A 57,671-nucleotide genomic window follows, 5' to 3' on the forward strand; every position below is an offset into this window, starting at 1 on the left:
AGGCCCGGGGTGGCCGGGGGCCCCGGGGGGCGGGGCTCCGGGGCCCGGGGGGCCGGGGGGCCGGGGGGCCGGGGGTCCGAGGGCCCGGGGCGACGGGCGCGCGGCGTCACGGGCCCCTCGGGGTGGCGCGTGCGGCCGAGGTGCCCGGGGCGGGGGCGCGTGCGGGTGGTGCGTCCGGGGCGTCCGGCCCCGCGGGGTCCTCCGGGGCGCCGGGGCTGCCCGGACCGGGGAGGCCGAGCAGCAGGGCGAGGACCGGAAGGACGGCGTCCGCCCGCGCGTGGTCCGGCTCCGGGGCGAAGCCCGGGGCGGCGCTGCCGGAGCCGCCGGGGAACCGGGGGCCGGCGGGCGCGCCCGCGCGGGTGGAGCGGACCCGTGCCCCGACGGCGTGCCGGACCCCGGCCTCGAACCCGGAGAAGGTGCGGCGCAGCAGCGGCAGCACCTCGGTGAAGGCGTCGTGGGGCACGGCGGCGAGCCAGTCGTCGAGCAGGCCGAGCAGCCGGTCGTCGTGGACCAGGAGCATGCCGCCGCCGGACAGGAAGCCCTCGGCCCAGTCCGCGGCGTCGGCCGGACCGGACGCGGTGGTGAGGGCCAGGCCCATGTGCCGGGCCGCCTCCTCGACGGGGAGCGCACCGTCGTCGAGGAGCAGCCGGACGGCGCGGCCGCGCAGCAGACCGGGCACGCCGGCGGTCCGCTCCCCCGGCTGCCCGCCGGCCAGCGACCGCAGGGCGGCGGCCCAGCGGTCGCGGAGGCCGCGGGACCCCCCTTCGTCGAGCAGCGCCACCGCGGCGTGCACGGCGTCGAGGCGGGCCCGCACGGCCTCGGCGGCGTCCCTGCCCAGTCCGGTGCAGGCCGGGGGCAGGCCGACGCAGATCCGCACCGCCAGCCCCTCGGCGACGCCGCGCAGCGCGCCCGCGTCCGTGCCCCGGACGTCGCCGTACCGGAGGGCCCGCGCCAGGGCGGGGAGCGCCTCGGCCAGGTGGGCGGTGTCCGTGTCGAGGGCCGCCCGGTCGGCGACGGCCCTCATGACGGAGGGGAGGGCGCCGGGCAGGTCGGCGAGCAGGCACGTCTCGGCGAGGGCCGTCAGGTCGGCGAGGGCGGACGCCCGGGCGGCGGTGTCGCGGGCGCGGGCCTCCGCGGCGGCGGCGACGGTGGTGCCCCAGGGTGCGGCCTCGACGACGCGGGCGGCCAGACCGGGGTCCCAGCGCAGGCGCCAGGACTCGCGGAAGGTGCCGGTGCCCGCGACGGTGGAGGCGGTGGGTTCGCCCCACGGGACGCCGAGGAGCAGGAGCCGGTGCAGCAGCCGGCTGCGGGCCGCGTCGGTGCCGCCCCGCAGGTCGAGGTCGAGGTGGCGCTCGGCGGCCTCGGGGCGCAGGCGCAGGGTGCGCTGCAGGCGGGTGAGGTCCCGCTGCAGCGGCACGGCGGGGGCGGTGTCCGGGACCCTGCCCACGGCGTCGCCGACCACCAGGCGTTCACGGACCGGTGCGAGGGCGGCCTCGGCGCCGTCGCCCAGGACGGCCCGGACGGCGTCGAGCGTCTCGGTGAGGCCCGCCAGGGGGCGGCCGCGCAGGGCGGCGAGGGTCTCGGCGAGCCGCACGGCCTCGATGACGTGGGCCGGGGAGACCGGGTGCCCCGCCTCGCGGAGCAGGGCGGCGGCCCGGGTCGTCCAACGGGCGACGGGCCGGTCGGGTGCGGTGAAGAGGTGGTGGTACCAGCCGGGCGAGGCGACGCCGGCGCCGTACCCGCTGTGCCGGGCGAGGCGGCGGTGGGTCCAGGGCACCCAGGTGGTCTCCGTGCGGACCCTCCGGGGCAGGGACCGGAGCAGCCCGCGGTCGTGCGCCGCGGTCGGCATGCGCTCCAGGGCGGGGACGTGCCAGGCGCCGCAGACCACGGCGATCCGGGTGTGCCCGGCGCGGCGGGCCGCCCGGATCTGCTGCCGCATGCAGGCCTCGCGCAGCGCGTCGTCGCGGGTGCCGCCGGCTGCCGGGGCGGCTTCCCCGGAGGCGGGTTCACGCAGTGCGGCCATGGCCTCGGCGACGGCGCGGAAGGGGGCGAACGGGTCGTCCCCGCCGCCGCGGCCGCCGGGCCCGCGGTGCTCGACGACGTCCTCCCACCACCGCTCGGGGTCGTCGTGCCCGGCGGCCCGGGCCAGGGCGGCGATGGGGTCGGACGCGACGGGGATCCCGGCACCGGACGGGGGGCGGGGGCCGTCGGGGGAGCCGGGCGGGGCGTCACCGGGGGGTGCCCCGCCCGGCTCCCCCTGCCCCTCCCGTTCCCGTTCCCGCGCCAGGGCGAAGACGTGGCCGGCGGGGAGGTCGATGAAGCGGACGGGCGTGCCGCGCCCCAGCGCGTGGCGGAGGGCCACCCACTCCGGCGAGAAGCAGGCGAACGGCCAGAAGGCGGCCCGCCCCGGTTCGTCCGCCGGGTGAGCCAGCAGCGCGACCGGCGGGACCATGTCCGCGTCGGCCGCGAGCGCCAGGATCGGGTCGGCCTCCGGCGGTCCCTCGACGAGGACCGCGTCGGGCTCCAGTGCGGCCAGGGCGGCGGCCACCGCACGGGCCGAACCGGGCCCGTGGTGCCGCACGCCGAGCACCGCGGTGGCGGGGAGGCCGGCCGCGGCCACTCAGCCCACCTCCCGGCAGGCGCGGTAGAAGTCCTTCCAGCCGTCGCGCTCGCGCACGACGCCCTCCAGGTACTCCTGCCAGACCACCGGGTCGGAGACCGGGTCCCGGACCACGGCGCCGCGGATGCCCGCGGCCACGTCGGCGGCGCGCAGCACGCCGTCCCCGAAGTGGGCGGCCAGGGCGATCCCGGCGGTCACCACGGAGATCGCCTCGGCGGTGGAGAGGGTTCCGGTGGGCGACCTGACCCGGCTGCGGCCGTCGGCGGTGACGCCGTCGCGCAGCTCCCGGAAGACGGTGACGACCCGCCGGATCTCCTCGGCGCCGCGCGGCGGCTCGGGCAGGTCGAGGGAGCGGCCGAGCGCGCGGACCCGCCGGGTCACGATGTCGACCTCGTCCTCGACGGAGGCGGGCAGCGGCAGCACCACCGTGTTGAAGCGGCGGCGCAGGGCGCCGGAGAGCTCGTTGACGCCCCGGTCGCGGTCGTTGGCGGTGGCCACCAGGTTGAAGCCGCGCACCGCGCGGGTCTCGCCGCCCAGCTCGGGGACGGGCAGCGTCTTCTCGGAGAGGACCGTGATGAGGCTGTCCTGCACGTCGGCCGGCATGCGGGTGAGCTCCTCGATGCGGGCGACCTTCCCCTCGGCCATGGCCCGCATCACCGGGGAGGGCACCAGGGCGTCCCGGCCGGGGCCGTCGGCGAGCAGCCTGGCGTAGTTCCACCCGTAGCGGACGGCCTCCTCCGGCGTGCCCGCGGTCCCCTGGACCAGCAGGGTGGAGTCGCCGCTGACGGCGGCCGCCAGGTGCTCGGAGACCCAGGTCTTGGCGGTGCCGGGCACCCCGAGCAGCAGCAGGGCCCGGTCGGTGGCCAGCGTGGCGACGGCGACCTCGACGACGCGGCGCGGGCCGACGTACTTGGGGCTGACGACGGTGCCGTCCGGCAGTTCGCCGCCCAGCAGGTAGGTGGCGACCGCCCACGGCGAGAGCAGCCAGCGCTCGGGGCGGGGCCGGTCGTCGCAGGCCGCCAGTGCCGCCAGCTCGTCCGCGAAGGCCTCCTCCGCGTGGGGGCGCAGCACCGGGGCCGCCCCCGGGCCGGAGGCGCCGGTGGCACCGGAGGCGCCGGGCACACCGGTACGGGGTGCGGCGGGAGGGGTGGCGGGGGCGTCGGTCGGCGCGGCCATGGGGACTCCTTCCAGCGGGCCGCCGGGCGCACCTGTGGCAGGGCAGCGTGCGGCGGGGGTCGGTTCGGAGAACGTCGGCAGAGGGCGGTCCACGGTCAGGGCGGGACCGCCGGGCGCGGGGACGCTCCCCTCCGCCGGCTTCCTCGGCCTGCGCGATCCACCATGCACCCCGCCACTGACAATGCCGCCCGGCCCTGGGGGCGGGGGCTCCCGGAGCGGCGCCGTCGCCTCGGCCCCACCGGGGCCGCCGGGCGGGGGCGGGTGCCCGTGGGAGGGCTCGGCGCCCGGTCGGGGCCGGGCGTGCCGGCTCGGGCGTCCACGCCGGAGCCGGCCGACGCGGCGACGGCCGGGCACGGCGGAGCCGGACAGCCGAGGCGGCGGCCGCCTGTCCGGAGAGTGCTCTTCCCGGGCCGGGACCCGGCCGGGCTCGGTCCCGGTCAGTCCGCCCGGGACGCACGAGGAGGCCGGCAGCCGGAGTCGGCGCGGGGAAGGCGGCCGCAGGACGCAACCGGCCGGGACCCGGGGGCGCAGCCCGGCCTCCCCCGGGGCCCGGCCGCGCCCCGCGGCTACGGGGCGAGCAGCCGGTCGCGGATCTCGGCCCAGCGCAGCGAGTCGCGGATCCCCTCGACGATGCCGAACTGCGGCTCCCACCCGAGCAGCCGCCCGGCCCGGCCGCTGCGGGTGAAGGCGCCGGCCACGTCGCCCGGGCGCGGGCCCGTCCCGACGACCGCGACCGGGGTGTCGACCACGCTGTTGAAGGCGGTGACCAGCTCGGTGACGGTGGTGCCCGTACCGGTGCCGAGGTTGATCACCGAGGAGCGGGCGCCGCCCAGTGCGGCCTCGAACCTCCGGAGCGCGGCCACGTGCGCGGTGGCCAGGTCCCAGACGTGGACGTAGTCGCGGATCCCCGAGCCGTCACGGGTGGGCCAGTCGGTGCCGGTGATCCGGAACGGCACACCCTCCTCGTGGGCCTCGATGAGCTTGCCGAGTGCGTGGCTGGGCCGGCGCAGCTGCAGTCCGGTGCGCATCCGGGGGTCGGCGCCGATCGGGTTGAAGTAGCGCAGCGAGAGGATCCGGATCGGCTGGGTGGCGGCGATGTCGGCGAACATGCCCTCGCAGACCGCCTTGGTGCGCGCGTAGGGGCTCTGCGGGGCGATCCCGGAGTCCTCGTCCACGCTGAAGTCCTCCCCCGGCAGGTAGATCGAGCCGGAGGAGCTGAAGATCATCTTTTGGCAGCCGTTGCGGATCAGGTGGCCGACGAAGTCCAGGCTCTTGGCCACGTTCGCCCGGTAGTAGCCGAGCGGGTCGCCGACCGAGTCGGGGACCACGATCAGCGCCGCGCAGTGGACGACCGCCTCGATCTCCGGGTGCTCGGCGAAGACCCGGTCCACCAGGGGGCCGTCCGCGATGTCGCCCTGGTAGAAGGGGCGGCCTTCGGTGAACTCCCGCCGGCCCGTCACCAGGCTGTCCAGGATCACCGGGGTGATGCCCGCGTCCAGGCAGGCGGAGGCGACGGTGCTGCCGATGTATCCGGCTCCACCCGAGATGAGTATCTTCATGCCCGCTCGTGGACCTCTCTCTCTGAGTGCCGACCGGGCGGTCGGCGCCGTGAGCCTAGCCCGGTCGGCGCGGCGGCGCGGGGCTCCGGCCGACCTGGGCGGATCGCCCGGCTTTCCGCCGGCGGGGCGGTGCGGCCGGGGAGCGGGCCGCGGCGGTCGGGCGGCGTTGTCAGTGGCGGCGCCTACCGTCGGGGGCATGTCGGTGACTTCGGACGACGGACGGCGGGTGCCGGAGCGGATCCTCGCGGCCGCACCCGGCGAGGATCCGTGCGGGGCTGCGGCGTCCCTCGCGTCGCCCGCGTCCCGGCCGGAGGCGGCTGCCGGGGCGGGGGCCACCGGGGCGCAGGCCGCCCGGCGCGCCGGGCGGCGGGCGGACCGGGCCGCGGCGGGCGGCGGGCGGACCGGGCCGCGGCGGGGGCGGCCGAGCTGCGCCTGCGGCTCGCCGACGGGGTGCGCCGCGGCCTCGCCGGGGAGGAGGGGACGGGCCGCAGTGCCTGGGACGGCGTGGCCGCACGCATGGTCGACGCCCAGGCCCCCGGGCTGGCCTCGCGGGTCCGGGAGCTGGCGGCGGTGCCCGCGTCCGGCCCGGACTGGCCGGGCCGGCTGCTGGAGGAGTACGCCCTGCTCGACCTGCTCGCCGCCGCCTACGGGCGTGTGGACCGGCTGCCCGCGCCGCTCGCCGCGACGGTGCGCTCCCGCGTCGGTTTCACGGTGGAGGCCGTGGAGGTGCTGCGCACGGTCCCGGCGGTCCGCGACCGGTGGCTGGTGCTGGGGGCGCACGACACGGCCGACGAACGGCTCGCCACCCGCCGCCTGTGGCTGCGGGGCACCGCCACCGGCCGCATCGCCCTGCTGCTCTCCCACGGCCGGGCGGGCCGGGCGGCGGACCTGTCCCTGCCGGTGGGGCTGGTGGTGGAGGCCGACCTGGCGTACCACCCGGGCGCACGGCCGCTGCGCGCCGTCCTCGGCCCGGGGGCGGGGCCGCCCGCTCCGCCGGTGCCCGGCGGCGGGGTCCCGCCGGGCGTCACCGTGGGCGGGGCGATGGCGGAGTACGGCGCCGCGCTGGCCGGGGACCCGTGGCTGGACTCCTGGCCCGTGGTGCTCGCGGACGTGGTGCCCGTGCCCGGCCCGGAGGGGTGGCGGCTGGCCGACGCCGACGGCGACGCCGACTGCGGGGACGGGGAGGGCGGCGGGTGGATACCGGTGCACGCGCCGGGCTCCGCGGCGGGTCCGGGGCTGTGGCGGCTGGCCGCCGTCTCGGGCGGGCGGCCGGTCACCGTCTTCGGCGAGTGCGGTCACCGCGGCTTCGCCCCCGTCACCGTCTGGGACGCGGACGGCATCCCGACGGGGCTGCGCACGTGACGGGCCGGGCCCGCGACGGCGGGCGCCCCCCGGTCCGAGGAGCGGGGGGCGCCGAGGTGCGCGTCCCCGGAGCGCGGACCACCGAGGCCGAGAACCGGAGGAGGCCGCCCGTGGCAGGACGGCACCAGGAGCCGCGGCCCGACGGCTGGGAGGAGCTCGTGGCCACGGCGCTGCTCGGGACCGGTCGTCGGGCGCTGCCCGGCACCGGGGGCGCACCCGTCCTCTCCCGGGCCGCGGGGGCCGCGGCCGCCGCACGGACCGACCCCGCCGCCGCGCTGCTCGCGCTGGCCGCCCTCGGCACCGTGCACCGCCGTGCCGGGCTGCGGCCGGCGCCCCGCGGGGCCCTCCCCGGGGCGGCCCCGGACGACCCGCGCCCGCCGCTGCCCGGGGCCGCCGCGACACGCCTCGGCATGCTGCTCACGGAGCGGGGCGGGCCGGCCGGACGTGCGGGGCCGGCCGGGTCCGGCACCCCGGCGGGCCTCCCCGAGCTGCTGCCGCAGTGGCTGTACGCCGCCCGCGCACGGGGTTTCCGGGTGCCGGCGCCGCTGGTGCCCGCGCTGCTGGACGCCGCCCGGTCCCGCAGCGAGCTGCGCCCGGACGCGGTGGCCCTGGCGGGCCCGCTCGGCCGCTGGCTGGCGGAGCGCAACCCCGACTGGCGGTTCGTGCTGCGGATGGTACCGGGCGCGGGCAGGGCGGCGGGGGCTGCCGGGACGGCCGGACCACCGCAGGGGCCGGGAGGACAGCGGCCGCAGGGGCATGCCTCCTCGCCGCCCGCCCCCGGCAGCGGGACGGCGGACGGCGACGGCGACGGGACGGCGGACGGCGACGGGATCTGGGAGGAGGGCCTGTTCGCCGAGCGGGTCACCCACCTCACCCGGCTGCGCCGCAGCGACCCGGCCGCCGGCCTGCGGCTGCTGCGCTCCACCTGGGCGGCCGAGCGCGCCGAGGACCGGCTGCTCTTCCTGGACGCCCTGCAGGACGGCCTCTCCCCCGACGACGAGCCGTTCCTGGAGGCGGCGCTCAACGACCGCAGCAGGAACGTGCGGCTGACGGCCGCCGAACTGCTCTCCGCCCTCACCGGCTCCGCCCTGGCCCGCCGCATGGCGGAGCGGGCGCGGGCGGCGGTGCGGCTCCGTCGCGGTCCCGGCGGCGAGGTGTTCGCGGTGGAGCCGCCCGCCGCCTGCGACGAGGCGATGCGGCGGGACGGCATAGCGGAGCACTCCCCCACCGGCCGGGGCGACCGGGCCTGGTGGCTGGGCGAGATCGTGGCGGCGGCGCCGCTCGCGCTGTGGACGGCGGAGACGGGCCGCACCCCGGAGCAGCTGCTGCCCCTGCCGGTCTCCGACGGCTGGGGCGACGACCTGCGGGAGGCGTGGGCGCGCGCGGCCGTGCGGCAGAACGACGCGGGCTGGGCGCGGGCGCTGCTGGGACCGCCGCCCCCGCCGGACGAGCGGCCCGGCGGACGCCGCGCGGGGGCGCCGGCGCGGCTGCTGGCCGTGCTGCCGCCGCCGGAGCGGGCGGCCTGGGCGGCGGCGTTCGTGGACGTGCACGGTCTGGGCGAGGCGTTCCAGATGCTGGGCGCCTGCGCGGTCCCGTGGACGGCCGGGCTGGGTGCGGCGGTGGTGGGGGCGCTGGAGCGGGCGGCCGGGGCGGGCGCCTACCCCTGGAGCCACAGCGGGGTGCTGGGGATGGCGGAGCGGGCCCTGGCGCCGGAGGCCGCCGACGGGGTCGAGTCGCTGGCGGCGGCGGGAACGGGCGGGCCCGCGTGGGCGGAGACCTTCGGCCGGCTGGCATGCACCCTGCGCTTCCGCGCGGCGATGCTGGCCGAGCTCGGCCCGCTCCCGCCGGACGGGCCGCTCGCGCGGACGGCACGGTGACGCGGCGGGCGCCCGCCGCCCGACGGCCAGGCCGCCGGGTGCGCCGCGCACGCCGCGGGCGAGGGCACGGCAGGCCGCCCGGACGGACGGCCGTCCGGGCGGCCGCCCGCCGGATGACGGTACGTCAGGCTGCGGAGGGGGTGCGCAGGTTGGACTGCACCCAGGCGACCACGTCGCGGGTCGGGGTGCCCGGGGTGAAGATGTCGGCGACGCCCATGGCCTTGAGCTCGGGGATGTCGGCGTCCGGGATGATGCCGCCCGCGAAGACCTTGATGTCGGCGGCGTCCTGCTCCTTGAGGAGCGCCACCACCTTGGCGCAGAGCGTCATGTGGGCGCCCGAGAGGATCGACAGGCCGATGCCGTCGGCGTCCTCCTGGATCGCGGTGTCGACGATCTGCTCGGGCGTCTGGTGCAGGCCGGTGTAGATGACCTCCATGCCGGCGTCCCGCAGCGCGCGCGCGATGACCTTCGCCCCGCGGTCGTGGCCGTCGAGACCCGGCTTGGCGACCACCACGCGGATCGGTCCGGACACTCCCATTCCTGCCTCCAGGTCCTCACACGGCTCTGTTAACCGGCGATAACAACGCCTGGAGGGAGGGTAGCGCCACCTGTGCCGGAGTGCCGTTTCGCGGGGCGGGGGGAGGGGAAAATCACAACGGGACACAGACAGTCGCCGCGCACCCGCGCCCCGCCACGGCGTCCACCACGGGGCCGCCCGCCCCGGCCGAGGGGCAAGCGCGGTACGCAACGGGGAGCCGCACACCTCCACGCCTCCGCCCGCCGCGGGCGCGCTCCGGCCTGCCCGGGGCGCGGGCCCGCCGGTGCACGCGGGCGCACCGGCGGGGGGCGGACGCCCCCGGCCGGGCAGGGGAGGCGGTGCCGCCCCGCCGGCCCTTCGCCGCGGAGGTGGGGCATGAGCGCAGCGTTCCGCAGGGCCGCCGCCGCGGCCCGCACCGTGGGCGGCGAGGCGGCCGCGCTCGCCGGGCACCTGCTGCGCTACCCGGCGGGCATCCCCCAGGAGCGGTGGCAGGACGTCCCGCCCGCGGCCGGCGCCCCCGACGGCCCGACCGCGGCCCTGCACCCCTCCCCCGGCCCGGTGCTCCTCGTGCACGGCTTCATCGACAACCGGTCCGTCTTCACCGCGCTGCGGCGCTCCCTGGAGCGGGACGGCGGCCACCGCGTGCACGCCCTCAACCACAGCCCGCTCACCGAGGACGTCCGGTCCGCCGCCGCCCTGCTCGGACGGCGCGTGGAGCAGGTGCGGCGGCTGCACGGCTGCGGCCGGATCGCCCTGGTCGGCCACAGCCTCGGCGGGCTGATCGGCCGGTACTACGTGCAGCGGCTCGGCGGGGACGAGCACGTGCACTCCCTGGTGACGCTGGGCAGCCCCCACGGGGGGACGCTCGCCGCCCGGCTGCCCAGCCCGCTGCCGATCACCCGTCAACTGCGCCCGGACAGCGACCTGATCGCGGAGCTGCGGGAGCCGGCGCCCGGCTGCCGGACCCGGTTCGCGGCGTTCTGGAGCGACGCGGACCAGGTGATCCTGCCGTCCCGGTTCGCCCGTCTGGACCATCCGGACCTGGCCGCGGAGAACGTCCTGGTGCCCGGCGCCGGCCATCTGGCGCTGACCGTGCACGCCGACGTGGCGGCGGGCGTCGGACGGTTCCTGGAAGCACGGCTGACCTCAGACGACGGCTCCGTGCGCGCCGCCCCGCCGCCCCCGGACCGGCTCTCCGCCTGACCGGGACGGCCCGCCGCGGGCGCGCCTCCGGGCGCCGCCCCGGGCCGGCGCCGCCACCAGGAAGCATTGTCGCGGCCCGGCCTTCGGGATACAGTCGCCGCTGTTTCCTCTGCTGTCGAGGCGAAAGTTGAGCCGGTGGCGTACGAAGGCCATGGTGCCGGGGCTGTCTTCCCGCCCCCCGCAGCGCCGGAACCCTCGTACGACGGAGCCCTTCACGACGCGTCCGGCACCTGGTACGGCCACGGCGCCGCCGACCCGTCCGCCTCCTGGGCGGTCGGGGGCGGCTGGCACCAGGACACCGGCGCAGGCGTCCACCACGGCACCGGGGACTGGGGCACCGGCGGGGCCGCCGCGGACACCGCCTGGAACACCGCCGCCTTCACCTCCGCGGACACCACCGGGCAGTTCGGGGCCCAGGGCACCTGGACCACCGGGTACGGCGAGGGCGCGTACGGCGACGGCGGGTACGGCGGGAGCGGCTACGCCGGCACGGGGTACGGCTACGGGGCGCAGCACGCGGGGTACGGCGAGAGCGGTTACGCCGGCACGCCGTACGCCCACGTGCCCGCGCAGACCCGCCACGACGAGGCGCAGCCCTACGAGGGCGCGTACGGGACCGGCCCCGGCGACACCGGCTCCGAGGCGTACGCGGACGCGTACACCGCCGCGGGGCACGGGCAGGACGGCGGCGCCGGGTCCGGAGCAGACCGCCAGGACGGGCAGGACGGGGGGCCGGACGGCCACCCGTACGACGACGGCGGGACGTACGCGGCGTACGACGCCACCGGGGGGTCCGGGGCGTACGACGCCCACGGGTCCTACGGGTACGGCGTCCACGACGACGCGGGGACGTACGGCGACGAGCCGGACGGCGCAGCCGACGCGCACGGCACCGGCACCGCCGGAACCCCCGGGGCCGACGCGTACGAGCAGGACGCGTACGAGGAGGACGGGCACGAGGAGGACGGGCACGGGGCCGACGGTCCGGACGGGCACGACGCCGCCCCCGCGGTGGCCGGGCCCGCGGGCGGCCGCGCCGCGGCACGCGCCGCGGCCCGCGGCGCCAGGGGCCGGACGCGGACGGCCCGCCGCTCCGCGCTGCTGACCATCGCCGTCCCCTCCGTCGCCGTGATGGGCGTGGCCGCCGCCGCGGCCGTCACCGTCAGCGTCCCCGACCAGGGGCACGCCCACGACTCGGCCGCGGACGCCACCGACGAGGCCCCGGCGGCCGCGTCGCCCAAGGTCGCGGCGGCCTCCTCCATGCTGGACAGCCAGCTCGCCGGCCTGCGCCGGAACGCGGACGACTTCGCCGGGCGGGTGAGCCGCGACCAGGCCCGCATCGACCTGAGGACGCGCCAGGCGGCGGAGCGGGCGCGCAAGGAGGCGATGCGCCCCAAGTACGTGATGCCGGTGGCCGTGCACGGCCTCTCCGCCACCTTCGGCATGGCCGGCGAGCACTGGGCGGCGCTGCACACCGGCATCGACTTCCCCGTGAGCTGGGGCACCAGTGTGCGGGCGGCGACCGACGGCACCGTGCGCACCCAGTGGAACCCGGCCTACGGCTACATGGCGATCGTCACCTCCCCCAGCGGCACCGAGACCTGGTACTGCCACCTCAGCTCGTACCGGATCCGCTCCGGCAGCGTGAAGGCCGGCGACACCATCGCCTACTCCGGCAGCAGCGGCAACAGCACCGGCCCGCACCTGCACTTCGAGGTCCACCCCGGCGGCGAGGGAAGCCCCGCCGTGGACCCGCTCCCCTGGCTGCTCAGCCACGGGATCGACCCCCGCTGAGCTGACGCCCCGCCCGTCGCACCCGCCGGGAACGCCCGCCCGCGGCACCGCCGGCGTACGCGCCCCGGGGACGCGCCCCCGGGCGGCATCCGCCGCCGTCGCCGCCGGACCGCTCCCGCCGGTCCCCCGGACGCGGCCCGGAACGCGCCCCCGCCCGGAACGCGCCCCCGCCCGGAACGCGCCCCGGCTCAGGGCGCTCCCCGGCCCGGAACGCGCCCGGTCCCGGGCGCCCGCCGCACCCGGGACCGGAGGACGCCGTCCGCCGTCAGAGCTTCTCGACCGGCGCGTAGCGCAGCAGCAGCCGCTTCCGCCCCGCCTCGCCGAAGTCGATCGTCGCCTGCGCCTTGTCGCCCGCGCCGGTCGCCTCGACCACCGTGCCCAGGCCGAAGGTGTCGTGGGTGACCCGGTCGCCCACGGCCAGCGCCACCACCTCCCGCTCCTGCACCCGGCGGGCCGACGTGCCCCAGCCCGCCCGGGGCCCGGCCGCCGTCGCGGCGGAGGACGACCGGGACGACGAGCCGCCGCGCGCCCCGCCGATCCCGCCCAGGATCCCCGTGGAGGGCGGCGGCGCGGCGGCGCCGGACCGCTTCCACTCCAGCAGCGCGTCGGGGATCTCCTCCAGGAAGCGCGACGCCGGGTTGTACGACGGCTGGCCCCAGGCACTGCGCATGACGGACCGGGTGAGGTAGAGCCGCTCGCGGGCGCGGGTGAGGCCGACGTAGGCGAGCCGCCGCTCCTCCTCCAGCTCCTTGGCCTGGCCGAGGGCGCGCATGTGGGGGAAGACGCCGTCCTCCATGCCGGTGAGGAAGACGACGGGGAACTCCAGCCCCTTGGCGGTGTGCAGGGTCATCAGCGTGATGACGCCCTGCGCCTCGCCCTCCTCCGTGTCCGGGATCTGGTCGGAGTCGGCGACGAGGGCGACCTGCTCCAGGAAGTCGGCGAGGGTGCCGCCCTCGTTCTCCTGCTCGAACTCCAGGGCCACCGCGGCGAGTTCCTGGAGGTTCTCGATCCGGGTCTCGTCCTGCGGGTCGGTGGACGCCTGCAGCTCGGCGAGGTAGCCGGTCTCCTCCAGGATCGCCTCCAGGACGGCGGCGGGCCCGGCGCCGCCCTCGGCGACGCCGCGCAGCCGGTCCATGAGGTCGTTGAACCGCTTCACCGCGTTGGCCGAGCGGGCGGCCATGCCGTACGCCTCGTCGACGCGGCGCAGCGCCTGGGCGAAGGAGATCCTCTCGCGCAGCGCCAGGGCCTCGATCATCGCCTCGGCGCGGTCGCCGATGCCGCGCTTGGGCACGTTGAGGATGCGGCGCAGCGGCACGGTGTCCTCGGGGTTGGCCAGCAGCCGCAGGTAGGCGAGGACGTCCCGGACCTCCCGGCGCTCGTAGAAGCGCACGCCGCCGACGACCTTGTAGGGCAGGCCGACGCGGATGAACACCTCCTCGAAGACGCGGGACTGGGCGTTGGTGCGGTAGAAGACGGCGACGTCGCCGGGCCGGGCGTCGCCGGCGTCGGTGAGCCGGTCGATCTCCTCGGCGACGAACTGGGCCTCCCCGTGCTCGTCGTCGGCGACGTAGCCGGTGATCCGGGCGCCGTCCTCGCCGGCCGTCCACAGGTTCTTGGGGCGGCGGTTGGTGTTGCGCTCGATGACGGCGTTGGCGGCGCTGAGGATGGTCTGGGTGGAGCGGTAGTTCTGCTCCAGCAGGATGGTGGCGGCGTCCGGGTAGTCCTCCTCGAACTGGAGGATGTTGCGGATGGTGGCGCCGCGGAAGGCGTAGATCGACTGGTCGGCGTCGCCGACGACGCACAGCTCGGCCGGGGGGACGGCGGCGAGGCCCTCCGCCGCCGGGTTGACGAGCTCGCCGTCCACGGTCCGCTTCGGCGCCTGGCCGACGGCGCCGCCGGTCAGCTCGCGCACCAGCATGTACTGGGCGTGGTTGGTGTCCTGGTACTCGTCGACGAGGATGTGCCGGAACCGCCGCCGGTAGTGCTCGGCGACGTCCGGGAACGCCTGGAGCAGGTGGACGGTGGTCATGATGATGTCGTCGAAGTCCAGCGCGTTGGCCTCGCGGAGCCGCCGCTGGTAGAGGGCGTAGGCCTCGGCCAGCTTGCGCTCCATGGGGTTGGCGGCGCGGTCGGCGTAGGCCTCCTCGTCGACGAGCTCGTTCTTGAGGTTGGAGACCTTCGCCGTGAACGACTTCGGCGGGTACTGCTTGGGGTCGAGGTCGAGGTCGCGGCAGACCAGGGCCATCAGGCGCTGGGAGTCGGCGGCGTCGTAGATGGAGAAGCTGGAGGTGAAGCCGAGCCGCTTGCTCTCCCGCCGCAGGATGCGCACGCAGGCGCTGTGGAAGGTGGAGACCCACATCGCCCTGGCCTGCGGGCCCACCAGCTGCTCGACGCGCTCGCGCATCTCGCCGGCGGCCTTGTTGGTGAAGGTGATCGCCAGGATCTCGCCGGGCCGCACGCCGCGGGCGGCCAGCAGGTGGGCGATGCGGTGGGTGAGCACCCGGGTCTTGCCGGAGCCGGCGCCGGCCACGATGAGCAGCGGCGACCCGGAGTGGACGACGGCCTCGCGCTGCTGCGGGTTCATGCCGTCGAGCAGCTGCGCGGGGTCGGCGACGGTGCGGGGCGCGCCGTTGCCGTGGTAGGCGTCGCGCTGCACCGGACCCGTGTAGTCGCGCTCGAAGAGGTCGGCGGGGATGTCCTCCTCGTAGGGCGCGAAGCCGTCCTCCTCCGGGTGGGGCGGCGGCTCGTCGCCCGCGAAGGCGGCGGGGAGGGCCGCGCCGGCCGGCCGGCGGGAGGCGGGGGGCCCGTCGAGGCCGGGGAGGGGGATGTCGTCAAAGAGGCTACTCATCGCCTCCCGAGTCTATGACCTGCCCGTGGCGCCGGTCCGCCCCTCACCCGATCCCGGGCCGGCCCCCGTGCGGGCGCGCACCACCAGCTCGTGCAGCTCCCGGTGGCCGCCCTGCAGGCCGGGCAGGCGGCTGGCCTGCTCGGCCGCGGCCAGCTCCTCCTGCAGCGCCTCCGTGTCGGCGAGCAGCCGCTCGGGCGCGGGCGCGCCGGACAGCTCGCGCCTCAGCCCGTGCTCGGCGGCCGCCTTGGCGGCGACCAGCTCGGCCAGGTACGGCGGCGCCGAGGGCACCTCGGCGGCCAGCGTCGGCAGGTGGGCCTGCACCTCGCCGTTGCGCATGAGGTGGATGCCGGTGAGCAGCGCCCGGAAGGTGTACAGCAGGGGCTTGAGCTCGTCGGTGCGGTCGAAGAGCCGCCACTGGGTGCGGGCGAAGCCGCGGTAGTGGTGGGCGTGGTGCCGGGTGAGGACGGCGGGGGCGAGGGCCGCCAGCTCGGCGTGGACGGGGGTGGTGCGCACGACGAGCGGCGACAGCAGCTGCTCCAGGACGTAGCCGTTGCGCCGCAGCATGAGCCGGGCGAACTTGGCCAGGTCGTGGGTGACCAGGTCCATCTCGACGCCGTCGCGCAGCCACATCCGGCTGAGGGTCTCGCGGGGCGTCTCCAGCCCGACCAGGTCCTCGACCGGCAGCAGGTGCGCCCCGCGCAGGTCGACGTCCGAGTCGGCGGACGGGAACCCGTACAGGTGGGCGCCGGAGACGGAGGCGAAGACCAGGGGCTGCCCCACCTCCTGCGCCAGCACCTCGCTCAGCACGCCGCCGAGCTCCGGCACGCCGGCCGCCGCGAGGGCGTCCCGCGCGGCGGCCTGCGCCGGCGCCCGCTCCGCGGCCCGCTCCACGGCCCTCGCCGCCGCCTCTGCCGCGGCCCTCGCCGTGGCCACCCCGGCGCTCCTCATGATGCACGCACCTTCCCGGCCGTCCCGCCGGCCGCGCTCCCGGCGTCCAGTGTCCGGCGCCGCACCGAGACCAGCCACTCCTCGACCCGGGCGGTGTCCGGCGCGTCGGGGAGCGGGCTGTCCGGCAGGGCCGCGTCGGCGCGCCGGACGAGCTCCGCGCGCCGGGCGAGGACGTCCTCCCAGGACACCTCCCCGCGGGCGACGGCGAGCAGTCCCTCGCGGTCGGCGCCGACGTCCACCCGGAGTACCCCGGTCTCCAGCAGGCGGGCGCAGGACGCCAGGAGGCGCAGCAGGTGGAGGAGGTGCTTGCCCTTGGGCTCCCCGCCGCGGGCGCGCCGGGCCCCGGCCTTCGCGACCTGGCCGTCGGCGTAGCGGACGAAGGTGCGGTGGACCCGGCGCGAGAGGAAGGCGGGGGCGAGGGCGCGCAGCTCCTCGCCGAGCGGGGTGGTGCGCTCGACGAGCGGGGAGTGCAGCACCTCCAGGACGTTGGGGTTGCCCGCCAGCGCCAGGGTGCAGAACCGCTCGACCTCCCAGCTGAACTGCTCCGGCAGCGGGCCCTCGACGTGCGCGGGCGGCTTCTCCAGCCGCCACAGGAGGCCGGGGGGCGTGGCGTAGACGCCCCGGCGGTCGGTGTCGGAGTCCTCGGTGGCCAGGCCGAAGGCGCGCGAGCCGGCGACCACCGAGAGGACGGTGTGGTCGGTGACCAGGTGCTCCCAGCGCTGCATGGGGCCATCCTGGCCCGCGCGGTCCGGCCGGCGCGAGGGATTTGCCGGGGCGGGGCCGGACGTCGGCGGGCCGCCCCGGGCCCGGCGGGCGGCTCAGGTCCAGAGGGTGGCGATGAAGATGTTGAGCATCGTGAGGCCGCCGATCGCGCCGACGACGCCGGAGGACGCCTTCTCCTCGTCCCGGTTGACCCACACCAGCAGCAGGACCGCGACCAGGACGGCCAGCTTGGTCCCGATCTTGACCATGTTCGGGTGGTGGTGGTCGGCCTCGTTCAGCCCCACCAGCACCATGCCGGTGACCAGCATGGTCAGGGCGCCGTGCACCATCGCGGGCACCACCCGGGCGGTGCCGGCCCGCAGCGCCTTCATCTGGGTGAGGAACCCGCCGAGCAGGGCGGCGATGCCGATGATGTGCAGGGCCACGAAGAAGTTGATGAGGACGTCCACGCGGGCGATGCTACCCGCGCCCCCGCGGCGGCCCCGGGGCGCCCCCGGCCGCCGCGGGCGGCGGGGTCAGGCGGCGCTGCGCGCGGCGGCCCGCTCCTCCCGCTCGGCGCCGTCGGCCTCCCGCAGCGACGCGAACGAGGAGTCGATCCAGCGCCGCAGCAGCCGGGAGGCGGGCCGCTCCACCAGCCGGTGCACCAGCCACGCGGCGGCCAGCACGGCCGCGGCCACCACGGCGAGCCGCGCGTACGGGGGCATGGTGTCCCGCAGCTTCATCAGGGCGATCCAGCCCAGCTCCTGGTGCAGCAGGTACAGCGGGTAGGTCAGCGCGCCCGCCGCGGTGAGCCACTTCCAGCGGACCCTGCTGAAGACGCCGAGCGCGGCGCCGAGCACGGCCAGGAAGGCGAGGGTGAGCAGCGCCAGCACCACGGGGAACGACAGCGGGTGCTTGGAGCCGCTGACGTAGGGGATGACCAGCGTGTGCATCTGCCACTGGGCGACCAGGTACGAGAAGCCCACGATGCCCCACAGCAGCGGGTTGGGCCCCACCCGGTACATCAGGTACATGGCCACGCCGGCGATGAAGAACGGCGCGTACTGGGGCATGACCACCAGGTCCAGCAGCGGCAGGCCCGCACGGGGGGTGAGCAGCACGGCGAGCATCCACACGCCGCAGAACAGCACGACCCGCCGGTAGGTGACGCCCAGGGCCGCGACGACCGCGAAGAGGACGTAGAAGCGCAGCTCCACCCAGAGGGTCCAGTACACCGGGTCGATGTCGCCGGCCCTCAGTCCGGACTGCCCCATCGTCAGGTTGGCGAGCACCTTGCTGAAGGTGAGCCCGGGGCCGCTCACCCACGGCGGGTGGACGAGGAAGAGCGCCGCGGAGGTGGCGAGCACGCCCACCCAGTAGGCGGGCAGCAGCCGCACCACCCGGGAGCGGAAGAGGTCCTTGGGGGTGCGCCCCCAGCAGGACATGCAGATGACGAAGCCGCTGATGAGGAAGAAGAGCTCGACGCCCATCCAGCCGTACTGGCCGACCGCGTGCGCCTCGGGGACGGCGTCCCGGGTCCGGCCGCCCCAGATGGCCTCGTGCTCCTGGATGCCGGTGTAGTGCCAGGACATCACCCCGAGGGCGGCCAGCAGCCGCAGCCCGTCGAGCACGTACAGGCGCGGCCGGGCGGGCCGCACGCGCTGCGGTCCGCCGGGGGCGCGGTCCGGCCGCCGCCCCTCGGGCGGGCGGCCGGCCTGCTGCCCCTCCGGCGGGCGGTCGGGCGCGCGTCCGGGGCCGCGGTCGGGGTCCGGGGGTCTCACCAGGGTGACAGTCGGTGGCATGGGGCCGGTCTCTCCGGATCGGGGTCTTCTGCCTGCCGCCGCACTCGGCAACGACCCGGCCGACCCTACCCACGCGGCGGGCCGGACCCCGGGTCCGGACCGCGGGGGTGAAAAGACCCACACGGGACCGGCACGCCGCATCCCCGTCCCGCCGCGGCGGGGCGACCGGCCGTCAGACCAGCCGACGGGCGGTCGCCCACCGCGTCAGCTCGTGCCGGTTGCTCAGCTGCAGCTTGCGCAGGACCGCCGACACGTGGCTCTCCACCGTCTTGACCGAGATGAAGAGCTGCTTGGCGATCTCCTTGTACGCGTACCCGCGCGCGATGAGTCGAAGCACCTCGCGTTCCCGCTGGGTGAGCCGGTCGAGGTCCTCGTCCACCGGCGGGGTGTCCGTCGCCGCGAAGGCGTCCAGCACGAAGCCGGCCAGCCGCGGCGAGAACACCGCGTCGCCGTCCGCCACCCGGAAGACCGCCGCCACCAGGTCGGCGCCGGTGATGGTCTTCGTCACGTAGCCGCGCGCCCCGCCCCGGATCACCCCGATGACGTCCTCCGCCGCGTCCGACACCGACAGCGCCAGGAAGCGGACCGCGGCCGCGCCGTCCGCCCCCTCGGCCATCAGCGGCGCGCAGCGGCGGAGCACCTCGACGCCGCCGCCGCCCGGCAGGTGCACGTCGAGGAGCACCACGTCCGGGCGGGTGGCGGTGACCACCTGCACCGCGTGCTCCACGTCGTCGGCCTCGCCGACGACGTCGATGCCGGTCCGCCCGGTGTCGCCGATCTCGGCGCGCACCCCCGTGCGGAACATCCGGTGGTCGTCGACCAGCACCACCCGCGCCGTGCGGCCCGGTGCCGCCCCGGCCTCTTCCCCTGCCCCGGTCATGCGTCCGCCCTCTCCATCTCCAGCTCGACCTCGGTACCGCCGGCCGGCGCGGGGCGCACCCGCGCGTGGCCGCCGTTGCGGCGCATCCGGCCGATGATCGACTCCCTGACGCCCATCCGGTCCTCGGGCACCGCCTCGGGGTCGAAGCCGGGGCCGCGGTCGCGCACGAAGACCCACACCGTCGCCCCCTCCACCTCGGCGTAGACCTGGACCGGTCCCCCGCCACCGTACTTGGCCGCGTTCACCACGGCCTCGCGTGCGGCCTGCATCTGCGCCACGAGGCGCTCGTCCATCGGGCAGTCGCCCACGCAGACCACCTCCACCGGCACCCCGTGCAGGTCCTCCACCTCGGCCGCGACCTTGCGGACCCGCTCGGCCAGGGTGTCGGGGGTCTCCGCGGCCGCCTCCGGCCGGTACAGCCACACCCGCAGCTCGCGCTCCTGCGCGCGGGCCAGGCGGGCGACCTCGCGGGGGTCCTCGGCGTGGCGCTGGATGAGAGTGAGGGTGTGCAGCACCGAGTCGTGGAGGTGGGCGGCGATCTCCGCCCGCTCCTGCGCCCGGATGCGCTCGCGCCGCTCGGCGCCCAGGTCCTGCCACATCCGCAGCGCGTACGGGCCCACCAGCACCAGCACGCCCGCCAGCACGGCGAGCGACGCCTCCAGGACCGCGCCGAGCTGGGTCTCCGACCCCTGCAGCACCAGCAGCCCGACGATGCCCGCGGCCACCAGCACGACGCCCGCGCCGATCCGCGCCACGGCGGTGCGGCGGCGGCTGCCGTCCAGGCCGAACCAGCGCTGCCAGCGCGAGTCGTCGGCCTGCCGCCACACCAGCGCGACGCCCGCGCCGATGGTCAGCAGCGGCCAGACGTACGGCTTGGCGGCCTGGACGTGCAGGGCGTTGAGCAGCGTGAGGACGCCCACCACCAGGGCCAGCAGCGCCACCAGCTGGCCCGCGTTCTCCCGGCCGGTGCGGCGCGGCGGGGCCGCGGCGGCCGCGTCCGGGGGCAGGCCGAAGGTCTCGCCCTGGAAGGTCCGCTGCAGGGCCTCCCGCAGCCGTCCGATCCGGCCGCCGCCGCGCTTGCGCAGCGGCTCCCCGCCGGTGCCCGGGACGAAGGCGCCGCCGACGTACGCCCACTGGCCGGGGCCGCCCCCGCGCGCGGGCTCGCCGATGCCGAGCGGCACCACGAACCAGAAGGCGGCGTAGAGCAGCACGCCTATGCCGTCCGCGAAGAAGAGCAGCACGAACGCGGCGCGCACCCACGCCACCGGCAGGCCCAGGTGGACGGCGAGGCCGCCCGCGACCCCGCCCACCACGCGCCGCTCGGGACTGCGGTAGAGCCGCCGGTACGGGGGCGGCTCCTCCGCCGCGCCCGCCGCGCCCGCCGGTCCGGGAGCCGGGGCGCCCGGGGAGGACGGCGCGGAGGGCGCCGGCGCGGGGGCCGCGGGAGGCTCGGACGGGGCGGTGTTCACGGGGGGTTCGGTACCGGGTGCTGCCACGCCACCGATCGTCACACGTCCGCGGGGGCGTGCGCATCAGGGTCGCGCCCCGGACTTCCTCAGGGAGAGATCAGGGTCCGGGCCGGGCCGGAACGGGTTGGCCGGGACCCCCCGCACCCGCAGGATGGATCCATGACGGACGACCGCACGCAACCCCCGCCGGCCGACGGGCGCGCCTCGACGGCGGCCCCGGGACCCGATGGCTCCCCGGCGGCAGGACGGCCCGGCGGCGCCCGCCCCCCGCTGGTGCGCAGCGACCGCCACCGGGTGGTGGCCGGTGTCTGCGGCGGCCTCGGCCGGCACCTCGACATCGACCCCGTGGTCTTCCGCGTGGTGATCGCCGTGCTCTGCCTCTCCGGCGGGCTCGGCCTCTTCCTGTACGGGCTGGCGTGGCTGATCGTGCCCGCCGAGGGGGAGCGCAGGCCGGAGATCCAGCGGCTCCTCACCGGCCACGTCGACGCCCAGTCGATCGGCGCGGTGCTGCTCACCGTCATCGGCACCGGCGTCTTCTTCTCCTGGATGGACCACGGCAACCACCTCTTCCCGGTGCTGCTGCTCGGGGGGCTCGTCTTCCTCGCGATGCGCTACGACCCCGAGCGGCGCCGCCGGCAGGAGGAGGGCCGCGGCCCGGGCCGGCCGCACGCCGGTGTCGGCGGCCGGCCCGCCGGCACCGCCGACGGCGGCGGCACCGCCGGCGGTCCGGGAGGGCCGGACGGCGGGGGCGGGGCCCCGTGGCACCAGGACGCCGCGGAGGCGTGGGCCGAGGCGCGCGCGGCCCTCCGGACGGCCCTGGCGGAGGGGCGCGAGGAGGTGCGGCGCGCCGCGCCGTCCCCGACCGGGTACCGCTGGGACCCCCGGCACCCCGAGCGCAACCCGTACGCGCCCCACGACGTGCCGGTGCCGCCGACCGCCCCCGCCGCCTGGTGGCAGCGCGAGGACCTCCCGCAGGGGGACCCGCTGCGCAAGCCGGGCCCGGCGGGCGCCCCGCACCCCCCGGCGGCCGCGGCGCCGGACGCGCCGTACCGGCGGCACCCCCACGGGTCCGGGTGCCGGCGCGGCCGCCGCGGGCGGGGCGGGCTCGGCGCGGCCGCCCTGCCGCTCTCCCTCGCGGCGGGCGCGGCCGTGTGGGCCCTGTCCGGCCGCGGGAGCGGCGGGGCCCGGCTGACCACCGTGCTGGCGGCGGTCCTGCTGGTCCAGGGACTGGCGCTGCTGCTCGCCACCGTCCGGGGGCGGGCGCGCGGCCTGGTGCTGCCCGCGCTGCTGACCACCGCGGCGCTGGCCGCCTCCGGCACCTCCGCCGTGCCGCTGCACGCCTCCGCCGGGGACCGCACCTGGGCGCCGTCCGGGGTCGCGCAGGTGCAGCGGACCTACAGCCTGGGCGCGGGCGACGCCGTCCTCGACCTCGGCCGCATCGACCCGGCCGGGGGCACCGTCGCCACCGGCGTGCGGCTGGGGGCGGGCGACCTGCGGGTGACCGTGCCGTCCGGCGTGCGGCTGGTGGTGACCGCGCGCAGCGGCGCCGGGGACATCCGGCTCCCCGACGGCACCCGCTCCGGCGGGGTCGGGAACGAGCGGAGGGCCGACCTGCCGCCGCCGCCCGGGACAGAATCGAAGGGCACCGTCACGCTCGACCTCCAGGTCGGGCTGGGAACCATAAGGGTGGTCCGCCGATGAAGCGGCACGAGACCGACGTCTTCTCCCTGATCGCCGGGGCGGCGTTCACCGGCATAGCGGTCCTCTACCTGGTCGCGTCGGTCAACGACCTGACGGTGAACGGGCGCATCGTGATCCCGGTCGCCCTGATCGCGCTGGGCACGGCGGGCCTGGCCGGGGCCGTGGCCCGGATGGCGCGCCGCGGCGGCCGCGGGCCGGCCGACGCCGTCGGCGCGGGGGACGCGGCGCGCGTGGGGGACGCGGCGGACGCGGCGCGCGTGGGGGACGCGGCGCGCGGGGCGGGGCCGGCGGTCACCGTCCCCGGCCCGGCCGCGGAGCCCGGTGCACAGGGCCCGTCCCACGGCGGCGCACCCGGGCCGCCCGCACCGTAGCGGCCCCCGGGACGGCCCCGCGCCACCCGTACGGCCCAGCGGCCCGGAGCGGGAGGGAGCAGCCGGACGGGGCAGCCGAACGGAGCAGCGGGACGGGGCGGCGCCGGGCCGGGCGGCGGGCGACCGGGCCGACGCGGGGGGCGCGATGGCGGCGCCACGCGCCGGGTGCACCGGCCCGTGCAACCCCCGGCGCCCGTGCGGCGTCCTCCCCGGTGACCGCAGGGACGTACGCAGCACGCCACGGGGGCAGCCTTGATCCGTCCGACAGCCGTCGTCGCCGCGTTCGCGCTCTACCTGGCGGGCGTGTTCGCCGTCGCCACCACCGACTGGTCCGCCCCCGCCCCGCCGGCGGCGGCCGCGCCCCCGCCGACGGCCGCGGCCCGTCCCGCCCCCGGCGGCACCGCCGCGCCGCCCGCGCCGTCCCGGCGGCCGGCCGCCGACCCGTGGAGCCGCACCGCCCTGCGCGACCGCCTGGTCGCCGAGCTGGACGCCGCCGACCCGGGCCGCGCCCTGGCCGACCTGGAGCGCGCCACCCGCTCCCACCCCGTCACGGCCCGGTACTGCCACCCCATCGCCCACGAGCTCGGCCACGCCGCCCTGGTGAGGTACCGGGGCGACTTCGCCGCCGCCGCCCGCTTCCGCGACGACGTCTGCGGCTCCGGCTACCTGCACGGCATCGTGGAGGAGACCCTCGCCGACAGCCCGCACCCGGCCACCGACGTGACGACCCTCTGCGCGCCCGAGCAGTCCGCCTCCTGCATCCACGGCATCGGCCACGGCGCCATGTTCGTCACCCGGCTGGACGTCGCCGGCGCCGAGCGGCTCTGCTCCCGGTTCACCGCCGCCTACGCCGTCACCGCCTGCGCCGAGGGCGTCTTCATGCAGCTCTTCGAACCGGACGAAAGCGACCCCCGGGCGACGGCGAACCTGCCCGCCCGCGCCCTGGCAGCCGAGCCCCTGTACCCGTGCCCGGAGCAGCCCGCCGCCTTCCGCGGCGCCTGCTACTTCTACGCCCCCGTGTACTTCCTCCAGCGGCACGACTACGCGCACCACCCGGAGTCCTACGCCGCCGGGCTGGCCTGGTGCCGCGGCGCACCCGTGGGCGACGGCGGCCGGGAGGCCTGCACCCGGGGCATGGGCTCGCGGATCATGAAGTACAACATCGACCGGGAGCGGTGGGCGGCCGACCGGTGCGAGGAGGCCCCGGCCGGCCAGCGCGGCCCGTGCGTCGCCGGGATGGTCAGCTACTACCGGGTGCACCACCACTCCCGGCAGGCGGCGGACCGGCTCTGCGCGCTGCTGTCCGGGGAGGCCCGCCGCCTGTGCCGGGACGCCGCCGGGACCGGTTCCTCCGCCGCCGACTGAGCGCCGGTCCGGGGCCGGGACGGGTGCCCGGACCGAGGGCCCGGGCGCCCGTCCGCCGTCAGGCCTGCCGCTTCCCCAGCCGGATCCGGTCGCCGCTGCGGGTGATCCCGTACCGGGCCAGCCCCTGCGTCGCCGGGCCGACCAGCAGCGCCCCGGTCGCCGCGTCGAACTGCGAGCCGTGGCAGGGGCAGACCAGCTTGCCGTCCTTGGGGGCGTTGACCACGCACTGGGCGTGCGGGCAGACCGCCGACAGCGCCGTGAACCGCCCCTGCTCCGGCTGGAGCACGTAGACGGCGTCGCCGGTCGCCGGGTCGGCGGTCTTCACCGCCCCGCCCACCGCCACCGCGGACGCCGCCACCGTCGGTCCGCCGCCGTCCCCGGCGGGCGGCGGGGGCGCCGCGGAGGCCCCGGCGGACGGCGCGCCGCCCGGCGCGGACGCTGCGGGCGCCCCCGGCGTCCCCGGGGACGGGGCGGCCGTGCCCGCCGCGCCCCCGCGGCGCCCGAGCCGGGCGGCAAGCGAGCCGGCGAGCAGGCCGGTGCCGGCCACGGCGACCGCCGCGACCCCCGCGTCGACCAGCGCCCGCCGCCGGACCGTCCCCGGCGCGGCGCCCGAGGCGCGCTCCCGGCGGGAGCGGCCGGCCAGCAGCGCGTCCAGCGACAGGGTCGGCGCCCCCGCCAGCAGCAGCGGCACCCAGGCCGCCAGGAACGGCACGTCGTTGCCCAGGTAGTACGGGTGGACCTGCCAGCTGACGGTCAGCCAGAGGGAGAGGTTGACCAGGGCGCCGCCGAGCGCGGCCAGCCGGGTCCAGAAGCCGAGGAGCGCGCCGAGCCCCACCGCGAGCTCGCCGAAGGCCATGGCCAGGGCGAAGGGGGTGGGGGTGTGCAGGGCGGCGTCGAGCAGCGGGCCGATCGGACTGGCGGCCCTCACCGCCCGGGTCTGCGCGGCGAACGACGCCGCGTCGGCGGCGCCCGCCAGGTAGTGCGGGTCGGACAGCTTGTCCAGGCCCGCGTAGACGAAGGTCGCCCCGAGGAAGAGCCGCAGCGGGACGAGCGCGTGGCGCGCCGCCCTGCCGCGGGCTCCGCCGTCGCCGTCGGGGCCGAGCCGGGCCCGCGCCCTGCGCCGGCCCGCGCCGGGCGCGACCACCGTCCCGTAGTCCGCCATGTCCGCCATGCCGCACCCTCCCGTCCTCCTCCGCCGCCGGGCCCCGGCGGCGCACCTCCGGCCACACGTCACTACGCGGCCCGGCCGTGAGGGGTTCCGTACGGAGGGTGACCCGTGCGGCGGCCGGGGCGTCCGAGGGGGACGGTCGGGTGCGGGCGCGGTCGTGCGGGCGGGTCAGCAGCCGCCGCAGTTGTAGAAGGTCACGTCCCAGTGGCTGCCCTCGTCGGCGTAGATGTTGCCCGCGCCGGACTTGTACTGGGGGGCGCCGTCGCCCCGCAGGCCGATGTAGGAGAAGGCGCTGTGCACGTAGTTCGTCAGGCAGGTGTAGTGGCTGAAGTCGAGCTTGTAGCCGTTCCAGTGGCTGTAGGTGCCGCTGGCGTGGCCGGTCTCGGTGCCGCCGGTGATGTTGAGGGCGCAGCCGCTGGCCTGCTTGAGGGTGACGGCGCCCTGGGCGCTGGTGAGGTTGAGCTGGTCGAACGACGTGCAGGTGGAGACGTTGCGGTTGGTGCAGCCGCCGGAGGAGGACCAGGTGATCCCGGCGTTGCGGAACATGGACTCGGCCTGGGCCTGGGTGAGCTTGGTGACGGCGGAGGCGTCGGTGGCGGTGACGAGCACGGTGGACAGGGCGGCCGCGGCGCCGACCAGGACTCTGCGGAGGGTTGTCGTCATGGGCAGCAGTGAAGCCGTGCGGCACGTCCATGACAACAAGTCGGACGCGGGGAACCCCGGCGGATCCGCGCGGCCCAGCTCAGCGGCCCGCCCTGTTCACTGTCAGGGAACCGGCGCCGGGCCGCGGCCTGGGGCCCGCTCCGCTACAGCCGGTCGATCCCCGTCAGGTCGACGTCGATCCCGAAGGGGACAGTGAGCCGCAGCCGGTCGTGGTGGATGCCGGTGAGCCCGTAGGCGCGGGTGGCCGGGTCCCGCTCGTACACGTAGACCACCGGTCGGCCGTCCTCCGGGGAGCGCTCGACCCGCCAGAAGTGCGGGATGCCCGCCGCCGCGTAGAGCTGGGGCTTGCGCTCCCGGTCGCGGGTCTCGGAGTCCGGGGAGACGACCTCGGCGGCGAGCACGACGTCGGCTGCCGCGTAGTGGGTCTCCTCCGAGCCCCCGACCGCCTCCGCGCGGACGAGGAGAAGGTCGGGCTCGGGGCACTGGCGCGGCCCGAGCACCACGCTCATCTCCCGCCGGACCCGCAGGTCCTCCGGCGCCGTCCGGCGCAGGCCGTGCTCCAGCAGGTACATCGCCAGGGAGTGGAAACTCCGCTGCGGGCTCACGAAGACCAGGCTCCCGTCGATCAGTTCCGAGTGCGGCGGGAGTGCGGCCATCCGCAGGAAGTCCTCGGCGGTGAAGCCGTCCTCCGGCGGGATCAGCCAGTCCGGGACGGCCGACTGCTTCGGCTGGGGCAGCGGCTCTGCGGTCATGGTTCCTCCCATGGCACGGGATCCTGGCCGTCCACCAGCGTAGGCGGGCGGAAACGGCCGCGCCGCCACCCGTGGGAAGCCGGGTGGCGGCGCGGCCGTTGACGGGAGGTGGGGATCACTCCCACTCGATGGTGCCCGGCGGCTTGCTGGTGACGTCCAGCACCACGCGGTTGACGTCGGCGACCTCGTTGGTGATGCGGGTCGAGATCCGCGCCAGCACGTCGTAGGGGACGCGCGACCAGTCGGCCGTCATGGCGTCCTCGGACGAGACCGGGCGCAGCACGACCGGGTGGCCGTAGGTGCGGCCGTCGCCCTGGACGCCGACCGAGCGGACGTCGGCGAGGAGCACGACCGGGCACTGCCAGATGTCTCGGTCCAGGCCGGCGGCGGTGAGCTCGGCGCGGGCGATGGCGTCCGCGTCGCGGAGCAGCTCCAGGCGCTCGCGGGTGACCTCGCCGACGATGCGGATGCCGAGGCCGGGGCCGGGGAAGGGCTGGCGCCAGACGATCTCGCCCGGCAGGCCCAGCTCCAGGCCGACCATGCGGACCTCGTCCTTGAAGAGGCGCCGCAGCGGCTCCACCAGCTGGAACTGCATGTCGTCGGGGAGCCCGCCGACGTTGTGGTGGGACTTGATGTTGGCGGTGCCGGCGCCGCCGCCGGACTCCACCACGTCCGGGTAGAGGGTGCCCTGGACGAGGAACTCGACGGGCTCGCCGGTGGCGCCCGCCTCCTCGACGACCTCGCGGGCGGCCTGCTCGAAGACCCGGATGAACTCGCGGCCGATGATCTTCCGCTTCTCCTCGGGGTCGGTGACCCCGGCGAGCGCGGAGAGGAAGCGCTCCTGCGCGTCCACGACCTTGAGCTTCACGCCGGTGGCGGCGACGAAGTCCTTCTCGACCTGCTCGGCCTCGCCCTTGCGCAGCAGGCCGTGGTCGACGAAGACGCAGGTCAGCTGGTCGCCGACGGCCCGCTGGACCAGGGCGGCGGCGACGGCGGAGTCCACGCCGCCGGAGAGGCCGCAGACGACCCGCTTGGAGCCGACCTGGGCGCGGACCGCCTCGACCGACTCCTCGACCACGTTGCTGGTGGTCCAGGTCGGGGCGAGCCCGGCGCCGCGGTAGAGGAAGTGCTCCAGCACCTGCTGGCCGTGCGTGGAGTGCAGCACCTCGGGGTGGTACTGGACGCCGTACAGCCGGCGCTCGTCGCACTCGAAGGCGGCGACGGGGGCGCCCTCGGTGGCGGCGGTCACGGTGAAGCCCTCGGGAGCCGCGGAGACCGAGTCGCCGTGGGACATCCACACCGACTGGTCGCCGGGGACGCCCTCGAAGAGGGTCGAGCCGGGCTGCGAGACGCTCATCGGGGTGCGGCCGTACTCGCGCAGGCCGGTCCGGGCGACGTCGCCGCCCAGGGCCAGGGCCATCGCCTGGAAGCCGTAGCAGATGCCGAAGACCGGGACGCCGGCCTCGAACAGCTCGCGCTGCACCGCCGGGGCGCCCTCCGCGTACACGGACGAGGGCCCGCCGGAGAGGATGATCGCCTTGGGGTCCTTGGCCAGCATCTCCGCCACCGGCATGGTGTGCGGCACGATCTCGCTGTAGACGCGGGCCTCGCGGACCCGCCGTGCGATGAGCTGGGCGTACTGGGCGCCGAAGTCGACGACCAGGACCGTGTCGGGCGCCTGGTCGGAGTGTGCGGGGGTCGCTGATGCCACGTGCGGCCTTCCGGCGGGTGTGCGGGGGGTCGGAGCCCAAGTCTACCGGCCGCCGCCCCGCGGCCCGCCGGACGGCCCGGGGAGGGGCGTGCGGGGGCCGCGAGGGGGCGGCGGAGCGGGTTCAGGCGCGGCCGCGGCACAGCTCCAGCAGCAGCCTGGCGACCTCGGCGCCGGGGTCGCCCAGCCCGGCCCGGAAGCGCTCCATGACCTGCAGCTCGCGGGTGAGGGCGAGGCGGGGGCCGCCGGCGGCGATCCGGGCCGCCTGGACCTCGGCGGAGGCGGCCCTGCGCTGCCGGACCAGGTCGATGATGCGGGCGTCGAGGTCGTCGATCCGGGAGCGGGCGGCGGCGATGACGGCCTCGGCCCCGTCCGCGTCCACGGCGGGAGCGGCAGGGGTGGGGGCGGGGGCGGCGGGGGTTGTGTCGGCGTTCACGGGGTCCTCGTTCCTGCGGTTCCTGGGGTTCCTGGGGTTCCTGGGGTTCCTGGGGTTCCTGGGGTTCCTGGGGGCGGGGCGCCCGGCCGGCGGACCTCGGGAACGACGGGCGCCCCGGACCTTCCGGCCCGGGGCGCCTGTGCGGAGTCTGCGTCAGTCGTTCACGCGGCAGCAGCACGACGGCATCCGGACCCGCCGGCGCCCTGGGTGAAAACGTGCTGAGCCGCTCTGGACATGCCCTCATTATGGACCGATCGGTAGCGGAACACCGCAGGGGGGCGGGTACCCGGGGGCGGGCGGGCCCGGGCGACGGGCGGCAGCCCGGTCTTTCACCCGTTCGGCCGCGGCGGCGGGCGTGACCGGCCACCGCCCGGGCTCGTTGTTCCCGGCGACCGTACGAGCGCCCCCGCACCAGCCAGGGCGGGGCGCCGGCCCCTCGCACGGGGCCGTTGCGTACGGCACGCAGGACCACGCGTGGAACCTCCAGTCCGCCGGCGCGTTGAGGCGCGCGGCCCGACCCGCCACCGGCTCGCGCCGGCCGGGACGGACCGTGCGCCGTGGGACACCGCGCCGGTGCTGTGATCGGAAAGCAGGGGACAGCGGCCCGGTCACGACTGAAAAGGAAGGGCGGCCGGTCCCGGGGACGCCCGGGCCGGCCGTCCCGCCGACGGCGCCTCCCCGAACGTACGCGGGGCGCGCCACCACTCCCCACGGGCGCGCGCACCTCTCCCGCGCGCCCCGAGAGCATCCTTACACAGAGTGACGATCGCCAGGCCGCGCCACCCCGGCGCCCGGCGGCCGCCCGCCCCGGCGGAACGGACGTCACCGAGTGTGCCGAACCGGTTGCACGGACCCCTCTCCGTCCCCCACGATGCTGATGAGGGGGTTCACCGCCACCGCGGTCGCGGAGCCGGCGGTACCGGTCGCGACCGCGCGCGGTCGGCACGGTCGCACCGTCCGCCACCTCACGCTCAGTGATCGCTCGACCGTGTCCAGGCCCCATCGCCACCCGCTCCACCCCGGAACACTCCCGACCACGCCACTCCCGTACAGCCCTGCGCACCCCAGCCCTGCGCACCCCAGGCCACTCCTCCGGACGGCGCTCCTCCCCCGGCGCCGTCCCCCCAGCACCGGCGCTGCCCTGACGCCGCGTGCTGAACGACAAAGGGCCCCGCTCCCCGCGGGGCCCTTTGCCTTTGCCACTCCTGCTGCCGTCGGCGGGTTCGCCGCCGGGGGCGGGCGCGCCGCCCGCCGCTACCCCGCCGGGGAGCCCCCCGCGCCGGGGCCGGGCAGGGCCGCCCTGCGGCCCTCCGCCCAGAGCCTGGTCTCGTTCAGCGCGACCTCCTCCGCGCGGGCCAGCAGCGCCTCGCGGGCCGCCGCGTCCCGCTCCGCCTCCGGCAGCAGCCGGTAGCGCACCACGGCCTGCTGGAGCTCCTGCCACGCCACACCGGCGGACGCCCAGCGCTCTCCCGGGCCGAGCAGCTGGCGCAGTCCGGTGAGGAAGACGCTCCCGGCGGCGACCGCGGCCGTGGCGAACGCCGGGGCGGAGAGCGCGGAGGCCACCACCGTCGCCGACGTCGTCGTGAGCAGCGCGAGCTCCACGGCCCGGTGGGTGCGCCGGGCGCGGGCGCGCGACCGCCCGTACCAGGCCAGCTGGGCGAGCACGTGGTCCAGCAGCGGGTCGGGGGCGCCCGCCGGGGGTGCGGACGCGTCCGCGGGCGCCCCCGGCGCGGGGACGCGGGCCCGGGCGCCGGCGGCCCCGGGCGCCCGGGCCCCCGGGGCCGGGTCGTCGGGTGCCGGGTCCTCGGACACGGGGTCCTCGGGTGCCGGGTCCTCCGGTGCGGGAGCGGGGAGCCTCCGGTCGTCCTGCGTCGCCACGGTCTGCCGCCTCCTGTCGGGACCGGCGGGGCGCACCCGCCGCATCAGGCCTCCGCGTCCTTCCCCCGGGTGGGGACGGAGAGCTGGTTGAAGGCGTAGTACACCGCCATCACCCCGTGCAGGGCCAGGGTCAGCGGCGCGGAGACGAACGAGAGCGCCACCAGGGCCGGGTAGACGGCGTTGCCCGCCGCGAACCGGGCGCGCGTCCGGCGCGCCACCGCGACGTCGACCTTCGGGTCGAGCAGGTGGCCGTTCCGGGTCAGCCACCACCACAGTGCGGCGAAGGTGACCGCGTGCATGACCATGAACCCGCTGTACACCGCCGCGGCCACGTGCGACGCACGGCCGTCGCGCAGGTACTCCGCCAGCAGGGCGGCCGGCCACGGGAGGGCCGCGACCACCAGGAGCAGCAGCAGGTTGAGGAAGACGAGCGTCCGGTCGACCCTGGCGACGTACCCGAAGACGGTGTGGTGGTTGGCCCACATGATGCCGATGACCAGGAAGGTGACCACGTAGGCGGCGTACGAGGGCCACTGCTGGGCGAGCGCGCGCCACAGGTGGTCCCCCGCGTGGGGCGGGACCTTGATCTCCAGGATGAGCAGCGTGATCGCGATGGCGAAGACGCCGTCGCTGAACGCCTCCACCCGGCCGGACTCGTTCATGGGCTCCCCGCTGGCAGTCGCTGCACGGCAGCGGCATCGTGCCACGGACGTGCACCGGTGCGCGCGGGGTTGCGGCACGCCGACGGGGCCGCGGGCCGGGGCGGACGCCGCCGCCCCGGCCCGTCCGTCAGGCGCCGGCGGCCCCGGGCTCCCCCGCCGTCCGCCTCGCGGGCACGGACGGGACGGGGAGCAGCGGCAGGCGCAGGGCGCCGAAGGCCGCCTCGGGGACGGCCGGGGCGGCGGGCGCCACCGGACGGACGCGGCGGTAGGCCTCGCCCTGGGCCGGCCGGGGGTCGGCCTCGCCCTTGTTGGGCCACATCGACATGGCGCGCTCCGCCTGGGCGGTGATGGTGAGGGAGGGGTTGACACCGAGGTTGGCGGAGATGGCGGAGCCGTCGACGACGCTGACGCCCGGGTGCCCGTACAGGCGGTGGTAGGGGTCGACGACGCCGGTCTCGGGGCTGTCGCCGATGGCGCAGCCGCCGATGAAGTGGGCGGTGAGCGGGATGTCGAAGATCTCGCCGACGGTGCTGCCGGGGAAGCCGTTGATCTCGGCGGCGAGGAGGCGGGCGGCCTGCTCGGCGGCCGGGATCCAGCCCGGGTTGGGAGCGCCGTGCCCCTGACGCGACGTCAGCTTTCCCTTGCCGAGACCCTTGCGCTTCGCGGAGACGGTGAGGGAGTTGTCCAGCGACTGCATCACCAGGCCGATGATGGTCCGCTCGGACCAGCGGCGCTTGCTCATCGACAGGGCGAAGGCGACGGGGTGGGCGGCGGCGGCGCCCAGGAAGCGCAGCCAGCGCGGTCCGCGGCCGCCGCCGGGCACCTGGAGGACCGACAGGAAGCCCATGGAGTTGGAGCCCTTGCCGTAGCGGACGGGCTCGATGTGGGTGTTCTCGTCCGGGTGGACGGAGGAGGTGATGGCGACGCCGCGGGTGAAGTCGGCGCGCTGCCCGTAGCGGCGGTCGGTGGTCTGGGCGCCCACCAGCGCCTCGGAGTTGGTGCGGGTCAGCTCGCCGAGGCGGGGCGAGATCCGGGGCAGGTGGCCGCCGTCCCGCAGCCCGTGCAGCAGCGACTGGGTGCCGTACGTGCCGGCGGCGACCACCACGTACCGGGCGGTGAGGGTGCGCGTCCCGGCCCGGCGGGCGTCGGTGCGGCGGACCTGCACGGCGTAGCCGCCGCCGTGCTCGGTGATCCGGGTGACCGTGGTGAGGGGGTGGACCTCGGCGCCGCCGCGCTCGGCGAGGTGGAGGTAGTTCTCGGTGAGGGTGTTCTTGGCGCCGTGGCGGCAGCCGGTCATGCACTCGCCGCACTCGGTGCAGGCGCGCCGCCGGGGGCCGGCGCCGCCGAAGTACGGGTCGTCGGTCTCGGCGCCGGGGGCGGCCTTCGCCGCGCCGTCGCCGTCCTGCCCGTCGCCGAAGAAGACCCCGACGGGGGCGGTGTGGAAGGTGTCGCCGACGCCCATCTTCTCGGCGGCGGCGCGCAGGTGGACGTCGGAGGGCGTGAGGGTGGGGTTGGGCCGCACCCCGAGCATCCGCTGCGCCTGGTCGTAGAAGGGCGCGAGCTCCTCCTGCCAGTCGGTGATGTGGCGCCACTGGCGGTCCTCGAAGAACGCCTTGGGCGGCACGTACAGGGTGTTGGCGTAGTTGAGGGAGCCGCCGCCGACGCCGGCCCCGGCGAGGATGAGGACGTTGCGCAGCAGGTGGATGCGCTGGATGCCGTACAGGCCGAGGGCGGGCGCCCAGAGGTAGTTGCGGACGTCCCAGGAGTTCTTCGGCAGGTCGCCGGGGGCGTAGCGGCGGCCGGCCTCCAGGACGGCGACGCGGTAGCCCTTCTCGGTCAGGCGCAGCGCGGAGACCGAGCCGCCGAAGCCGGAGCCGACCACGATCACGTCGTGGTCGAACTCCCCCGCCTGCCGGGGCCCTGGGGACTGCGGGGGCTCCGGGGCCTGCCGGGGCTCCTCGGGGGTGCTCGTCATCGGGGCTCCTTCCGGGCATGCCGCGGTACCGCGCGGCGCGGGCGGCGGACACAGGGCGGGTGGGCGAACGGCGGACGGGTGGGCGGGCCGGCGGAGCCGGCGGGGGCGCGGCCGGGGCTACCTGAGGCGGAGCGCCTTCATCGCCCTGAGGCTGCGGGTGAGGAGGGCGGCGAACCGCTCGTCGTCCATCCCCAGGGAGGGCGCGATGGGCAGCAGCCGCTGGGTGGCGACGGTCTGGGCCTCGGTGTACCGGAGGATGCCCTCCGCGCCGTGCCGGCGGCCGAGGCCGGAGTCGCCCATGCCGCCCATGGGGGCGCCGCTGGAGCCGTAGGCGGCGGCGTACGCCTCGTTGACGTTGACGGTGCCGGTGCGCAGGCGGGCGGCGACGGCCCGGCCGCGGCGGGTGTCGCGGGTCCAGACGCTGGAGTTGAGGCCGTAGGGCGTGGCGTTGGCGCGCTCGACCGCCTCGTCCTCGGTGTCGAAGCGGTACACGGAGACGACCGGGCCGAAGGTCTCCTCGGTGCAGACGGCCATCGACTCCTCGACCCCGTCGAGGACGGTGGGCTCGTGGAAGAGCGGCCCGAGGTCGGGGCGGGCGCGGCCGCCCGCCAGGACGGTGGCGCCCTTCTCCACGGCCTCGGCGACGTGCCGGGTGGTGGTCTCCAGCTGCCGCCCGGAGACCAGGGAGCCCATGTCGGCGCCGTAGGCGAGGCCGCCCCCGAGGCGCATGGCGCGCACCCGGGCGGTGAAGCGCTCCAGGAAGGCGTCCGCGACGGAGCGGTGCACGAGGAGCCGCTCGATGGAGATGCAGAGCTGCCCGGCGGAGGAGAAGCAGGCCCGCACCGCGCCCTCGGCGGCCCGGTCGAGGTCGGCGTCGGCGAGGACGAGCATGGCGTTCTTGCCGCCGAGCTCCAGGGAGGCGCCGACCAGGCGGGCGGCGGCCCGCTGCGCGACGTCGCGGCCGGTGCGGGTGGAGCCGGTGAAGGAGACGTAGTCGGCGCCGTCGACCACGGCGGGGCCGACGACGGGCCCGTCGCCGACCACGATCTGCCACAGGTCGGCGGGCAGTCCGGCCTCGACGATCAGCTCGCGCGCCCACAGGGCGGTCAGCGCGGTCTGGGTGTCGGGCTTGGTGACGACGGCGTTCCCGGCGGCGAGGGCGGGCAGGGCGTCGCCGGCGAAGAGCTCCAGCGGGTAGTTCCAGGGCGAGATCTGGCCGACGACGCCCTTGGGGCGGCGGGCCTCCACGGTGTGGGTGAGCACCGGGATCGCGCCGCCGCGGCGGCGGTCCCTCAGGTACCCGGCGGCGGCGCGGCCGTAGTGGCGGGCGGCGCCGGCGACGGCCAGCACCTCCTCGAAGGCGTGGATCCTGGCCTTGCCGGTCTCGGCCTGGACCAGGTCGAGGGCCTCGTCCTGGCGGGCGAGGAGCAGGTCGTGGAAGCGCAGCAGGACGGCGGTGCGGCGGCGGACCGGCAGTGCGGCCCAGGCCGGCTGGGCGGCGCGGGCGCGGCGGTAGGCGTCCTCGACGTCGTCCGGGGTGGAGAGGGGGAGCTCGGCCAGCACCTCGCCGGTGAGGGGGGCGCGGGTGCGGGCGGTGGCGGCCCCGGGTGCGGCGGTGACGCCGCGGGCGAGGCGGGCGACGAGGTCGGCGGTGACCGCCTCGGCGACGGTCCGGCCGCCGCCGGGCGCGGCGGGGTTGCCGTCCCGGGCGGTGTCGTGGTCGGGCCGACGGGGCGCGGCGCCGTTCTCACTGTCCAGCGTGGTGTCCGTCATGCCGGGAAGCGTAGGCGCTGCGGGGCGCCTTGGGTACCCGGCGGTAACCACTTGGTACAGAAAACGCCAGTGATTGCTGGCGCGGTCGGCGGACGGCCCGGCGGCCGGCTCAGGCCAGCTGCCGCAGCGCGTCGCCGATCGCCCGGTGGAACGTCGGGAACGCCCAGACGGTCTGCCGCAGCTCGGCCACCGGCACCCGGGCCGCCACCGCCACCGAGAGCGCGCCCAGCATCTCCGACGCGTACGGGCCCGCGACCGTGCCGCCGGCCAGGGTCCCGGCGTCCGCGTCGGCGACGAGCTTGACGAAGCCGTCGGCGCCCGGGCCGTGGGTGAGCCCGCGGTCGGTCGCCGCCGTGTCGGCCCGGCCGATCCGGACCGCGGTACCCCGCTCCCGGGCCTGGGCCTCCGTCAGCCCCACCGCGCCGACCTCCGGGTCGGTGAAGGTGACCCGGGGCACCGCGTGGTACTCGGCCCGGGGGCCGCCCCGCCCGAGGATCGCCCGCACCGCCACGTCGGCCTGGTACACCGCCATGTGCGTGAACGCGCCGTGCCCCGTCACGTCGCCGACCGCCCACACGCCCGGACCGGGCCCGCGGGGGCCGGACGCCCCGGGCACGCCGGGGGCGAGCACCCGCATCCGGGCGTCCACCGGCAGCGCGGGCGCCGTGTCGTCCACCCCGAGCACCCCGGCGCCGAACCGCGCCAGGTCCACCCGCCGCCCGGCCGACACCAGCAGCCGCTCCGCCGCCAGCCGTTCGCCGCGCACGCAGCAGGCGGTGACCCGGTCGCCGTCGTACGCCACCGACGTCAGCGCCGTCCCGGTGTGGACCTCCAGCCCGTCCCCGGTCAGCGCCCGCACCAGGAGCTCCCCCGCCTCCGGCTCCTCCCGGCCGAGCAGCCGGGGCGCCGCCTCGACCACGGTCACCGCCGTGCCGAGGCGCTGCAGGGCCTGGCCCAGCTCCAGGCCGACGGCGCCGCCGCCCAGCACCAGCAGGGAGGCGGGCGGCCGGTCCGCCTCGACGACGTCGCGGTTGGTCCAGTACGGGACCGCGGACAGGCCCGGCACCGGCGGCACGGCCGGCTCGGAGCCGACGGCGAGGACGACCGCCCGGCGCGGCCGCAGCACCACCTCGGCGCCGTCCGACGTCTCCACGGTGACCTCGCCCGGCGCGGTCAGCACGCCCCGGCCGCGCACGAACCGGCCGCCGCGGGTGGTGAAGCGGTCCACGGCGGCCTTGTCGTCCCACTCGTCGGTGACCGCCCGCAGCCGCCGCGCGACGGGACGCCAGTCCGGGTGGACCATGGCGGTGCCCACCGTGCCCGGGATGCGGTGGGCCTCGGCGACCAGGCCGGCCGCACGCACCATGATCTTGGAGGGGATGCAGCCCCAGTACGGGCACTCGCCGCCCACCAGCCGCTCGTCGACGCCGACCACGTCCAGGCCGGCGTCGGCCAGGCGCCCGGCGACCTCCTCGCCCCCCGGCCCCATCCCCACGACCACCGCGTCGACCTGCAGGGGCTGCTGCGGCAGCCGGTCCGTGACGGCCATGGCGGCCTCCTAGGGGGAGCACGGGCACGTGGCGCGCGGCACCGGAGCGGGCGGACCCGCTCCCGGCCTCCCCTCCACCGTACGCGCGGGGGCCCCGCGGGTCAGCCGTCCGCGGCGGAGAAGCTGTTGCGGACGGTGGTGAAGCGCTGCTGCCCGGCCGTCCAGTCCTCCTCCGGGTAGGAGAGGTAGATGGCGTACTCGGTGCCCTGCCCGTCGCGGTACAGCTGCTCGACCACGTGGCGGGGGCCCGCCGTGGCCTCATAGGTGAACTCCCACACCGCGCCGTCGTGGCCCTTGAAGACGTTGGGCACGAGCTGCACGCGGTGGTAGCCCTGGGAGAGGCGGACCTGCTGCTGCATGGACTCGGCGTGCTCCAGGGGGGACTGCGTCTGCCCCTGGGTGACCGCGAACCGGATGAAGTGCCGGCGGCTCTGGGGAGGGTCCGGGCTGTAGTCGATCTGCCCCTGGTTGACGGTGCGGCTCCACGCCTGGTCGCTGGGGAGCAGGAAGCGGAAGCCCTCCGGGTCGTCGGTCCAGGTGTAGCCGTCGGGGGCCGGGGCGCCCGGGTCGGCGGTCGGGGCGCCCTGGTCCGCGGACGGGCCGGACGGGGAGAACGGGCCGGACGGGGAGGACGGGTCCGGGGAGGGCGCGGAGGGGGAGGACTGCGGCGGGACGGCCCCGCGCCGGGAGGGCCCACTCGCGGAGGGCCGCCCGGCCGGTCCGGCGGTCTTCCCGGAGGCGTGCTCCTGGCCCTTGCCGTGCGGGAGCGCCGCGTACACGGCGCCGCCGCCGAGCAGCGCGGCCACCAGCGCCCCGGCGGCCAGCAGGCCGGTGCGGCGGCCCCGGCCGGCCCGCCGGACCGGGCCGCCGGCGGACGCGGGCCCGGCCGGGAGCGGCGCGGCCGCAGGGACGTGCGCGGGCGCGGGCGCGGGCATGGGCGTGTACGCGGGCGTGTGGACGACGGCGGTGGGCGCGGTGGGCGACGGGGCGCCGTCCGGCGCGCCGTCGGGGCGGCCGCTGCGGTCCACCACGGGGACGGCCTGGGTGGGGGTGCGCAGCGCCGCGGACGGCACCGGGGTGATGCCCATGGTGTGCCCGGCGGCGACGGCCTCCAGCATCCGCATCGCCTCGTCGGCCGTGGGCCGGGCGTGCGGGTCCTTCTCCAGCAGCGCCCGCAGCACCGGGGCGAGCGCTCCGGCCCGGCGCGGCTCGGGCAGCGGGTCGCCGACGACGGCGGCCAGCGTGGACAGCGGCGAGGAGCGGTGGAACGGCGAGTCGCCCTCCACCGCCGCGTACAGGGTGGCGCCGAGCGCCCACAGGTCGGACTCCGGTCCCGGCCGGTGCCCCTGCGCCCGCTCGGGGGCGAGGTAGTCGGGCGAGCCGACCAGGTCACCGGTCCGGGTGAGCGCCGAGGAGCCCTCCAGGACGGCGATGCCGAAGTCGGTGAGGACGACCCGGCCGGTGCCGCGCTCCAGCAGCACGTTGGCGGGCTTGACGTCGCGGTGCAGCACGCCGACCTCGTGGCCGCGGTGCAGGGCGGCGAGCACCTGGACGCCGACCCCGGCCGCGTCGCGGGGCAGCAGGGTGCCCTCCTGCGCGATGACGTCGGCCAGCGAGCGGCCGTCGACCAGCTCCATGACGATCCACGGGCGGCCGTCCTGCTCCAGCACGTCGTGGACGGTGATCACGCCGGGGTGCTTGATCCGCGCGGCGGCGCGGGCCTCCTGCTTCATCCGCGACTGCAGGACCTGCAGGTCCTCCTCGGGGAGGTGGCGGACGCTGAGCTCCTTGACCGCGACCTCGCGGTCCAGCATCCGGTCCTCGGCCCGCCACACGGTGCCCATGCCGCCGCGGCCCAGCCGCTCGCCGAGCAGGTAGCGGCCCGCCAGCAGCCGCCCGCCGTCCCCGGCGGCACCGGCGTCCGGCGCGGCGCGGTCCCCGGCCGCGGCTGCGCCCGGCGCGGATCCGTCCTGCGTCCCCATGGGTCGTCCCCCTCGTCTGCGCTCCGCCGCACCGGCGGGCGGTGCGGCGCTGCACGACGACCCCCGTCGCCCGTCGCTCCGGCGCCGGTCGCGGCGCGTGCCGGAGCCGACGGCCCGGCACGTCCTGGGGACAGGTTAGGCGCCCTCTCCGGCGCGGCACATCCCGCCCCCGCGCGTGTGACCCGGTCGTGACCGTCCCGGCGGCGGGGCGGGACGCCGCACGCCCGTCCGCAGGGCCGCCCCGGGGGCGCGCCCCGTCCCGGCGGCGGGGCCGCGCGGCGGGCGCCCGTCACCCCGACAGCAGGGCCGCCCCGACCAGGACCGCCAGGACGGCCAGCAGGAGGCCGCCGACCAGCAGCGGACCCAGCAGTCCGGGGCGCGCCCCGGAGCGCGCGTGCCGGGCGGGGGCGGGCGGGCGGCCGGGGCGGGGCACCGGCGCACCGCCCCGGCGGCGCCGTTCCAGGGGAGCCGCCGGGCGGACGGCGGGCAGCAGCGCGGCGACGCCCGCCGCGTCCGGGTCGTACGGCTCCGGCGCGCGGGCCAGCAGCTCCCCCAGCCGCTGCCGCGCCTGCGCGGGTGCGGGACGGGCCGCCGGGTCCGGGTGGAGCAGGGCGTCGACCAGGGGGGCCAGCGGTCCGCAGGACCGGTCGGCGGCGGGGCGCCCCGCCCGTACGGCGTCGAGGAGGGCGGCGGTGCCGTCCTCGGGGAAGGGCGCGCGCCCGGCCGCCATGCGGAAGAGCAGCACCCCGACCGCCCAGGCGTCGGCGGGCGGCCCGACCGCCGCGCCGGGCTGCGGCGCGGGCCCCGCGGGCTGCGGGCCGGAGGGGCGCGGGCCGGCCTGCTCCGGGGCCCAGCGCTCCGCGCGGGGGCCGGTCAGCCCGGCGCGGACGTCGCGGGCCCGGAGGCGGGCGGGCGTCCAGTCGGCGGGGGGCACCGCGGCGCCGGGCAGGTCGGCGCCGGGGCCGCCGCACAGCGTCTCCTGGGCGGCGCCCGTGCTCAGGCCGCCCAGCATGGCCGTGCCGTCCTCGCAGACGAGCACGGTCTCGGGGGTGACGTTGCCGTGCACGATCCCGGCGGCGTGGACGGCGCGCAGCGCGCCCAGCACGTCGGAGGCGATCTCGGCGGCGCGGTGGACCGGCAGCGGGCCCCGCTCCAGCAGGCGGGCCAGCGGCACCCCGGGCAGGTGCTCGCCGGCGACCCACAGGAAGCCGTCCTGGTCGAACGCCTCGAAGACCTGGAGCAGCCGGGGGTGCGGCGGCACCGCGTCGGCGACCCGGGCGGCGTGGTCCACCGCGCGGGCGGCCGCGGTGGGGGGCGCGGTGGGGGAGGCGGCCCCGCGGCGGGTGTCCGCGTAGACCGTGTCGCCCCCGCCGTCGTACCGGTCGTCGTACCGGTCGTCGTACCGGTCGTCGCCGTGACGGTCGCGGGGGTACCGGTCGTCACCGTACGGATCGTCCCCGTACCGGTCACGGGGGTACCGGGCACGGGCGCGGTGGCCGGCCGGGTCACCGGGGTGCGCGGCGGGGTCGTCGACCAGCTCGGCGCCGACCACCTCGGGGAGCGGGGTCGCCTCCAGGACGACGCGCAGACCGGTCGCGGTGTCGACGGCGCGGCGGCGCCCGGGCACGCCGGAGCCCTCCGGACGGCCCGTCAGCCGGTAGCGCCCGGCCAGCAGCCGTCCCGACTCCGATGGCACTGGCCCTCCCTCCGCTGCTCGGCGTACGGCGGCCCAGCGTACGGGGCGGCGCCGACGATCACCGACGGCGCCTGCCCCGGCGGCCGGGTGCGGACTCCCGGCCGCGCCGCGTCAGTCCTCGGCCCGGAAGCTCGCGTACGAGACGTCGCGGGCCTTCCTTGCCTCCTTGGTGCCCCACTGGCCGTCGGGCATGATCCACTGGATGAGGTAGCCCTTGTCCGTGTCCCCGCCGACCAGGAACGCCCGGCTGACCACGCGCTTGAGGGCCGGGGGCCGGTTGAAGGTGAACTCCCAGTCGGCGGCGTCCCAGCCGCGGTAGTCCACACGGTGGACGGAGCCGGCGGCCCGGTAGTCCGGGTAGCCGACCGCGGCCTGCGCCTCCCGGCTGCGCCAGTCCGCGAGCACGTCCCCGGTGGCGTCGGAGCGGTGGTCGAGGATCAGGACCCAGTCCTTGTAGTGGAGTTCGACGCCGCCGTCCTTGTCCTTCACGTAGTGCGTCCCCTCGGGGACCAGCACGGACAGGTGCTCCCGGTCGCTGGTGTACCGGGTGAAGCCGGCGGGGACGGCGTCCCCGGAGCCGTCCGCGCCCGTGCCGTCCGCACCGGCGCTGCCGCCCCCGTCGCCGGACGGGGTGGCGGCGGGGCCGGAGCCCTCCTGGGCGGCGGGCGAACCGCCGTCGGCGGTGCCCGGGGCGGACGCGGAGGCGCCCGTCGAGGCCGCGCCGCCGGGGGCGGCGGAGGCCGGGGAGGAGCCGGAGGGCTTCGGGCCGGGGCCGGCGGTGCGGCCGCCGGAGGCCCGGGAGCCGTCCGCGCCGCCCGCGGAGTCGGCCATGGACCGCACGCCCAGGAGGACGGCGGCCACCAGCACGACGAGCGCCAGGGCGCCGGCCGCCAGGGCCTTCGGGGAGGGGCTGCGCTCGGCGGGCGGGGCGGACCGCCACTCCCGGATGCGGTCCCCGAGGCCGCCGCCGGGGGCGGCGGGGCCCGCGGCGTCGGTGACGGGCAGGACGGCGGTGGCCGGTGCCTCGGACGCCCCGGCGGCGTCCCGGTCCTTCCCGGCGGTCGCCGCGGTACCGGCGGCGGCCGCGGCGCCCGCGGGCCGGGCGGCCTGCGCGGACGCGGCCCCCTTCGGTGCCGCCCCCTCGGGTGCGGTCTTCTTCGCAGTGGTCCTCTTCGCCGCAGCCTTCTTCGCTGCGGTCTTCTTCGCCGCGGCCTTCCTCGCAGCCGCATCGCCGGACACGGTCTTCCCGGCACCGGCACCGGAGGTCCCGGCCGCCTTCGCCGCGGCGGCCTTCCCCGACAGCCCGGCCCCGCCCCCGGCCGGTGACGCCTGGGCCGGTGACGCCTGGTCCGGTGCACCCTCGGCCGGGGTGCTCCCCGGCGCCCGGCGGGCCCCGGGCACCGCGGCCCGGGCGGAGCCCTCAGCCTCGCCGCCCTGTCCGGCGTCCGCGTCCCGTCCGGCGTCCCCGCCCTGCCCCGCGTCCCCGTCCCCCCCGGAAGCCGCCGTACGGCTGCCGACCCGGACCGTGCCGAGCAGTCCGCCGAGCACGCCCGCCGCGCGCTTCGCCGCGGGCGCCGCGGAGGCATCCGCCGCCGGGGCGCCGCCCTCCCCGGCCGCCCGCACGGCCTTCTCGGGCGCGCCGGCCTGGCGGGGCACCGAGGGCGCCGCGTCGCCGGCGGGCTTCGCGTCCCCGGCGCCGGCGGCCGGGAGCACCGCGGTCGCCGCGACGGCCGCCTCGGCGGCGGCGGCGGCCTCGGCGAGCCGCCGGGCCTCGGCGACGACGCGCCGCAGCATCGTCCGGGTGGTCGGCTCGTCCAGCCGCTCGTCGGGGTCCTTGCGCAGCAGGCCCTCGATCACCGGGCGCAGCGGTCCGGCGTTGCGCGGGGTCCTCAGGTCCTCGGTCATCACGGCCGTCAGGGTCGAGATGGCCGAGCCGCGGTCGTACGGGGGCTTGCCCTCGACCATGGCGTACAGGGTCGCGCCGAGCGACCACAGGTCGGCGGGCGGGCCGGGCTTCTGGCCGCGGGCGCGCTCGGGCGAGATGTACGAGGGGGCGCCGACGAGCATGCCGGTGGAGGTGACCGACGGGTCGCCCTCGACGCTGGCGATGCCGAAGTCGGTGAGGACCACCCGGCCGTCGTCGCCGATGAGGACGTTGGAGGGCTTGACGTCGCGGTGGAGGATGCCGTGGCCGTGGGCGCTGCGCAGGACCCCGAGGAGGTCGAGGCCGATGCGGGCGGCGCGCTCCGGGTCGAGCGGGCCGTCCTCCTTGATGACGTCCGCGAGGGAGCGCGACTCGACGAGCTCCATGACGATCCAGGGCCGGTCGTCCTCCTCGACCACGTCGAAGACGGTGACGGCGGCGTTGTTGCGGATCCGGGCGGCGGCCTTGGCCTCGCGCAGGGTGCGGGTGATGAGGCGGCGCTTCTCCTCCTCGTCCACGCCGCCGTGGAAGCGCAGCTCCTTGACCGCGACGACGCGGTCCAGCATCTCGTCCTCGGCGCGCCAGACGGTGCCCATGCCGCCGCGCCCGAGCACCGAGTCCAGCCGGTAGCGGCCGGCGAGGAGTCGGCCGGTGGAGCCCTGCGCCTGGGTCATGGATGCGATCCCCTACTGCTGCCAGTCGACATGACGGTGCGTCGGCCCGCGGCCGCGCGGGCGGCGCGGCCGGAGGACCGGTGGTCCGGGCGGCTCGGTGTGCGCGTGCGGCGCGGCACCCCGGGCACCCGGGCGACCATCATCCCCTGAACCCCCGTCGGACCCGAAGTCGGCCCCTCGCCCGACGGTCCGGACCGGCGCACGCGTGTGCCCCCCGGGCGCACACGTGCAAGGACGCGGGAGCCGGCCGAACGGTTCCCGCGCCCGGCCCGCGCCGGGCCCGCGCCGGGTTCGCCCCGGGGTCCGGAGGCCGAAAGCACTGTCGGACCGTCGGAGGGCACTGCTAGCGTTCCGCCCCGTTGCCCTCGCGCGGCGCACCGGCCGCCCACGGGCTCTCCGGGGCGCCGCCGCGCCCGCACCTCACCACCTCACCGGGGGACCCCATGGACCAGCCCACGCCCGCGCCCGCACCCGTCGAGGCCGCCGCCGCACCCGCCCCGGCCGGCCAGGCCGCCGTCCCGCTGCCGCCGCCCTCCCCGTACCTCCAGGCCCCGGCCCCCGCGGCCGCCCCGGCCAACGTCGCGGTGGCCCTGGCCGCCGGCGCGGGCGCGATGGTGGTGAGCGCGCTGGTCTACGGCTTCGTCATGAAGACGACCGACCACGAGATCGGCTGGCTCGCCTTCGGCATCGGCGCCGCGGTCGCGTTCGCCCTGGGCAGGCTCGGCGGCCGCAACCCGGTCCTGCCGGTGGCCGGCACGGTCCTGGCGCTGCTGGGCGTGCTGCTCGGGCAGCTCTTCGGGGTGGCCCTCTACGCCCACCAGGAGCTGGGCTACGAGGTGACCGACCTCCTCGGCGGCAAGCTCCACCTGACCTTCGAGGCGTGGAAGGCCTCCCGGGGCGTCATGGACGTGATCTTCTACGGCATCGCCGGCTACGAGGGGTTCGTCCTGACCCGGCGCATCGGCTCCGCCGCCTGAGGACCGCCCCGTTCGCGCGGGCCCCCGCGCGTCCTGGGCGGTGTCAGTGGTTGTGGACGGTGTGCGGGGCGACGGTGACCTCGACCCGCTGGAACTCCTTGAGCTCCGAGTAGCCGGTGGTGGCCATGGCCCGGCGGAGCGCGCCGAAGAGGTTCATGGTGCCGTCGGGGGTGTGGGAGGGGCCGAGCAGGATCTCCTCGGTGGTGCCCACGGTGCCGAGGTCGACGCGCTTGCCGCGCGGCAGCTCCTCGTGGACGGCCTCCATGCCCCAGTGGAAGCCCCGGCCGGGCGCGTCGGTGGCGCGGGCCAGCGCCGCACCGATCATGACGGCGTCGGCGCCGCAGGCCACGGCCTTGGCCAGGTCGCCGCTGTAGCCCACGCCGCCGTCGGCGATGACGTGGACGTACCGGCCGCCGGACTCGTCCATGTAGTCGCGGCGGGCCGCGGCCACGTCGGCGACGGCGGTGGCCATCGGGACCTGGATGCCCAGCACGTTGCGGGTGGTGTGGGCGGCGCCGCCGCCGAAGCCGACGAGGACGCCGGCCGCTCCGGTCCGCATGAGGTGCAGGGCGGCGGTGTAGGTGGCGCAGCCGCCGACGATCACCGGCACGTCGAGCTCGTAGATGAACTGCTTGAGGTTGAGCGGCTCGGCGGCGCCGGAGACGTGCTCGGCGGAGACGGTGGTGCCGCGGATGACGAAGACGTCGACGCCCGCGTCGACGACGGCCTTGGAGAACTCGGCGGTGCGCTGCGGGGAGAGCGCGGCGGCGGTGACCACGCCGGAGTCGCGCACCTCGCGGATCCGCTGCCCGATCAGCTCCGGCTTGATGGGCTCGGCGTAGATCTCCTGGAGGCGTCGGGTGGCGGCGCGCTCGTCGGCGAGCGCGGCGACCTCGGCGAGCAGCGGCTCGGGGTCCTCGTACCGGGTCCACAGGCCCTCGAGGTTGAGCACGCCCAGGCCGCCGAGGCGGCCGATGGCGACGGCCTGCGCGGGCGAGACCACGCTGTCCATGGGGGCGGCGAGGAACGGCAGCTCGAAGCGGTAGGCGTCGATCTGCCAGGCGATCGAGACCTCCTTGGGGTCCCGGGTGCGCCGGCTCGGGACGACGGCGATGTCGTCGAAGGCGTATGCACGCCGGCCCCGCTTGCCCCGCCCGATCTCGATCTCGGTCACTTCGAGCCCTTCCGCTGTCTGCTGTTCGTCCCGGCGGGGCGCGTCGGCGCCCCGGCCGTACTCCAGTATCCCGGAACGGCGCCCGCCCGCCGCAGGAGGTGCGGCGGGCGGGCGTCGGCGCGGGGCGGGACCGGGGTCAGCGGCCCTGGTAGTTCGGGGCCTCGACGGTCATCTGGATGTCGTGCGGGTGGCTCTCCTTGAGGCCGGCCGCGGTGATCCGGACGAACCGGCCCTTGTCCTTGAGCTCCTGGATGTCGGCGGCGCCGGCGTACCCCATGGAGGAGCGCAGGCCGCCGATGAGCTGGTGGACGACGGAGGAGAGCGGGCCGCGGTAGGGGACCTGGCCCTCGATGCCCTCGGGGACGAGCTTGTCCTCGGAGAGGACGTTGTCCTGGAAGTAGCGGTCCTTGGAGTAGGACCGGCCCTGGCCGCGGCCCTGCATGGCGCCCAGCGAGCCCATGCCGCGGTAGGACTTGAACTGCTTGCCGTTGATGAAGAGCAGCTCGCCCGGCGACTCCTCGCAGCCCGCGAGCAGGCTGCCGAGCATCACGGTGTCGGCGCCGGCCGCGATGGCCTTGGCGATGTCGCCGGAGTACTGCAGGCCGCCGTCGCCGATCACCGGGACGCCCGCGGCGTGCGCGGCCAGGGCGGCCTCGTAGATCGCGGTGACCTGCGGGACGCCGACGCCGGCCACGACGCGGGTGGTGCAGATGGAGCCAGGGCCGACGCCGACCTTGATGCCGTCCGCACCGGCGTCGATGAGCGCCTGGGCGCCGTCGCGGGTGGCGACGTTGCCGGCCACCACGTCGACCCGGATGTTGGCCTTGACCTTGGCGACCATGTCGAGGATGCCGCGGCTGTGGCCGTGGGCGCTGTCGATCACCAGGAAGTCCACGCCCGCGTCGACCAGGGCCAGCGCGCGGTCGTAGGCGGCGTCGCCGACGCCGACGGCGGCGCCGACGATGAGGCGGCCCTCGGCGTCCTTGGCGGCGTTGGGGTACTGCTCGGCCTTGACGAAGTCCTTGACCGTGATCAGGCCCTTGAGGCGGCCCTCGTCGTCGACGAGCGGCAGCTTCTCGATCTTGTGGCGGCGCAGCAGCCCGATGGCGTCCTCGCCGGAGATGCCGACCTTGCCTGTGATCAGCGGCATGGGGGTCATGACCTCGCGGACCTGGCGGCCGCGGTCCGACTCGAAGGCCATGTCGCGGTTGGTGACGATGCCCAGGAGCTTCCCGGCGGCGTCGGTGACCGGCACGCCGCTGATGCGGAACTTCGCGCAGAGGGCGTCGGCCTCGCCGAGGGTGGCGTCGGGCCGCACGGTGATGGGGTCGGTGACCATGCCGGACTCGGACCGCTTCACCAGGTCGACCTGGTTGACTTGGTCCTCGACGGAGAGGTTGCGGTGCAGCACGCCGGCGCCGCCCTGGCGGGCCATCGCGATCGCCATCCGCGACTCGGTGACCTTGTCCATGGCGGCGGACAGCAGCGGGACGTTGACGGTGACGTTCCGGCTGATCCGGGACGAGGTGTCGACCTGGTTCGGGAGCACCTCGGACGCGCCCGGGAGCAGCAGGACGTCGTCGTAGGTGAGCCCGAGCATGGCGAACTTCTCGGGTACGCCGGCGGCGTTGGAGGACATGGATACCTTCCCGTGGTGGGCCCGACCGATCCGATGTGCGGAGTGGACGCGATCGCTGGGGGATGCGGCGGAGGGTTCGGAGGTCGTCCGGCCCGGTCCGCCCGCGCGTGCTCGCACCGGCACCTGCACGGGGCTGCTCGGGGGCGCTGGGGGCAGCTGGACCCTGCGGGACGCCGAGGGCTCCGCCCGGGCACCGGTACTCCATGCTACCGGGGCACGGAATGTTTTCCCGCGCCCCCTTGACAGGGCGCCGCTCCGTGGGGGCGCGGTGGCGCGTCCGCCGGGGACGGGACGCGGCAGGCGGGGCGTGCCGGACGGGGGCCGCGGCGGCCGGGGCGCGCCCCGGGCCGGGCCGGGTACAGGGGCCGGGGCGCTGCAGTGGGAGCCCCGCGGCCGGGCCGGGGCAGGGCGCGGGGCCCGGGCGGTGGGGCCGGAGGTCGGGCGGTGAAGTCGGGTGTCGGGCGGTGAGGCCGGGGGCTCAGGCGGTGAGGCCGGGGGCGTCCTCGGCCTCCTCGGCGAGCGCCCGGAGCCGGTTGAGCGCGCGGTGCTGGGCGACCCGCACGGCCCCCGGCGACATGCCGAGCACCTCGCCGGTCTCCTCGGCGGTCAGGCCGGCGGCCACCCGCAGCAGCACGAGTTCGCGCTGGCGCGGCGGAAGGCAGGCGAGCAGCTCACGGGCCCAGGCCGCGTCGCTGGAGAGGAGGGCCCGCTCCTCGGGGCCGAGCGACTCGTCGGCGGTCTCCGGGAGCACGTCGGCGGGGACGGCGGTGGACGCGGGTCCGCGCATGGCGGCGCGCTGCAGATCGGCGATCTTGTGGGCGGCGATGCCGTACACGAACGCCTCGAAGGGGCGGCCCTCGTCGCGGTAGCGGGGCAGGGCGCACAGCACGGCGAGGCAGACGTCCTGCGCCACGTCGTCGACGTGGTGGCGGGCCCCGCCGGGCAGCCGGGCGAGCCGCGCCCGGCAGTAGCGCAGGACCAGCGGGTGGACGTGGGCCAGCAGGGCGTCCGTGGCACGGCCGTCGCCCCGGGCGGCCCGGCCGACCAGCTCGCCGACCGCCGCCGACCGCTCGGCCGCGGCACGCTCCCCCGCCCGCCGGACGGGGAGGCCGCCCCGGCCGTCGCCGGCGGCGGGACGGGGCTCCGCGGGCCCCGGCGCCCCGGGCACGGGACCGGGGTCCGCATCTCCGGGGAGGGCTGCCTCGTCGTCGCGCATCGGTCCATGGTGCCTGTTCGACCGGGAGAACGCGGCACCGGCTCCGGACTTGTGCACCGGAACGTTATGCGCCGCACCGCCCTCCGCGGCCGCTGCCTGCGGTGCCCTGTCCGGCGGCTGGTCCCCGAGGTGCTCCATACCCCTATGGTGCGTCCTCGGGCGGCCGCTGACACCATCCCGTCGCGCCGGGGCCGCCGGAGCGCCGTGCGCGGACCCGCCGTCGTGCGGCGGTGGGGGGGCCGCGGGCCGGTCGGCGACCCCCGTCCTGCGGATGCTCAGCGGACCAGGCCCCAGCGGAAGCCCAGGGCGACCGCGTGGGCGCGGTCGGAGGCCCCGAGCTTCTTGAACAGCCGGCGGGCGTGGGTCTTGACGGTGTCCTCGGAGAGGAACAGCTCGCGGCCGATCTCGGCGTTGCTGCGGCCGTGGCTCATGCCCTCCAGGACCTGGATCTCGCGGGCGGTGAGCGTCGGGGCGGCACCCATGTCGGGGGAGCGCAGCCGGCGCGGGGCGAGCCGCCAGGTGGGGTCGGCGAGCGCCTGGGTGACCGTCGCCCGGAGCTCGGCGCGGGAGGCGTCCTTGTGCAGGTAGCCGCGGGCGCCGGCGGCGACGGCGAGGGCGACCCCGTCGAGGTCCTCGGCCACCGTGAGCATGATGATGCGGGCGCCGGGGTCGGCCGACAGGAGCCGCCGGACGGTCTCGACACCGCCGAGGCCGGGCATCCGGACGTCCATCAGGACGAGGTCGGAGCGGTCGGCCACCCAGCGGCGGAGGACCTCCTCGCCGTTGGTGGCAGTGGTCACCCGGTCGACGCCGGGCACGGTCGCCACCGCGCGGCGGAGCGCCTCCCTGGCGAGCGGGGAATCGTCGCACACGAGAACGGATGTCATGACCGCCCTCCGCTGCAGAACCGCGTCACGTTGAGCCTCCTGGCTGGTACGAATCGTCACCGACACGGCCAATGACGACGGGCTGCGTTCCCGACCGCTCGCATCCGTCGCGATCGTTCCCGGCGCCCGGCGCCCGCTAACCGCCTCCGCACTCCCAACGACCGTCACTCGAATGAGTTACGGGGTGACGGCAGCCACCTCCACCACTGTACGTGGTCGGGTCGTCACGGAGGGCCGCCCGCCACCGCCCGCGCGCCGCACCCGGCGGGCGGCGGGCCCGGCGTACTCCCAACGAGTGCACCCGACACCAGGACACGCCGCGACCTGTCGAGCCCCATTGGTCCGTTTTCGCGTGATTTGGGAGGGGCAAGCCTGTTGTGCAACTCTGTGGGCATCTTGTCCTATAGATCTCTGTAGGTCATATTTCCAGGTGTTCGCACTGACGCCCCGGAGCCTCGCCGCGACGGCCGACGACGCACCGGCACCGGAGCCCCAAAATCCTTGAGGGGATGAGCCATGGCCGACTTCTCTCGCCTTCCCGGCCCCAACGCCGACCTGTGGGACTGGCAGCTCTCGGCGGCCTGCCGCGGTGTGGACAGCTCCCTGTTCTTCCACCCCGAGGGGGAGCGCGGTGCCGCCCGCAGCTCCCGGGAGCAGGCGGCGAAGGAGGTGTGCATGCGCTGCCCGGTCAGGGCGCAGTGCGCGGCCCACGCCCTGACCGTCCGGGAGCCGTACGGGGTGTGGGGCGGGCTGACGGAGGACGAGCGCGAGGAGCTGCAGGGGCGGGCCCGGCACCGGCTGGTGGAGGTCCAGGTGGGGACGCCGGCCGCCGGCGCGCGCTGAGCAGCGTGGGTCACCGGTACTGCAGGATCGTTTCTGCAGAGGGTTCGCACCCTGCTGGATCGTTTCTGCTTCCCGGTGGCGACGGGCGCGCCGGGCGCAGGGAGGCGCCCGGGAGGCGGGCCTGAGGGCGGCGGGGGCACACAGGCAACGAGGCACAGGGCACGGGGCGGACAGCGGCGCGGGAGACGGGCAGGCGGCCGCGGGGGGCGGGTACGGGGGCGCGGGCCGGTCAGCCGGCGGACCGCCCGGCGCGCCCCGCGGCCGCGTCGGCCAGTCGGTCCAGCATCAGCCCCACCGCGGGCACCGCCGCGAGGTCGGGCAGGGTGAGCGCCACGACCTGCCGGGCCGCGGGCGGGTCCAGGGGCACCGCCGCCACCCCGGCGTGCCGCACCGACTCCAGCGCCAGGCCGGGGAGCACGGCCACCCCGAGCCCGGCCGCGACGAGGCCGACCACCGCCGGGTAGTCGTCGGTGGCGAAGTCGATCCGCGGCTCGAAGCCGGACCGGGCGCACAGCTCCACCAGGTGCCCGCGGCACTGCGGGCAGCCGGCGATCCACTGCTCCCCCGCCAGCTCGGCCAGGTCCGCCGGGCGGTCCGCGCCGCGCGCGGCCAGCGGGTGGCCGGCCGGGACCAGGGCCGTCATCGGGTCGTCCAGGAGCGGGCGCACCACCAGGTCCGACCAGTCGGTGGCGGCGGCCGAGGCGGCCGCCTCCAGCACCGCCTCGGCCCGCGCGGCGCGGGAGCCGTGGCCGGCGGACGGTGCGGACACCGCGGACACGGAGGGTGCGGCGGACGCGGCGGGCACGGCGGGGGGAAGGGGTGCGGCGGGTGCGTCCGGGTAGCGGAAGGCGAGCGCGACCTCGCACTCCCCGCCGCGCAGCATCGCCAGCGACTCCGGCGGCTCGGCCTCGACGAGGGAGACCCGGATCCCGGGGTTCCCGGCGCGCAGTTCGGCGACCGCCCGCGGCACCAGGGTGGAGCTCGCGGTGGGGAAGGAGACCAGCCGGACCCGGCCGGCGTGCAGCCCGGCGATGGCGGCCACCTCCTCCTCGGCGGCGGCGAGCCCGGCGAGGATGCCGTTGGCGTGCCGCAGCAGCGCCCCGCCGGCCTCGGTGAGCTGCATCCCCCGGCCGGAGCGGACGACCAGCGGCGTGCGGACGGACTTCTCCAGCGCCTTCATCTGCTGGCTCACCGCGGGCTGCGTGCAGCCGAGCTCGCGGGCTGCGGCGGAGTACGAGCCGGTGCGGGACACGGCGCGCAGGACCCTGAGATGGCGTGCCTCGATCACGCCCCCAGCATAAGCAGGTCTTGGGGGAAGGACCGGGGCCCGGCCGCGCCGCTTGGAAGCGGCGGGACCGGGCCCCGACGGTGTGCCCCGGGGGGCGTGCCTCAGTGGGAGTGGCCGTGGCCGCCGTGCGAGTGGCCCGCGGCGGCCGGCTCCTCCTCCTTCTTCTCCACCACGAGGGTCTCGGTGGTGAGGAGCAGGGAGGCGATGGAGGCGGCGTTCTCCAGGGCGGAGCGGGTGACCTTCACCGGGTCGATGACGCCGGCCTTGACCAGGTCGCCGTACTCGCCGGTGGCGGCGTTGTAGCCCTGCCCGGCGTCCAGCTCGGACACCTTGGAGGTGATGACGTAGCCCTCCAGGCCGGCGTTCTGGGCGATCCAGCGCAGCGGCTCGACCAGGGCGCGGCGGACGACCGCGACACCGGTGGCCTCGTCGCCGGACAGGCCGAGGCCGTCGGCCAGGACCTTGGCGGAGTGCACCAGGGAGGCGCCGCCGCCGGCGACGATGCCCTCCTCGACCGCGGCACGGGTCGCCGAGATGGCGTCCTCCAGGCGGTGCTTCTTCTCCTTGAGCTCCACCTCGGTGGCGGCGCCGACCCGGATGACGCAGACGCCGCCGGCCAGCTTGGCCAGGCGCTCCTGCAGCTTCTCGCGGTCCCAGTCGGAGTCGGTGGTCTCGATCTCGGCCTTGATCTGGGCGACCCGGCCGGCGACCTCCTCCGAGGAGCCCGCGCCGTCGACGATCGTGGTGTCGTCCTTGGTGACGGTGACGCGGCGGGCGGTGCCGAGCACGTCCAGGCCGGCCTGGTCGAGCTTGAGGCCGACCTCCTCCGCGATGACGGTGGCGCCGGTCAGGGTCGCGATGTCGCCGAGCATCGCCTTGCGGCGGTCGCCGAAGCCCGGGGCCTTCACCGCGACGGCGTTGAAGGTGCCGCGGATCTTGTTGACGACCAGGGTCGACAGGGCCTCGCCCTCGACGTCCTCGGCGATGATCAGCAGCGGCTTGGCGGCGCCGCCCTGCAGGATCTTCTCCAGCAGCGGCAGCAGGTCCTGGATCGAGGAGATCTTGCCCTGGTGGATCAGGATGTAGGGGTCGTCGAGGACGGCCTCCATGCGCTCCTGGTCGGTCACCATGTAGGGCGACAGGTAGCCCTTGTCGAACTGCATGCCCTCGGTGAAGTCGAGCTCCAGGCCGAAGGTGTTCGACTCCTCGACGGTGATGACACCGTCCTTGCCGACCTTGTCCATCGCCTCGGCGATCAGCTCGCCGACCTGCGGGTCCTGGGCGGACAGCGCGGCCACGGCGGCGATGTCGTCCTTGCCCTCGATCTCGCGGGCGACGCCGAGCAGGTGCTCGGAGACGGCGGCGACGGCCGCGTCGATGCCCTTCTTCAGGCCGGCGGGGCTCGCGCCCGCGGCGACGTTGCGCAGGCCCTCGTTCACCAGGGCCTGGGCGAGCACGGTGGCGGTGGTGGTGCCGTCGCCCGCGACGTCGTTGGTCTTGGTGGCGACCTCCTTGACGAGCTGCGCGCCAAGGTTCTCGTACGGGTCGTCCAGCTCCACCTCGCGGGCGATGGTCACGCCGTCGTTGGTGATGGTGGGCGCACCGAACTTCTTGTCGATGACGACGTTGCGGCCCTTGGGGCCGATCGTCACCTTCACGGTGTCCGCGAGCTTGTTGACGCCGCGCTCCAGCGAGCGGCGGGCATCCTCGTTGAACTGCAGGATCTTCGCCATCAGTACGTCTTTCCCTCTCAACAACCGCGCCCCGGGCCCCGGGTCTCTTGGACACGGATCCCGGGGCGGGTCACGACTCTGCGGTCAGCGTCGGAACTACTTCTCGATGATCGCGAGGACGTCGCGAGCCGAGAGGACGAGGTACTCCTCGCCGTTGTACTTGACCTCGGTGCCGCCGTACTTGCTGTAGAGCACGACATCGCCGACGGCGACGTCCAGCGGGAGACGCTGGCCGTCCTCGAAGCGGCCCGGGCCCACAGCCAGGACGACGCCCTCCTGGGGCTTCTCCTTGGCGGTGTCCGGGATGACCAGGCCGGAGGCCGTGGTGGTCTCGGCGTCGAGCGGCTGGACCACGATGCGGTCCTCGAGCGGCATGATGGCAACCTTGGTGCTGGCGGTCGTCACGTCCGACCTCCCCCTTCGGAGATCTCACGGGGTTGTCTATAGGTAGGTGGCGACCTGGCCGGTCCGTCGTCGCGGGTGCCGGACCTGCCTCGTCGCGTTAGCACCCTCCTGGGGAGAGTGCCAAGGACGACCATAGGGGGCGGTTAGCACTCAGTCAACCAGAGTGCCAACCAGTGGCGGCTGCGGGTGCGTGGCCGGGGAGGGCGGCGGGGGCGGGCGGGGGGCTGCCCCCGCTTCTGCGGGTGGGGAGTTGGGGGCGCGCGGCGGGGCCTCCGGTCCGGTGCGGGGGCCGGGAAAGCGGTTTTCCCGCCGGGCGTGTCGTCCGGGAGGGGACCGGCCGGGCACAGCGGGATGCCGGGGGCGGGAGGCCGGGTCCCCGGGAGCCGGGGCGGGCCGGGCGGCGCACGGCCGGGCGGGCGGTGCGGGGCGGGCCGGGCGGGGCGGGAGAATGGGCGGGTGGAGATCGCGACGCTGCTGACCGACGAGGGCCAGGACCTGCTGGAACTGCTGCGGGACCACGACCCCGGGCAGGAGCTGGCCCTGGCGACCCGGCTGCGCCGGGAGCACCCCGCGGAGCTGGTGTCGGCCGCGCTCGGCCAGGCGCGGCTGCGGCAGCGGGCCCGGGCGAAGTTCGGCACGGACGCGGACCGGATGTACTTCACCGCCGACGGCGTGGAGCAGGCCACCCGCACCTCCGTCGCCGAGTGGCGGGCCCGGCGCTTCGCGGAGCTGGGGGTGCGGCGGCTGGCCGACCTGTGCTGCGGGGTGGGGGGCGACGCGGTGGCGCTGGCCCGCGCCGGCATCTCCGTCCTCGCCGTGGACCGCTCGCCGGAGGCCTGCGCCGCCGCGGAGGCCAACGCCCGCGCGCTGGGACTGGCCGATCTGGTCGAGGTGCGGTGCGCGGACGTCGCCGACGTGGACCTCGCGGGCTTCGACGCGGTCTTCACCGACCCGGCGCGCCGGGGGGCCCGGGGCCGGATCTTCGACCCGGAGGCGTACTCGCCGCCGCTGTCCTGGGCGGTGGCCGCGGGCCGGCGCACCCGGTACGCGGCGCTGAAGGTCGCCCCCGGGATCCCGCACGAGGCGGTGCCGGAGGACGCCGAGGCGGAGTGGGTCTCCGACGGCGGGGACGTCAAGGAGGCGGTGCTCTGGTTCGGCACGGGGGCGGCGCAGCCGCACCGCGCCACGCTGCTGCCCGGCGGCGCCACGCTGACCGGCGGCCGGCTGCCCGACGTGGCGGCGGGCCCGGTGCGGCGGTACCTGTACGAGCCGGACGGCGCGGTGATCCGGGCGCACCTGGTGGCCGAGGTCGCGGAGCAGGTGGGGGGCGCCCTGGTCGACCCGGCGATCGCCTACCTGACCTCCGACGCGCTGGTCCGCACCCCCTTCGCGACCGCCTACGAGGTCACCGACGCGCTGCCCTTCAACCTCAAGCGGCTGAGGGCGCTGCTGCGGGAGCGGCGGGTCGGGACGGTCGTGGTCAAGAAGCGGGGGTCGGCGGTGGAGCCCGAGGAGCTGCGGCGCAGGCTGCGGCCCGAGGGGCCGGAGTCCTGCACGGTCTTCCTCACCCGGGTGGCGGGGGCGCCGGCGATGCTGCTGGGGCACCCGGTCTGAGGCCCCGCCGGGGCCGGGGGGCCGGGGGGCCGGGCGCGGACGCACCGCGGCCCGGACCGGCGGGGTCCGCCGGTCCGGGCCGCGGGGGCTCAGCGCCGGGTCAGGCGCTGCGCGCCGGAGAGGTCCGGGGCGGTCAGGCCCCGGTCCCCGGCGCCGGCCGGGGCGGTCCCCACGGCGGCGGACCGGCTGACGGCCGCGCTCATCGGGACGGCGCCGGCCGGGTAGTACGCGGACTTGTACCAGGAGCCGTCGGCGCTGACCGCGGTGCCGATCGAGGCGATCACCCCGGAGGGCACCTCGTTGAACGGGCTGATGACCACCGGCTGGTTGATGCCCGCGGCGCGGTTCACCAGGTAGTTCCACGTCGGGCCGGGGAGCGCGGAGGTGCCGCTCCACAGGAGCGGGCCGAAGCGGTTCATCGCGGCGCCGGCACTCATCCCGGCCTGCCAGTCGTTGCTGGGGGCCAGGACCACGTTGGTGGACCAGGACCACCAGAAGGAGGCCAGGTTGGCGGCGATCGCCTCGTGGGTGGTGCCGCCGATGTACCAGTAGTCCAGGCTGCCGGGCCAGCGCGGCATCATGTTGCGGTCGTAGGCGCTGAACAGGGCCTGCTTGGCGTCGTAGCCGACCGGCGTGATGTGGCTGGTGCCCGGGTTGAGCCCGTTGAGGTACGAGGCGACCGAGGAGGTGAGGCTGCGGCCGTTGGTGAGGACCACCACGGCGCGGTTGCCCGCGGAGGCGCCGGCCGCGGCGGCGGCCGCCAGCGCCTCGTGGTAGTCGGTGCCGGAGGCCAGGAAGACCCACGTCGGCGCGCTGGTGGACGCCTTGGCGACCGCCACCGAGGTGGACCAGCGGTCGGCGCCGGCCAGCCGGACCGGCCGGTAGCCGAGGGCCTGGACCTGGCTCGCGACCTTGCTGCCGAGGATCTGGGTGCCGCCGACCAGGTAGACCGTCGCGCCCTTGGGGAGGACGCGGCGCAGCTCGGCGGAGGCGCCGGCGGCGAGCGAGCCGCCGCCGGTGCTGAGCACCGGGCCCTGCTTGTACCCCGCCAGGGCGGGGGCGGTCAGTCCGTAGGGGGCCGAGCCGCTGTTGACGAGGACGGCGCTCTTCGCGGCCAGGAGGCCGGGCACGTGGATGCCGCCGGCGGTGTCCCACGTCCAGCGGGAGGCGGCGACGTTGGTGGTGGTGCTGCCCGAGCCGTAGACGCGCTGGACGTAGTTGTAGCGCAGGGGCTGCCAGGCGACGTCGGTGAGCCCGGCGCTGTTCGGCACGGCGGCGGTGCCGCCGGTGCCGGGGGTGAGCACGGCCAGGCCCGCACCGCCCGCGTAGGCGATCCGGTCGCCCTTGGGCGACCAGGCGGGGTGCGTGTGCTGGACGCCGTCCGAGGTGAGCTGCTTCAGCCCGGTGCCGTCGGCGGAGACCGAGAACAGCTGGCGGACGCCGGCGACGGTGCGCACGAAGGCGACCTTGGTGCCGTCCGCGGAGAGCGAGGGCTGGTAGGCGTCGGAGGCCAGCTTGCGGAAGGCGTGGCTGGTGCCGTCGTACAGCCAGACCGCGGGCGCGCCGGTGTGGGAGCAGTCCGGGCCGGTGCGCACGAAGGCGAGCAGGCGGCCGGAGCCGCTGGGCTGCGAGTCGCAGCCGTCCTTGTCGGCGGCGAGGAGCGGCTGCGGCCAGGTGGAGCCGTCGGACGCGCCGACGTACAGGCGGCCGCCGGTCTGGAAGACGACGGAGTCGCCGTTGTACCAGAAGGTCGGGTCGGCGACCCGGCCGCCGCCGCCCTTCTGCGCGATGAACTGCTCGTACTTGCCGTCCTGGCGGATCGTCACCAGGCGGTTGTCCTGGTACGCGTCGACGAGGACCGCCCGGCTGCCGTCGGGCGACCAGGCCGGGGCGCTGCCCGGGCGCAGGTAGCCGTAGCCGGAGCCGCCGGGCCAGGTGCGGAAGAGGTTGGAGCCGTCCGAGCCGAGCAGGCGGCCGTCGGAGGCCGGCCACGAGCCGGCGGCCGCCGCGGGGGCGGCGGACAGGGTGAGCGCACCGGCGGAGACCGCCAGGACGGAGGCGAGCGCCGCGGACGCGCGGCGCAGGCGGTGGTTCAAAAAGGACCCCCAGGGGATGGTGCGTGCGCGGGGCACGCGGGCACTGGGCCGCCGGACCGCCCGCGTCGCGCGGGCTCGCGCGGAGGGAGTCCTCCGCGACGGCGGCGTCAGGAGCCTAGTGGTACAGACCTGTTCCGGGGAACAGGTATTCGGGTTTTCCGGGGTCAGCCGGTGGCGCCCGCGTGCCCGTCCGGTGCGGGGAGGTAGTCGTCGAGGCGGCCGACGGCGAAGCCCTGGCCGCCGATCCGGCGCAGCAGGGCCGCGAACATCTCCGTCATGGTGCGGTGCTTGAGCTCGGCCGGGCCGCGGAAGTGGACGAGGACGATGTCGCCGGGGTGCAGCCTGCGGCCGGGGTCCTGGTACTGCATGTCCCTGATCTGCATGGACTCCCTCCAGAGCACCAGGGCCCGCAGCCCGCACGCCCGGACCGCCTCCAGGGTCGCCGCGTCGTAGGCGCCGTACGGGGGCCGGAAGAGCGTGGGCGCGGCGCCGTACTCGCGGGTGAGGCGGCGCTGCTGGCCGCAGATCTCGGCCCGCTGGGCGGCGGCGCCGAGGCCGGGCAGGTACGGGTGGGTGAGGGTGTGGTTCTGGACGGTGTCGCCGAGCGCCTGGATGCGGCGGAAGTAGCCGTAGTCGGGGCGGATGGCCGCGTCCGTGAGGAACATCGTCACCGGCACCCGCAGCTCGCGGAGCATCCGGACGAACTCCGGGTCCTTCTCCGTGCCGTCGTCGATCGTGAGGAAG

43 protein-coding genes and 1 pseudogene (1 of these 44 cut by a window edge) are annotated in these 57,671 nt (G+C 77.0%); 10 read left to right on the forward strand and 34 right to left on the reverse strand.

Annotation, left to right across the window (positions count from 1 at the left end; all coding sequences use genetic code 11):
* Positions 1-106: 106 nt before the first annotated feature.
* The 3 genes from LO771_RS05595 to galE all read right to left on the reverse strand — a co-directional run bounded on the left by LO771_RS05595 (position 107) and on the right by galE (position 5,355).
* Positions 107-2,620 carry a DUF5682 family protein gene (locus LO771_RS05595; protein ID WP_230648600.1) on the reverse strand — a complete coding sequence of 838 codons (2,514 nt, stop codon included), beginning with the start codon at positions 2,618-2,620 and terminating at the stop codon, positions 107-109.
* The gene (locus tag LO771_RS05600) at positions 2,621-3,796 is read right to left on the reverse strand and encodes an AAA family ATPase (protein WP_230648602.1); all 1,176 of its coding nucleotides are present in this window, start codon (positions 3,794-3,796) and stop codon (positions 2,621-2,623) included.
* Positions 3,797-4,362: 566 nt separating this feature from the next.
* The gene (galE, locus tag LO771_RS05605) at positions 4,363-5,355 is read right to left on the reverse strand and encodes a UDP-glucose 4-epimerase GalE (protein ID WP_230648604.1); all 993 of its coding nucleotides are present in this window, start codon (positions 5,353-5,355) and stop codon (positions 4,363-4,365) included.
* A 504-nt stretch (positions 5,356-5,859) separates the two neighbouring features.
* Here galE and LO771_RS05610 point away from each other — a divergent pair.
* Together LO771_RS05610 and LO771_RS05615 are read left to right on the forward strand one after the other, a co-directional pair.
* Complete coding sequence (locus tag LO771_RS05610) at positions 5,860-6,717, forward strand: hypothetical protein (protein WP_374228076.1); 858 nt, start codon at positions 5,860-5,862, stop codon at positions 6,715-6,717.
* Positions 6,718-6,827: 110 nt separating this feature from the next.
* A complete protein-coding gene (locus LO771_RS05615) occupies positions 6,828-8,594 on the forward strand; it encodes a DUF5691 domain-containing protein (RefSeq protein ID WP_230648605.1) in 1,767 nt (588 codons plus the stop codon).
* Positions 8,595-8,718: 124 nt separating this feature from the next.
* On the opposite strand, the gene LO771_RS05620 is transcribed toward LO771_RS05615, so the two are convergent.
* Entirely contained in the window at positions 8,719-9,132 is a 414-nt protein-coding gene (locus LO771_RS05620; RefSeq protein WP_230648607.1) for a cobalamin B12-binding domain-containing protein, read from the reverse strand.
* 375 nt (positions 9,133-9,507) lie between these two features.
* On the opposite strand from LO771_RS05620, the gene LO771_RS05625 reads away from it, so the two are divergent.
* A complete protein-coding gene (locus LO771_RS05625; RefSeq protein WP_230648609.1) occupies positions 9,508-10,335 on the forward strand; it encodes a triacylglycerol lipase in 828 nt (275 codons plus the stop codon).
* Between the two features lie 135 nt (positions 10,336-10,470).
* Positions 10,471-12,129, forward strand: coding sequence for a peptidoglycan DD-metalloendopeptidase family protein (locus LO771_RS31255; RefSeq protein ID WP_230648610.1), 1,659 nt, complete (start codon positions 10,471-10,473; stop codon positions 12,127-12,129).
* A gap of 265 nt (positions 12,130-12,394) precedes the next feature.
* On the opposite strand, the gene pcrA is transcribed toward LO771_RS31255, so the two are convergent.
* From pcrA to LO771_RS05665, 7 genes are all read right to left on the reverse strand, one after another.
* Complete coding sequence (pcrA, locus tag LO771_RS05635; RefSeq protein WP_230648611.1) at positions 12,395-14,977, reverse strand: DNA helicase PcrA; 2,583 nt, start codon at positions 14,975-14,977, stop codon at positions 12,395-12,397.
* A 12-nt stretch (positions 14,978-14,989) separates the two neighbouring features.
* Complete coding sequence (locus tag LO771_RS05640; RefSeq protein WP_230648613.1) at positions 14,990-15,925, reverse strand: DNA polymerase beta superfamily protein; 936 nt, start codon at positions 15,923-15,925, stop codon at positions 14,990-14,992.
* Positions 15,922-16,650 carry a DNA polymerase beta superfamily protein gene (locus LO771_RS05645; protein WP_230648614.1) on the reverse strand — a complete coding sequence of 243 codons (729 nt, stop codon included), beginning with the start codon at positions 16,648-16,650 and terminating at the stop codon, positions 15,922-15,924. Before LO771_RS05645 ends, LO771_RS05640 begins: the two co-directional genes overlap by 4 nt.
* A gap of 93 nt (positions 16,651-16,743) precedes the next feature.
* Positions 16,744-17,097: a hypothetical protein gene (locus tag LO771_RS05650; RefSeq protein WP_230648616.1), complete on the reverse strand. Its 354-nt coding sequence runs from the start codon at positions 17,095-17,097 to the stop codon at positions 16,744-16,746.
* Positions 17,098-17,163: 66 nt separating this feature from the next.
* Positions 17,164-18,429, reverse strand: a complete 1,266-nt coding sequence (locus LO771_RS05655) for an acyltransferase family protein (RefSeq protein WP_230648618.1) — start codon at positions 18,427-18,429, stop codon at positions 17,164-17,166.
* Positions 18,430-18,601: 172 nt separating this feature from the next.
* A complete protein-coding gene (locus LO771_RS05660; protein ID WP_230648621.1) occupies positions 18,602-19,309 on the reverse strand; it encodes a response regulator transcription factor in 708 nt (235 codons plus the stop codon).
* Positions 19,306-20,778 carry a PspC domain-containing protein gene (locus LO771_RS05665; RefSeq protein ID WP_374228085.1) on the reverse strand — a complete coding sequence of 491 codons (1,473 nt, stop codon included), beginning with the start codon at positions 20,776-20,778 and terminating at the stop codon, positions 19,306-19,308. Before LO771_RS05665 ends, LO771_RS05660 begins: the two co-directional genes overlap by 4 nt.
* Before the next feature lie 159 nt (positions 20,779-20,937).
* On the opposite strand from LO771_RS05665, the gene LO771_RS05670 reads away from it, so the two are divergent.
* The 3 genes from LO771_RS05670 (at position 20,938) to LO771_RS05680 (ending at position 24,215) form a co-directional block, all read left to right on the forward strand.
* Positions 20,938-22,479: a PspC domain-containing protein gene (locus LO771_RS05670; protein ID WP_230648627.1), complete on the forward strand. Its 1,542-nt coding sequence runs from the start codon at positions 20,938-20,940 to the stop codon at positions 22,477-22,479.
* Entirely contained in the window at positions 22,476-22,850 is a 375-nt protein-coding gene (locus LO771_RS05675) for a hypothetical protein (protein WP_230648630.1), read from the forward strand. The genes LO771_RS05670 and LO771_RS05675 overlap by 4 nt, the downstream gene beginning before the upstream one ends.
* A gap of 252 nt (positions 22,851-23,102) precedes the next feature.
* Positions 23,103-24,215, forward strand: coding sequence for a hypothetical protein (locus tag LO771_RS05680; RefSeq protein WP_230648632.1), 1,113 nt, complete (start codon positions 23,103-23,105; stop codon positions 24,213-24,215).
* 58 nt (positions 24,216-24,273) lie between these two features.
* Here the strand turns inward: LO771_RS05680 and LO771_RS05685 are convergent, their stop codons facing one another.
* The 14 genes and pseudogenes from LO771_RS05685 to LO771_RS05750 form a co-directional block, all read right to left on the reverse strand.
* A complete protein-coding gene (locus LO771_RS05685; protein WP_230649071.1) occupies positions 24,274-24,762 on the reverse strand; it encodes a Rieske (2Fe-2S) protein in 489 nt (162 codons plus the stop codon).
* 75 nt (positions 24,763-24,837) lie between these two features.
* Positions 24,838-25,377, reverse strand: a pseudogene (locus LO771_RS05690) (DoxX family protein); the annotation flags it as partial.
* A gap of 174 nt (positions 25,378-25,551) precedes the next feature.
* The gene (locus LO771_RS05695; protein WP_230648635.1) at positions 25,552-26,046 is read right to left on the reverse strand and encodes a hypothetical protein; all 495 of its coding nucleotides are present in this window, start codon (positions 26,044-26,046) and stop codon (positions 25,552-25,554) included.
* A 143-nt stretch (positions 26,047-26,189) separates the two neighbouring features.
* Positions 26,190-26,798, reverse strand: coding sequence for a Uma2 family endonuclease (locus LO771_RS05700; protein ID WP_230648638.1), 609 nt, complete (start codon positions 26,796-26,798; stop codon positions 26,190-26,192).
* A gap of 115 nt (positions 26,799-26,913) precedes the next feature.
* Positions 26,914-28,509 carry a glutamine-hydrolyzing GMP synthase gene (gene guaA, locus LO771_RS05705; RefSeq protein WP_230648640.1) on the reverse strand — a complete coding sequence of 532 codons (1,596 nt, stop codon included), beginning with the start codon at positions 28,507-28,509 and terminating at the stop codon, positions 26,914-26,916.
* Positions 28,510-28,630: 121 nt separating this feature from the next.
* The gene (locus LO771_RS05710; protein ID WP_230648643.1) at positions 28,631-28,942 is read right to left on the reverse strand and encodes a chorismate mutase; all 312 of its coding nucleotides are present in this window, start codon (positions 28,940-28,942) and stop codon (positions 28,631-28,633) included.
* A 1,254-nt stretch (positions 28,943-30,196) separates the two neighbouring features.
* Entirely contained in the window at positions 30,197-30,820 is a 624-nt protein-coding gene (locus LO771_RS05715) for a DUF4231 domain-containing protein (protein ID WP_230648646.1), read from the reverse strand.
* Positions 30,821-30,864: 44 nt separating this feature from the next.
* Positions 30,865-31,482, reverse strand: a complete 618-nt coding sequence (locus tag LO771_RS05720; protein ID WP_230648649.1) for a TMEM175 family protein — start codon at positions 31,480-31,482, stop codon at positions 30,865-30,867.
* A gap of 127 nt (positions 31,483-31,609) precedes the next feature.
* A complete protein-coding gene (locus LO771_RS05725; protein ID WP_230648652.1) occupies positions 31,610-33,457 on the reverse strand; it encodes an FAD-dependent oxidoreductase in 1,848 nt (615 codons plus the stop codon).
* Positions 33,458-33,574: 117 nt separating this feature from the next.
* Entirely contained in the window at positions 33,575-35,230 is a 1,656-nt protein-coding gene (locus LO771_RS05730; RefSeq protein WP_230648654.1) for a succinic semialdehyde dehydrogenase, read from the reverse strand.
* Positions 35,231-35,339: 109 nt separating this feature from the next.
* Positions 35,340-36,779 carry an NAD(P)/FAD-dependent oxidoreductase gene (locus tag LO771_RS05735; protein WP_230648656.1) on the reverse strand — a complete coding sequence of 480 codons (1,440 nt, stop codon included), beginning with the start codon at positions 36,777-36,779 and terminating at the stop codon, positions 35,340-35,342.
* 101 nt (positions 36,780-36,880) lie between these two features.
* Positions 36,881-38,761, reverse strand: a complete 1,881-nt coding sequence (locus tag LO771_RS05740) for a serine/threonine-protein kinase (protein WP_230648659.1) — start codon at positions 38,759-38,761, stop codon at positions 36,881-36,883.
* Positions 38,762-39,050: 289 nt separating this feature from the next.
* Complete coding sequence (locus LO771_RS05745) at positions 39,051-40,457, reverse strand: hypothetical protein (protein WP_230648662.1); 1,407 nt, start codon at positions 40,455-40,457, stop codon at positions 39,051-39,053.
* Positions 40,458-40,568: 111 nt separating this feature from the next.
* Positions 40,569-43,055 carry a serine/threonine-protein kinase gene (locus LO771_RS05750; protein WP_230648665.1) on the reverse strand — a complete coding sequence of 829 codons (2,487 nt, stop codon included), beginning with the start codon at positions 43,053-43,055 and terminating at the stop codon, positions 40,569-40,571.
* A gap of 443 nt (positions 43,056-43,498) precedes the next feature.
* Between LO771_RS05750 and LO771_RS05755 the strand changes: the two genes are divergently transcribed.
* Positions 43,499-44,032 (forward strand): hypothetical protein, encoded by a 534-nt coding sequence (locus LO771_RS05755; protein ID WP_230648667.1) that lies wholly within the window; start codon positions 43,499-43,501, stop codon positions 44,030-44,032.
* Positions 44,033-44,075: 43 nt separating this feature from the next.
* Here the strand turns inward: LO771_RS05755 and LO771_RS05760 are convergent, their stop codons facing one another.
* From LO771_RS05760 to LO771_RS05775, 4 genes are all read right to left on the reverse strand, one after another.
* Entirely contained in the window at positions 44,076-45,206 is a 1,131-nt protein-coding gene (locus LO771_RS05760) for a GuaB3 family IMP dehydrogenase-related protein (protein WP_230648670.1), read from the reverse strand.
* A 136-nt stretch (positions 45,207-45,342) separates the two neighbouring features.
* Positions 45,343-46,845, reverse strand: coding sequence for an IMP dehydrogenase (guaB, locus tag LO771_RS05765; protein WP_230648673.1), 1,503 nt, complete (start codon positions 46,843-46,845; stop codon positions 45,343-45,345).
* A gap of 478 nt (positions 46,846-47,323) precedes the next feature.
* Positions 47,324-48,061, reverse strand: a complete 738-nt coding sequence (gene shbA, locus LO771_RS05770; RefSeq protein WP_230648676.1) for an RNA polymerase sigma factor ShbA — start codon at positions 48,059-48,061, stop codon at positions 47,324-47,326.
* Positions 48,062-48,336: 275 nt separating this feature from the next.
* Positions 48,337-48,948, reverse strand: coding sequence for a response regulator transcription factor (locus tag LO771_RS05775; protein ID WP_014136228.1), 612 nt, complete (start codon positions 48,946-48,948; stop codon positions 48,337-48,339).
* Positions 48,949-49,464: 516 nt separating this feature from the next.
* Here LO771_RS05775 and LO771_RS05780 point away from each other — a divergent pair.
* The gene (locus LO771_RS05780) at positions 49,465-49,791 is read left to right on the forward strand and encodes a WhiB family transcriptional regulator (protein ID WP_230648678.1); all 327 of its coding nucleotides are present in this window, start codon (positions 49,465-49,467) and stop codon (positions 49,789-49,791) included.
* 229 nt (positions 49,792-50,020) lie between these two features.
* On the opposite strand, the gene LO771_RS05785 is transcribed toward LO771_RS05780, so the two are convergent.
* The 3 genes from LO771_RS05785 to groES all read right to left on the reverse strand — a co-directional run bounded on the left by LO771_RS05785 (position 50,021) and on the right by groES (position 53,217).
* Entirely contained in the window at positions 50,021-51,079 is a 1,059-nt protein-coding gene (locus LO771_RS05785) for a LysR family transcriptional regulator (RefSeq protein WP_230648680.1), read from the reverse strand.
* Positions 51,080-51,180: 101 nt separating this feature from the next.
* Complete coding sequence (groL, locus tag LO771_RS05790; protein WP_230648683.1) at positions 51,181-52,812, reverse strand: chaperonin GroEL; 1,632 nt, start codon at positions 52,810-52,812, stop codon at positions 51,181-51,183.
* A gap of 96 nt (positions 52,813-52,908) precedes the next feature.
* Entirely contained in the window at positions 52,909-53,217 is a 309-nt protein-coding gene (gene groES / locus LO771_RS05795) for a co-chaperone GroES (RefSeq protein WP_230648686.1), read from the reverse strand.
* Positions 53,218-53,673: 456 nt separating this feature from the next.
* Here groES and LO771_RS05800 point away from each other — a divergent pair, with 456 nt between their 5' ends.
* Positions 53,674-54,831, forward strand: a complete 1,158-nt coding sequence (locus LO771_RS05800) for a methyltransferase domain-containing protein (protein ID WP_230648689.1) — start codon at positions 53,674-53,676, stop codon at positions 54,829-54,831.
* Between the two features lie 89 nt (positions 54,832-54,920).
* On the opposite strand, the gene LO771_RS30570 is transcribed toward LO771_RS05800, so the two are convergent.
* Together LO771_RS30570 and LO771_RS05810 are read right to left on the reverse strand one after the other, a co-directional pair.
* Complete coding sequence (locus tag LO771_RS30570; protein ID WP_308188844.1) at positions 54,921-56,963, reverse strand: cell wall-binding repeat-containing protein; 2,043 nt, start codon at positions 56,961-56,963, stop codon at positions 54,921-54,923.
* Positions 56,964-57,091: 128 nt separating this feature from the next.
* Positions 57,092-57,671, reverse strand: partial view of a polysaccharide deacetylase family protein gene (locus LO771_RS05810; protein ID WP_230648692.1) — the 3' portion only. It continues 332 nt past the right edge of the window; 580 of the gene's 912 nt are visible here — the last part of the coding sequence; its start codon lies off the right edge, out of view — the gene reads right to left on this strand; its stop codon occupies positions 57,092-57,094.

It is taken from the genome of Streptacidiphilus sp. ASG 303 (assembly GCF_020991365.1).
In the GTDB taxonomy this organism is placed as follows: Bacteria; Actinomycetota; Actinomycetes; order Streptomycetales; family Streptomycetaceae; genus Peterkaempfera.

What these genes read in the sequence shown, in the direction of transcription:
- LO771_RS05600 (WP_230648602.1), bottom strand. Translation starts at nt 3,796, where the DNA reads ATGGCCGCGCCGACCGACGCCCCCGCCACCCCTCCCGCCGCACCCCGT.
- galE (WP_230648604.1), bottom strand. Translation starts at nt 5,355, where the DNA reads ATGAAGATACTCATCTCGGGTGGAGCCGGATACATCGGCAGCACCGTC.
- LO771_RS05620 (WP_230648607.1), bottom strand. Translation starts at nt 9,132, where the DNA reads ATGGGAGTGTCCGGACCGATCCGCGTGGTGGTCGCCAAGCCGGGTCTC.
- LO771_RS05625 (WP_230648609.1), top strand. Translation starts at nt 9,508, where the DNA reads ATGAGCGCAGCGTTCCGCAGGGCCGCCGCCGCGGCCCGCACCGTGGGC.
- pcrA (WP_230648611.1), bottom strand. Translation starts at nt 14,977, where the DNA reads ATGAGTAGCCTCTTTGACGACATCCCCCTCCCCGGCCTCGACGGGCCC.
- LO771_RS05640 (WP_230648613.1), bottom strand. Translation starts at nt 15,925, where the DNA reads ATGAGGAGCGCCGGGGTGGCCACGGCGAGGGCCGCGGCAGAGGCGGCG.
- LO771_RS05645 (WP_230648614.1), bottom strand. Translation starts at nt 16,650, where the DNA reads ATGCAGCGCTGGGAGCACCTGGTCACCGACCACACCGTCCTCTCGGTG.
- LO771_RS05655 (WP_230648618.1), bottom strand. Translation starts at nt 18,429, where the DNA reads ATGCCACCGACTGTCACCCTGGTGAGACCCCCGGACCCCGACCGCGGC.
- LO771_RS05660 (WP_230648621.1), bottom strand. Translation starts at nt 19,309, where the DNA reads ATGACCGGGGCAGGGGAAGAGGCCGGGGCGGCACCGGGCCGCACGGCG.
- LO771_RS05670 (WP_230648627.1), top strand. Translation starts at nt 20,938, where the DNA reads ATGACGGACGACCGCACGCAACCCCCGCCGGCCGACGGGCGCGCCTCG.
- LO771_RS05675 (WP_230648630.1), top strand. Translation starts at nt 22,476, where the DNA reads ATGAAGCGGCACGAGACCGACGTCTTCTCCCTGATCGCCGGGGCGGCG.
- LO771_RS05695 (WP_230648635.1), bottom strand. Translation starts at nt 26,046, where the DNA reads ATGACGACAACCCTCCGCAGAGTCCTGGTCGGCGCCGCGGCCGCCCTG.
- LO771_RS05700 (WP_230648638.1), bottom strand. Translation starts at nt 26,798, where the DNA reads ATGACCGCAGAGCCGCTGCCCCAGCCGAAGCAGTCGGCCGTCCCGGAC.
- LO771_RS05720 (WP_230648649.1), bottom strand. Translation starts at nt 31,482, where the DNA reads ATGAACGAGTCCGGCCGGGTGGAGGCGTTCAGCGACGGCGTCTTCGCC.
- LO771_RS05725 (WP_230648652.1), bottom strand. Translation starts at nt 33,457, where the DNA reads ATGACGAGCACCCCCGAGGAGCCCCGGCAGGCCCCGGAGCCCCCGCAG.
- LO771_RS05730 (WP_230648654.1), bottom strand. Translation starts at nt 35,230, where the DNA reads ATGACGGACACCACGCTGGACAGTGAGAACGGCGCCGCGCCCCGTCGG.
- LO771_RS05735 (WP_230648656.1), bottom strand. Translation starts at nt 36,779, where the DNA reads ATGGCCGTCACGGACCGGCTGCCGCAGCAGCCCCTGCAGGTCGACGCG.
- LO771_RS05740 (WP_230648659.1), bottom strand. Translation starts at nt 38,761, where the DNA reads ATGGGGACGCAGGACGGATCCGCGCCGGGCGCAGCCGCGGCCGGGGAC.
- LO771_RS05750 (WP_230648665.1), bottom strand. Translation starts at nt 43,055, where the DNA reads ATGACCCAGGCGCAGGGCTCCACCGGCCGACTCCTCGCCGGCCGCTAC.
- LO771_RS05755 (WP_230648667.1), top strand. Translation starts at nt 43,499, where the DNA reads ATGGACCAGCCCACGCCCGCGCCCGCACCCGTCGAGGCCGCCGCCGCA.
- guaB (WP_230648673.1), bottom strand. Translation starts at nt 46,845, where the DNA reads ATGTCCTCCAACGCCGCCGGCGTACCCGAGAAGTTCGCCATGCTCGGG.
- shbA (WP_230648676.1), bottom strand. Translation starts at nt 48,061, where the DNA reads ATGCGCGACGACGAGGCAGCCCTCCCCGGAGATGCGGACCCCGGTCCC.
- LO771_RS05775 (WP_014136228.1), bottom strand. Translation starts at nt 48,948, where the DNA reads ATGACATCCGTTCTCGTGTGCGACGATTCCCCGCTCGCCAGGGAGGCG.
- LO771_RS05780 (WP_230648678.1), top strand. Translation starts at nt 49,465, where the DNA reads ATGGCCGACTTCTCTCGCCTTCCCGGCCCCAACGCCGACCTGTGGGAC.
- groL (WP_230648683.1), bottom strand. Translation starts at nt 52,812, where the DNA reads ATGGCGAAGATCCTGCAGTTCAACGAGGATGCCCGCCGCTCGCTGGAG.